This is a genomic window from Buttiauxella agrestis (assembly GCF_900446255.1).
In the GTDB taxonomy this organism is placed as follows: domain Bacteria; phylum Pseudomonadota; class Gammaproteobacteria; order Enterobacterales; family Enterobacteriaceae; genus Buttiauxella; species Buttiauxella agrestis.
Genome location: NZ_UIGI01000001.1, coordinates 4,137,400 through 4,195,070 on the forward strand (window position 1 = coordinate 4,137,400; position 57,671 = coordinate 4,195,070).

General features: G+C 51.6%; 50 protein-coding genes and 1 riboswitch (2 of these 51 only partly in view). Of the genes, 21 read left to right on the forward strand and 29 right to left on the reverse strand.

What is annotated here, in order from left to right; all coding sequences use genetic code 11:
• The 4 genes in view from fucR to fucI are tightly spaced (at most 54 nt apart) and all read right to left on the reverse strand, a layout consistent with a single transcriptional unit that may run on beyond the window.
• Positions 1-387 carry the 5' portion of an L-fucose operon activator gene (fucR, locus tag DY231_RS19510; protein ID WP_115630901.1) on the reverse strand. The gene continues 357 nt to the left of window position 1, outside the view, so the window shows 387 of its 744 coding nt (coding positions 1-387); it begins with the start codon at positions 385-387; the stop codon falls past the left edge of the window.
• A gap of 28 nt (positions 388-415) precedes the next feature.
• Positions 416-838, reverse strand: coding sequence for an L-fucose mutarotase (fucU, locus tag DY231_RS19515; protein ID WP_115630902.1), 423 nt, complete (start codon positions 836-838; stop codon positions 416-418).
• A gap of 1 nt (position 839) precedes the next feature.
• Positions 840-2,285, reverse strand: a complete 1,446-nt coding sequence (gene fucK / locus DY231_RS19520; RefSeq protein ID WP_115630903.1) for an L-fuculokinase — start codon at positions 2,283-2,285, stop codon at positions 840-842.
• A gap of 54 nt (positions 2,286-2,339) precedes the next feature.
• The gene (gene fucI / locus DY231_RS19525; protein WP_115630904.1) at positions 2,340-4,118 is read right to left on the reverse strand and encodes an L-fucose isomerase; all 1,779 of its coding nucleotides are present in this window, start codon (positions 4,116-4,118) and stop codon (positions 2,340-2,342) included.
• A gap of 498 nt (positions 4,119-4,616) precedes the next feature.
• On the opposite strand from fucI, the gene DY231_RS19530 reads away from it, so the two are divergent.
• From DY231_RS19530 to fucA, 5 genes are all read left to right on the forward strand, one after another.
• Entirely contained in the window at positions 4,617-6,116 is a 1,500-nt protein-coding gene (locus DY231_RS19530) for a sugar ABC transporter ATP-binding protein (protein WP_115630905.1), read from the forward strand.
• Between the two features lie 3 nt (positions 6,117-6,119).
• Entirely contained in the window at positions 6,120-7,103 is a 984-nt protein-coding gene (locus tag DY231_RS19535; RefSeq protein WP_115630907.1) for an ABC transporter permease, read from the forward strand.
• Positions 7,104-7,167: 64 nt separating this feature from the next.
• Positions 7,168-8,118 (forward strand): ABC transporter substrate-binding protein, encoded by a 951-nt coding sequence (locus DY231_RS19540; protein ID WP_034493302.1) that lies wholly within the window; start codon positions 7,168-7,170, stop codon positions 8,116-8,118.
• A 129-nt stretch (positions 8,119-8,247) separates the two neighbouring features.
• Positions 8,248-9,246 (forward strand): LacI family DNA-binding transcriptional regulator, encoded by a 999-nt coding sequence (locus DY231_RS19545; protein WP_115630909.1) that lies wholly within the window; start codon positions 8,248-8,250, stop codon positions 9,244-9,246.
• A 38-nt stretch (positions 9,247-9,284) separates the two neighbouring features.
• Entirely contained in the window at positions 9,285-9,932 is a 648-nt protein-coding gene (fucA, locus tag DY231_RS19550; protein ID WP_034493300.1) for an L-fuculose-phosphate aldolase, read from the forward strand.
• 37 nt (positions 9,933-9,969) lie between these two features.
• On the opposite strand, the gene DY231_RS19555 is transcribed toward fucA, so the two are convergent.
• From DY231_RS19555 to exbB, 3 genes are all read right to left on the reverse strand, one after another.
• Positions 9,970-11,421: a methyl-accepting chemotaxis protein gene (locus DY231_RS19555; protein ID WP_115630911.1), complete on the reverse strand. Its 1,452-nt coding sequence runs from the start codon at positions 11,419-11,421 to the stop codon at positions 9,970-9,972.
• Between the two features lie 224 nt (positions 11,422-11,645).
• Positions 11,646-12,071 (reverse strand): TonB system transport protein ExbD, encoded by a 426-nt coding sequence (gene exbD, locus DY231_RS19560; protein ID WP_115630913.1) that lies wholly within the window; start codon positions 12,069-12,071, stop codon positions 11,646-11,648.
• A gap of 4 nt (positions 12,072-12,075) precedes the next feature.
• On the reverse strand, positions 12,076-12,810 hold the full coding sequence (gene exbB, locus DY231_RS19565; protein ID WP_115630915.1) for a tol-pal system-associated acyl-CoA thioesterase: 735 nt from the start codon (positions 12,808-12,810) through the stop codon (positions 12,076-12,078).
• Positions 12,811-12,974: 164 nt separating this feature from the next.
• On the opposite strand from exbB, the gene metC reads away from it, so the two are divergent.
• Both metC and DY231_RS19575 read left to right on the forward strand, forming a co-directional pair.
• Positions 12,975-14,189: a cystathionine beta-lyase gene (gene metC, locus DY231_RS19570; protein WP_115630917.1), complete on the forward strand. Its 1,215-nt coding sequence runs from the start codon at positions 12,975-12,977 to the stop codon at positions 14,187-14,189.
• Between the two features lie 210 nt (positions 14,190-14,399).
• Entirely contained in the window at positions 14,400-15,059 is a 660-nt protein-coding gene (locus tag DY231_RS19575) for a DedA family protein (protein WP_115630919.1), read from the forward strand.
• Between the two features lie 44 nt (positions 15,060-15,103).
• Here DY231_RS19575 and DY231_RS19580 read toward each other — a convergent pair whose 3' ends face one another.
• Positions 15,104-15,994, reverse strand: coding sequence for an AraC family transcriptional regulator (locus tag DY231_RS19580; protein WP_147295659.1), 891 nt, complete (start codon positions 15,992-15,994; stop codon positions 15,104-15,106).
• A 192-nt stretch (positions 15,995-16,186) separates the two neighbouring features.
• On the opposite strand from DY231_RS19580, the gene yqhD reads away from it, so the two are divergent.
• Both yqhD and dkgA read left to right on the forward strand, forming a co-directional pair.
• Positions 16,187-17,350, forward strand: a complete 1,164-nt coding sequence (gene yqhD / locus DY231_RS19585; RefSeq protein ID WP_115630923.1) for an alcohol dehydrogenase — start codon at positions 16,187-16,189, stop codon at positions 17,348-17,350.
• A 106-nt stretch (positions 17,351-17,456) separates the two neighbouring features.
• A complete protein-coding gene (gene dkgA, locus DY231_RS19590; protein WP_115630925.1) occupies positions 17,457-18,284 on the forward strand; it encodes a 2,5-didehydrogluconate reductase DkgA in 828 nt (275 codons plus the stop codon).
• Positions 18,285-18,381: 97 nt separating this feature from the next.
• On the opposite strand, the gene DY231_RS19595 is transcribed toward dkgA, so the two are convergent.
• The 5 genes from DY231_RS19595 to DY231_RS19615 form a co-directional block, all read right to left on the reverse strand.
• A complete protein-coding gene (locus tag DY231_RS19595) occupies positions 18,382-20,598 on the reverse strand; it encodes a YgiQ family radical SAM protein (RefSeq protein ID WP_115630927.1) in 2,217 nt (738 codons plus the stop codon).
• Between the two features lie 141 nt (positions 20,599-20,739).
• Positions 20,740-22,152, reverse strand: a complete 1,413-nt coding sequence (gene ftsP / locus DY231_RS19600) for a cell division protein FtsP (RefSeq protein ID WP_115630929.1) — start codon at positions 22,150-22,152, stop codon at positions 20,740-20,742.
• Positions 22,153-22,216: 64 nt separating this feature from the next.
• A complete protein-coding gene (locus DY231_RS19605) occupies positions 22,217-22,972 on the reverse strand; it encodes a 1-acylglycerol-3-phosphate O-acyltransferase (RefSeq protein WP_115631903.1) in 756 nt (251 codons plus the stop codon).
• Between the two features lie 82 nt (positions 22,973-23,054).
• Positions 23,055-25,325, reverse strand: coding sequence for a DNA topoisomerase IV subunit A (parC, locus tag DY231_RS19610; protein ID WP_115630931.1), 2,271 nt, complete (start codon positions 25,323-25,325; stop codon positions 23,055-23,057).
• Between the two features lie 286 nt (positions 25,326-25,611).
• The gene (locus tag DY231_RS19615) at positions 25,612-26,016 is read right to left on the reverse strand and encodes a YgiW/YdeI family stress tolerance OB fold protein (protein ID WP_115630933.1); all 405 of its coding nucleotides are present in this window, start codon (positions 26,014-26,016) and stop codon (positions 25,612-25,614) included.
• 194 nt (positions 26,017-26,210) lie between these two features.
• Between DY231_RS19615 and qseB the strand changes: the two genes are divergently transcribed.
• The 6 genes from qseB to DY231_RS19645 all read left to right on the forward strand — a co-directional run bounded on the left by qseB (position 26,211) and on the right by DY231_RS19645 (position 34,397).
• Positions 26,211-26,870 carry a quorum sensing response regulator transcription factor QseB gene (gene qseB / locus DY231_RS19620; protein ID WP_115630935.1) on the forward strand — a complete coding sequence of 220 codons (660 nt, stop codon included), beginning with the start codon at positions 26,211-26,213 and terminating at the stop codon, positions 26,868-26,870.
• Positions 26,867-28,222: a quorum sensing histidine kinase QseC gene (gene qseC / locus DY231_RS19625; RefSeq protein WP_172588711.1), complete on the forward strand. Its 1,356-nt coding sequence runs from the start codon at positions 26,867-26,869 to the stop codon at positions 28,220-28,222. The genes qseB and qseC overlap by 4 nt, the downstream gene beginning before the upstream one ends.
• Positions 28,223-28,343: 121 nt before the next feature.
• Positions 28,344-28,925 (forward strand): NAD(P)H-dependent oxidoreductase, encoded by a 582-nt coding sequence (locus DY231_RS19630; RefSeq protein WP_115630937.1) that lies wholly within the window; start codon positions 28,344-28,346, stop codon positions 28,923-28,925.
• 30 nt (positions 28,926-28,955) lie between these two features.
• Positions 28,956-29,273, forward strand: a complete 318-nt coding sequence (locus tag DY231_RS19635) for a putative quinol monooxygenase (protein ID WP_034493265.1) — start codon at positions 28,956-28,958, stop codon at positions 29,271-29,273.
• Positions 29,274-29,397: 124 nt separating this feature from the next.
• Complete coding sequence (locus DY231_RS19640; protein WP_172588712.1) at positions 29,398-30,318, forward strand: LysR substrate-binding domain-containing protein; 921 nt, start codon at positions 29,398-29,400, stop codon at positions 30,316-30,318.
• 398 nt (positions 30,319-30,716) lie between these two features.
• Positions 30,717-34,397: an autotransporter outer membrane beta-barrel domain-containing protein gene (locus tag DY231_RS19645; protein ID WP_172588713.1), complete on the forward strand. Its 3,681-nt coding sequence runs from the start codon at positions 30,717-30,719 to the stop codon at positions 34,395-34,397.
• 40 nt (positions 34,398-34,437) lie between these two features.
• On the opposite strand, the gene DY231_RS19650 is transcribed toward DY231_RS19645, so the two are convergent.
• The 11 genes from DY231_RS19650 to nudF all read right to left on the reverse strand — a co-directional run bounded on the left by DY231_RS19650 (position 34,438) and on the right by nudF (position 44,744).
• The gene (locus DY231_RS19650) at positions 34,438-35,331 is read right to left on the reverse strand and encodes a dihydrodipicolinate synthase family protein (RefSeq protein WP_115630943.1); all 894 of its coding nucleotides are present in this window, start codon (positions 35,329-35,331) and stop codon (positions 34,438-34,440) included.
• Between the two features lie 146 nt (positions 35,332-35,477).
• Positions 35,478-36,359: a MurR/RpiR family transcriptional regulator gene (locus tag DY231_RS19655; protein WP_115630945.1), complete on the reverse strand. Its 882-nt coding sequence runs from the start codon at positions 36,357-36,359 to the stop codon at positions 35,478-35,480.
• A 158-nt stretch (positions 36,360-36,517) separates the two neighbouring features.
• Positions 36,518-37,003, reverse strand: a complete 486-nt coding sequence (gene nanQ / locus DY231_RS19660; protein ID WP_115630947.1) for an N-acetylneuraminate anomerase — start codon at positions 37,001-37,003, stop codon at positions 36,518-36,520.
• An 11-nt stretch (positions 37,004-37,014) separates the two neighbouring features.
• Positions 37,015-38,496: a sodium:solute symporter family protein gene (locus DY231_RS19665; RefSeq protein WP_115630949.1), complete on the reverse strand. Its 1,482-nt coding sequence runs from the start codon at positions 38,494-38,496 to the stop codon at positions 37,015-37,017.
• A gap of 67 nt (positions 38,497-38,563) precedes the next feature.
• On the reverse strand, positions 38,564-39,439 hold the full coding sequence (gene nanK / locus DY231_RS19670; protein WP_115630951.1) for an N-acetylmannosamine kinase: 876 nt from the start codon (positions 39,437-39,439) through the stop codon (positions 38,564-38,566).
• A 13-nt stretch (positions 39,440-39,452) separates the two neighbouring features.
• The gene (locus DY231_RS19675) at positions 39,453-40,133 is read right to left on the reverse strand and encodes an N-acetylmannosamine-6-phosphate 2-epimerase (protein WP_115630953.1); all 681 of its coding nucleotides are present in this window, start codon (positions 40,131-40,133) and stop codon (positions 39,453-39,455) included.
• A gap of 185 nt (positions 40,134-40,318) precedes the next feature.
• Positions 40,319-42,214 carry a DNA topoisomerase IV subunit B gene (parE, locus tag DY231_RS19680; protein ID WP_034493246.1) on the reverse strand — a complete coding sequence of 632 codons (1,896 nt, stop codon included), beginning with the start codon at positions 42,212-42,214 and terminating at the stop codon, positions 40,319-40,321.
• 44 nt (positions 42,215-42,258) lie between these two features.
• Positions 42,259-42,834 (reverse strand): esterase YqiA, encoded by a 576-nt coding sequence (gene yqiA, locus DY231_RS19685; RefSeq protein ID WP_115630955.1) that lies wholly within the window; start codon positions 42,832-42,834, stop codon positions 42,259-42,261.
• Positions 42,834-43,661: a 3',5'-cyclic-AMP phosphodiesterase gene (gene cpdA / locus DY231_RS19690; protein WP_115630957.1), complete on the reverse strand. Its 828-nt coding sequence runs from the start codon at positions 43,659-43,661 to the stop codon at positions 42,834-42,836. Before cpdA ends, yqiA begins: the two co-directional genes overlap by 1 nt.
• A gap of 25 nt (positions 43,662-43,686) precedes the next feature.
• A complete protein-coding gene (locus tag DY231_RS19695) occupies positions 43,687-44,109 on the reverse strand; it encodes a DUF1249 family protein (RefSeq protein ID WP_034493238.1) in 423 nt (140 codons plus the stop codon).
• A gap of 2 nt (positions 44,110-44,111) precedes the next feature.
• Complete coding sequence (gene nudF, locus DY231_RS19700; protein ID WP_115630959.1) at positions 44,112-44,744, reverse strand: ADP-ribose diphosphatase; 633 nt, start codon at positions 44,742-44,744, stop codon at positions 44,112-44,114.
• Between the two features lie 212 nt (positions 44,745-44,956).
• On the opposite strand from nudF, the gene tolC reads away from it, so the two are divergent.
• The 3 genes from tolC (at position 44,957) to DY231_RS19715 (ending at position 48,451) form a co-directional block, all read left to right on the forward strand.
• Positions 44,957-46,450: an outer membrane channel protein TolC gene (tolC, locus tag DY231_RS19705; protein WP_115630961.1), complete on the forward strand. Its 1,494-nt coding sequence runs from the start codon at positions 44,957-44,959 to the stop codon at positions 46,448-46,450.
• Between the two features lie 159 nt (positions 46,451-46,609).
• Entirely contained in the window at positions 46,610-47,284 is a 675-nt protein-coding gene (locus DY231_RS19710; RefSeq protein ID WP_115630963.1) for a DUF1190 family protein, read from the forward strand.
• Between the two features lie 6 nt (positions 47,285-47,290).
• Positions 47,291-48,451 carry a glutathionylspermidine synthase family protein gene (locus DY231_RS19715; protein ID WP_034493231.1) on the forward strand — a complete coding sequence of 387 codons (1,161 nt, stop codon included), beginning with the start codon at positions 47,291-47,293 and terminating at the stop codon, positions 48,449-48,451.
• Positions 48,452-48,482: 31 nt separating this feature from the next.
• On the opposite strand, the gene ygiD is transcribed toward DY231_RS19715, so the two are convergent.
• The gene (ygiD, locus tag DY231_RS19720) at positions 48,483-49,271 is read right to left on the reverse strand and encodes a 4,5-DOPA-extradiol-dioxygenase (RefSeq protein ID WP_034493229.1); all 789 of its coding nucleotides are present in this window, start codon (positions 49,269-49,271) and stop codon (positions 48,483-48,485) included.
• 199 nt (positions 49,272-49,470) lie between these two features.
• Here ygiD and zupT point away from each other — a divergent pair, with 199 nt between their 5' ends.
• The gene (gene zupT, locus DY231_RS19725) at positions 49,471-50,238 is read left to right on the forward strand and encodes a zinc transporter ZupT (RefSeq protein ID WP_034493227.1); all 768 of its coding nucleotides are present in this window, start codon (positions 49,471-49,473) and stop codon (positions 50,236-50,238) included.
• Positions 50,239-50,287: 49 nt separating this feature from the next.
• Here the strand turns inward: zupT and ribB are convergent, their stop codons facing one another.
• Positions 50,288-50,941 carry a 3,4-dihydroxy-2-butanone-4-phosphate synthase gene (gene ribB / locus DY231_RS19730; protein ID WP_115630965.1) on the reverse strand — a complete coding sequence of 218 codons (654 nt, stop codon included), beginning with the start codon at positions 50,939-50,941 and terminating at the stop codon, positions 50,288-50,290.
• 96 nt (positions 50,942-51,037) lie between these two features.
• Positions 51,038-51,185, reverse strand: a riboswitch (FMN riboswitch).
• 135 nt (positions 51,186-51,320) lie between these two features.
• On the opposite strand from ribB, the gene ubiK reads away from it, so the two are divergent.
• Positions 51,321-51,605, forward strand: coding sequence for a ubiquinone biosynthesis accessory factor UbiK (ubiK, locus tag DY231_RS19735; RefSeq protein WP_147295660.1), 285 nt, complete (start codon positions 51,321-51,323; stop codon positions 51,603-51,605).
• Positions 51,606-51,660: 55 nt separating this feature from the next.
• Here the strand turns inward: ubiK and hldE are convergent, their stop codons facing one another.
• The 3 genes from hldE to DY231_RS19750 are packed head-to-tail and all read right to left on the reverse strand — an operon-like array spanning position 51,661 to position 57,325.
• Positions 51,661-53,091 carry a bifunctional D-glycero-beta-D-manno-heptose-7-phosphate kinase/D-glycero-beta-D-manno-heptose 1-phosphate adenylyltransferase HldE gene (gene hldE / locus DY231_RS19740; protein WP_034493221.1) on the reverse strand — a complete coding sequence of 477 codons (1,431 nt, stop codon included), beginning with the start codon at positions 53,089-53,091 and terminating at the stop codon, positions 51,661-51,663.
• Positions 53,092-53,146: 55 nt separating this feature from the next.
• A complete protein-coding gene (gene glnE, locus DY231_RS19745) occupies positions 53,147-55,996 on the reverse strand; it encodes a bifunctional [glutamate--ammonia ligase]-adenylyl-L-tyrosine phosphorylase/[glutamate--ammonia-ligase] adenylyltransferase (protein WP_115631905.1) in 2,850 nt (949 codons plus the stop codon).
• Between the two features lie 30 nt (positions 55,997-56,026).
• The gene (locus DY231_RS19750; RefSeq protein WP_115630969.1) at positions 56,027-57,325 is read right to left on the reverse strand and encodes a CYTH domain-containing protein; all 1,299 of its coding nucleotides are present in this window, start codon (positions 57,323-57,325) and stop codon (positions 56,027-56,029) included.
• A gap of 243 nt (positions 57,326-57,568) precedes the next feature.
• Between DY231_RS19750 and DY231_RS19755 the strand changes: the two genes are divergently transcribed.
• A protein-coding gene (locus tag DY231_RS19755; RefSeq protein ID WP_115630971.1) for a TIGR04211 family SH3 domain-containing protein crosses the window boundary here: on the forward strand, positions 57,569-57,671 show its 5' end (the start). Its footprint extends 518 nt past the window's final position; 103 of the gene's 621 nt are visible here — the first part of the coding sequence; its start codon is at positions 57,569-57,571; its stop codon lies off the right edge, out of view.

A 57,671-nucleotide genomic window follows, 5' to 3' on the forward strand; every position in this document is an offset into this window, starting at 1 on the left:
CGCCTGGCAAATCCGCTCGCTGTTGGTAAAAACTGTCAGTGGAATATCAGGCAGCAAACGTGCCAGATACCAACAAGTGGAACTGGCATCCAGCGCAATCACCATTTCGGGGGCAATCCAGGCCAGCGCGCGGTGAGCAATATCGGCTTTGCTATTGAGATGGCTTTTCAGGCGCGCAGCAAAAGGATCGCCGCCTTCATCGGCCCCACGATTAATTCGTTTTGCCCGCCCGTGCTGACGAACAATTTTCCCCTGCTTTTGCAGTAAACGCAGATCGCGCCGCACGGTTTCCTGGCTCACCTCTAACAAGTGGGCCAGTTGTTGCGTGGTGAGATTGTCATAGTGTTCGACAAGCTGAACCAGTTCCTGATGGCGTACGGTTTTCATGGTGGCGTCTCCCGGCAATGCCCGGATATTAGGGGGTGACGCCCTTCTTTAACAAGATGTTGCCGTACTTCGCCCGCTCGCCTGTGATGACGATCGCAAAGGCGTGTTGGGCGCGTTCATAAAATGCATAACGATCTATGCGCTCAATCGCAGGCCCGTGATCTTCATTGAACAGAGCCTGGCGGTAACGCTGCTCAACGCGATTATCCAGTTCATCACCACTGACCGGAGCCATCATCACCAGCGGTGGCGCATAGCTATCGAGTTCAAAAAGTGGGATCACCGCCGCCAGCAAATCGCTTACCAGCACGCCATCTGCGCGTATCACCTGCGGGCCAATGCTATGAGCGGGAAAATGTGCATCGGCGAAGATAATTTCATCTCCATGCCCCATCTCAGCGAGCACTTTCAAAAGCGTTGGGGAAATTAGCGGTGAGATATTTTTCAGCATGTCACACTCCATTTTCAGCAAAATTGCGATAAACCTCGCATTGTTCGCCCGGATAAAAATAACGATATTGGTAATCAATCTGCGCTCGCGCCTGCTCAGGTGAACTAAATACGCCGCAACCAGACCAGGCAAACATCGCCGCGCCCAGTACCGTGGTTTCGGCATCGTCCAACACTTTAATCGGCAAGCCGAGAATGTCCGCTTTTATCTGGTTCCACAGCGCATTGCGACTACCACCGCCCACCAGCAACAACTCTTGCGCCTTAAAGCCGCCGATAGATTCCAGAACCTGCAAATTATTGCGTAACTGCCAGCTCAGACTTTCCAGAGCGGCGCGATAAAAATGCCCACGCGTTGTTGAAAGCGTTGCGCCCTGCCAGCCCGCATTTGACGGGCGTGCCATTAGCCTGCTATCCATCCGCAGACCTTCGCAACCCGGTTCAACCTTTTGCGCAGCCGCGATCATCTGCTGATAAACCAGCCCAGGCTCAACATCGTACCAGTGAAGATGACGTACCCATTCCAGCACGCCGGAAGCCAGCCACTGTAGGCCTGGATTATATAAACCCGGCATGCTGTCCAACTCGCAGGTTGAACCGGCATAACCCGGCAACAGCGCGGTATTTACCGTCGGGCTGCGCACCATTAAGATTTCCCAGGTCCCAGAGGAAAGCACCGGTTGAGAAAGCCCAGCCCCCGACCCAAACAGCGCAAACTGCGTGTCGTGGCCCGCAGAAATCACCGGAATGTCAGGGGATAACCCAAAGTTTGACGCGATGTGCGGGAGCAACGTGCCGATGACTTCTCCAGGAATCACCTGGCGTGGGAAGAGCCGCTCAGGTAAGCCCACCGCCTGCAAAATAGCCTCGCTGAATCGAGCGTTATGGATATCGAGCAATTGGCTGGTGCCCGCCATCGTGCGGTCAGTGGTCAGTTCACCCGTCAGACGTTGGTTAATTAAAGATGAAATAAACAGCCACGCGTCGGCGCGCTCGACAAGTTCAGCATGGTGCTGTTTTAGCCACAACAATTTGTAGAGGGTGTTAAAGCTGAATTGGCCGACACCCGACAGCGTTTGTAAATCCTGCGGCGAAATCATGCTGTTAATTGCCGCCATATGTTCCACGGTGCGCGGGCATTTCCAGCTAATAATCGGGTACAGCAATTCACCGCGTGGATCGGTTAACGCGCCATCCACACCAAAAGTGGTGACGGTTATTGCGCGAATTTCCCAGCCGCTCAGTTGCTCCATTACTTCCCGGGAACACTGCTGCAAACGCTGGAGAATGTCGTCGAGCGACCAGTCATGCCAGTGTGGGTTCTCGGCCGAAATCCGGCTTTCATTGGCAACCGCCGCTTTGGCAACGATTCGCCCCTCGCGGCCAACGGCCATAGCCCGCACATTGGTTGCCCCACAATCTAATACCAACACGGCTTCTTGCTTCATCGCGCCTCCTGCTCTTTCAATGCCGCCACTTTGAAGGCGGCGGCACTGGCGTGTTTAACGTTTATAAAGCGGGCCGTAGTTCTGGCAGGCGCGATAATCCTGACCTTCGCTGTCCATGCCGTGCGCCGCCCACACTGATGGGCGATAAATCGCCTCGTCTTCAACGTTATGCATACACACTGGAATACGCAGCATTGAAGCGAGCGTAATCAAATCCGCGCCCACATGACCGACGGTCAGAACGCCGTGATTCGCGCCCCAGTTCGACATCACAGACCAGACATCTTTGAACGGCCCAACGCCGGTTAAACGTGGCGCAAACCAGGTCGTCGGCCACGAGGAATCGGTGCGCTTATCGAGCGTGTCGTGGACATCTTTCGGCAGATCAACGCTCCAGCCTTCAGCGATTTGTAGCACCGGGCCAACGCCTTTGATCAGGTTGATGCGGCTCATAGTAAACGGCACGCCGCCACGGGTCAGGAAGCGTGATGAGAAACCGCCGCCACGGAAATACTCGTGCACCGCAGGGCACCATTCGGTTGCGGCCAGGCAAGCATCGGCTTCTTGTTGGCTGATTTGCCAGTGAGGTTTCATGGTGGGATTGCCAGCGTCATCTTGCTGGCGGCAGGTGCCATCGAGCGCCGCCGAACCTGAGTTAATCAGGTGGATAATGCCATGTTCAGCCCGCCCGGTGAGCGCTTTGCCCGTCACACGTTTGACGACTTCCGGCGACCAGAAAGTACGCACATCAGCAAACACCTGCGCGGTGCCCGTCAGCAAATGTCCGAACAACATCGAAGCCCCGTTAAGGCTGTCGTTTTCGGTCGCCACAACGTACGGCTGGCGCACCCCGTGCCAGTCAAAAGAACTATTGAGCAATGCTTCAGCGGTATCGCCATTCGGGTATTGATCCGTCCAGTGCCGCTGGCCCTGGAAACCTGCGGCAATGGCGTTGTAACCCAATGATTCTTCGACGCGCCCCTTCTCGGCAAGCCTGGTGTTGCCCTTCATCATGTCTCTGATACACATCGCCATCAGCAAACTTTCACGCAAAATTGCGTGGTTTTCCTGCTCTGTGCGGTGGTACTTCTCAGCGTTTTTATCTTCGCCGTATTTGAAGTTTTTATCCGCCCAGCTGAGTGCTAACTCAAGCTCTTGTTCATCATAGATTTTATGGTCGATGCGACGGCGCAGTTCCGTCATATCCACCGCCTGCACTTTCATGCCGAGGTACGATTCAAAGAAGTTGTGGTCCACAATCGAACCCGCGATCCCCATCGAAACGCCACCCACCGACAAATAACTTTTGCCTTTCATACTGGCTACGGCAAGGCCCGCACGTGCAAAGCGCAACAGCTTTTCCTGCACATCTGCGGGAATAGACGTGTCGTCCGCTTCCTGCACGTCATGGCCGTAGATTGAAAACGCGGGCAACCCTTTTTGATTATGCGCGGCCAGCGCTGCGGCCAGATAAACCGCGCCAGGGCGCTCGGTGCCGTTAAAACCCCAAATGGCTTTCGGGCGCATCGGGTCCATATCAATGGTTTCGCTGCCGTAGCACCAGCACGGCGTTACTGTGATGGTCAGCCCGACATTCAGGCGACTGAATTTTTCTTCGCAGGCGGCGGACTCGGCCATTCCGGCAATCGTGGTATCAGCAATCACACATTCAACGGTAGTGCCGCAGGCATGACGTAATTGCTCACTAAGCAGTTGCGCCGTGGCCTTCGCCATATTCATGGTTTGTTCTTCAAGTGATTCGCGCACGCCCATTCTCCGGCCATCAATAACCGGCCGGATGCCTATTTTGGGTAAGGAATTAATATGGTTCATAAGAAACCTCATGTTGAAAATCTGTTTTTTGTGAACGAGATAAAGGCGCTTAAACACACCGAAAAATGTGAATAGCGTAAAAAGTGAAAATTGCTAACTCGAATTAGCATAGATACCGAAGATTAAAATCGACAATATAATTATCTTTGAAGTGTGATGTTTTTCACGAGTTTTAGCGTTCAGAAGAAATGTTAAAAATATTAGCTTTTACGATAAATAAATAACTTATCTATTTTCATATAGATACGTCATTAGCACAGAGCTACGTCACAATTTGATAGCAAATAATTTGTCGGAACCGCCGAGTTTGAATAGCTTTAAAACGTAAATGCTAACTCGAGTTAGCGAATTTGAATATTCAACGGGTTTTATACACAGAGGAAACCGGCGTGTGGGTCATGCACAATAACCTAGCCCCGGAAAAATAACTCTCTCACGTATCTGTCTTTCCCGTTAATTACCGACTGCGAACACCTGATCAATTCAAGGGAAAGCGCCATGTCAGACCATTTTTTGCAAATGAATAATATAACCAAACGATTTCCCGGTGTTCTGGCGCTGAGCAATGTCAGTTTCAATTTACGCCGTGGCGAAGTCCATGCTTTGCTTGGGGAAAATGGTGCGGGAAAATCAACACTCATGAAAATTCTCTCCGGCGTATATCGTCCGGACGAGGGTGAAATCATTTTCGAGGGGAATAAGGTCAAATTCGATAGCCCTCTCGATGCGCAAAAATTAGGTATCACTATCATTCATCAGGAATTTAATTTATTCCCGGACCTGACCGTTGAAGAGAATATTTATATTGGACGTGAGTTTTGTAAAAACAATCGCTGGCGACTCGACGTCCCTGCCCAACGGGCATCCGTAAAGGAAATCCTGGCGAAACTTAATCTTAAAATTAAGCCCGAAACACGCGTTTCTGATTTAACGGTTGCACAGCAACAGATGGTCGAAATCGCCAAGGCCATTTCGGTCAATGCCAAAGTTCTGGTGATGGATGAACCGACGGCGGCACTCACTGAAAGCGAGATTGATAGCCTGTTTCGGGTCACGCGTTTACTCAAAGAACAAGGCACTGGCGTGGTTTACATCTCGCATCGCCTGGAAGAACTGGCGCTGATCGCTGACCGCGCTACCGTGATGCGTGACGGGCAATACATAGATACTGTGGATTATGAAACGGTACAAATCAGCGACCTGATTACCAAAATGGTCGGGCGTAAACTCGGCGATATTTACCCCCGTCGCCCGCCATTCACAGGAGATCGCAAGGTACTGGAAGTTAAAAACCTTCAGCGTAAAGGTGTGCTGCACGATATTAATTTCAGCCTTCATCAAGGTGAAGTATTGGGTCTTTCAGGTTTAATGGGTGCCGGGCGAACTGAGCTTGCGCGCGCATTATTTGGTGCTGACCCGATTGATAGTGGCGAAATATGGCTTAATGGTGAATTAACCAAAATAGGTGATGTACATCAGGCCATCGAGAAAGGCATTGGCTATTTAACCGAAGACCGTAAAAAAGAAGGACTGGCGTTAGGATTATCGGTCGAACTCAATATCATGCTAGGAAACTTCCCTGAGTATTCAGATAAGTTTGGCATCGTAAAAGAGAAACAGTGTGAAGAAATAAGCCAGAAATTAGTGAATGCATTACGTATTAAAACACCTCACTTACAACAAGCAGCCCTTAATCTTAGCGGTGGTAATCAACAGAAAATAATTATCGCCCGCTGGGTCTGCAAAGATACCGACATTTTAATTTTTGATGAGCCAACCCGGGGTATTGATGTAGGAGCAAAGCTGGAAATTTATGAATTGATGAATCGCCTGGTCGCGAAAGGTAAATCCATCATCATGATTTCATCTGAATTGCCCGAAATTCTTGGCATGTGCGATCGCATTTTAGTGATGCGTAGCGGCCACATAGCAGGTGAGCTGAACCAGGCCAACGCCTCTCAGGAATCCATTATGAAATATGCGACGTTAGAGGACTGAATAATGACCGACTCATTAACGCCCACCAACCAACCGGTAAAAACGCGCCGTTTGAATAAAGCACTTCTGATGCGCCTCGCGCCCTTATTCAGCCTGGTTTTGCTGGTGATATTTTTTAGCTTCAGCTCCCCCTTCTTCTTTAATACCGAAAATATCATGACGATTGCGCTGCAAACGTCGGTGATTGGCATCATGGCAATAGGCGTGACTTACGTCATTATCACCTCGGGTATCGATCTGTCGTTAGGTTCCGTGGTGGCGTTTTCCGGCGTGGTGGTCGGACTGTGCGCCTCTTACAGCATGCCGCTGATTGTTTGTGTGGTTGCCGGAATGCTCGCGGGTGGCTTATGCGGTTGTATCAATGGTTTCCTGGTCACGCGTGCCGCCATTCCACCGTTCATAGCCACCCTCGGACTGATGATGTCAGTGCGCGGTATCAACATGGTAATGACCGATGGGCGCGCGATTTATTTCTCTGATTACCCGATGTTTAAAATGCTGGCTCAGGGCCGCCTGTTCGATGTCCTGCCCTACCCGGTCTTTTACCTGCTGATCATTGCGCTGGTCGCCGCGTGGATCCTGAAAAAAACGGTGATTGGGCGCTATGTCTACGCCGTGGGCAGCAACGAAGTGGCGGCACATCTTTCCGGTATTAAGGTTCAGCGCGTCAAAATCTTTGTCTACGCCTTCTGCGGCCTGTTAACCGGCATCGCCGGGGTGATCCTCGCGTCACGTCTTAATTCCGGCCAGCCCACCGTGGGCGTGGGTTACGAACTCGAAGCCATTGCCGCAGTGGTAATTGGCGGCACCAGCCTGATGGGCGGCGTTGGCACCATCGGCGGCACCATAATTGGCGCATTCATTATGAGCGTGCTGAAAAACGGCCTCAACCTGATGGGGGTATCTCAATTCTGGCAGATGGTTGCGATGGGTATTGTGGTCATCGCTGCGGTTTATCTCGATACATTACGCAAGAAAATGCGTTAGCAGTCTGTTTATAAATAGAACGTTTTTACCCTACATAAAACCCGAACATAACGGAGCTAGTGAGATGAAAACCAAACATATTTTAGGTGCACTGTCCCTTGCTGCACTGATGGTCAGCACCGCCTACGCAAAGACATTAACGCTGCCGGTGGTGAGTAAGGGCTACCAGCATGAATTCTTCCAGACGGTAAAAATGGGTACTGTCGCGGCGGCGAAAGATTTAGGCGTCGAAACCAGTTTTGTTGGCCCGGCTGATGAAACGCAAATTGCCGAACAAATTCAGCTTATTGAAAACACCATGGCGAAAAAACCTGATGGTATTTTGCTGGCAGCGCTCGACGCTAACGCCCTGACGCCGCTGGTTGAAACCGCCAACAGCCGTGGGATTAAAATCGTTACCTTCGACTCCGGCGTAAATTCAGATATTCCTGCCAGCTTCGTTGCCACTAACAACGTCAAAGCAGGTGCTGAAGCCGCCGACGCGCTGGCAGCAGAGGTAGGCGGTAAAGGTAAAGTGGGGGTGATTGCGCACGTTGCCGGAACCAGCTCTGCCATCGAACGCTCTGAAGGTTTCACCAAACAGATGAAAGAGAAATATCCGCAGATTACCGTGCTGCCGGTGCAATACAGCGATGGCGATCCGCAAAAAGCGATGGATAAAACCACCGATATGGTTCAGGCAAATCCAGATTTAGTAGGGATCTACGCCACCAACGAAGGCTCAACGCTGGGTGTTGCCAACGCCATTGATAGCCTTGGCATTAAAGGCAAAGTGAAAGTCATTGGCTTCGACAGCACCGAAGCGATTATCGGCTTCCTGAAATCGGGCGTGCTGCAAGGCTTTGTGGTGCAGGATGCGTATCAGATTGGTTATCAGGGTATTAAAGCGCTGAATGATGCAATCAATGGTAAAGCCGTCGCCAAAGTGATTGATATCCCGGTCAAATTTGTCAGCATGAAGAACATTAACGATCCGGCAGTAGATAAGCTGCTGCATCCGTTTGGTAAGAAGTAAACCCAACGCCCGCCCCTTTGCGCCAACGCAAGGGGGCTGTCCGGTGAGAATGACAAACTGCGGTAGGTGTTTGAAGTTTTGGATTTATAATGGCAGCTATTTTTTGATAACGGACTGGGGAAAACGGACATGCCGAAGACGGTAGAACAAATCGCAACGGATCTCAGTTTGTCGGTCACGACAGTGAGACTGGTATTAAGCGGTAAAGCAGAACAATATCGCATCAGTCAGAAAACCCAGACCCGCATTAATGAGCATGTAGAACGTTACGGTTACACTATTAACCATTCAGCCCGCAGTCTGAAGTTAAATAAAACTGATACCCTGGGGCTAATTATTCCCTGCATCTCCAACGTATTTTTTGCCACACTCGCTGAAAAGTTAGAATTACGCTGCCGTAAATCTGGCTTTCAATTAATGATCAGCTGTACTTATAACGATGTTGATTATGAGAACAAACTGGTGAAAGCGCTTATTGCGCGTAATGTCGATGGTCTGTTTATTGCCCCTTCGACGCTTGAGAATCAACAGCACCATTTACGCCAGGTACAAAAGCCGCTGATTTTACTCGACCGTGATTTCAAATTTACCGATAACGCGCTGGTTGAGAGTGATAACTTTGCCGGTGGTGTAACACTCACTGAGTCCATGCTTGAAGCCGGGAAAAAGCCGCTGTGGTTTTTGGTGGGCGACACCGCGCTGCCCAGTATTCACGACCGTTTGCAAGGGTATCTGGATGCGCTCAGGCAAAACGAATTAAGTGCAGAACACTGGGTTGCAGAGGCGCAGGATAATACGCCGGAAGGCGGTGCACAGTTGATGAAAGACCTTATCGCGCGCGTCGGAGTACCGGATGCCTTTATTGCGTCGTCATTGCCAATGCTTGAAGGCGCAATAAAAACGATTCGCGAACATTGTGGTGTTATTCCGCAACATATCAATATTGGCACATTCGATGAACACCCAATGTTAGGGTTTTTATCCAATAATGTCTGGTCCATGCGCCAGGATGAAGACACCTGGGCTGAGAAAGCGTTTGAATTAATGCAGCTGGCAATTGACGGGCAACCGGCAATGCGAACAGAAAAAGTTAATATGGTGCTAATCAAGCGTGAGAGTAATCACTGAATATTATTTTCACCGTTCAAAGAATATGGAGAAAAGAAATGGAAAGAGATGTACTGGCACGTGAAATAATAGACACCTGCCTTGAAATGACACGCCTGGGTTTAAATCAGGGAACCGCAGGGAATATTAGCGTGCGCTATCAGGGCGGCATGTTAATCACCCCGACGGGCACACCTTATGAGCGTTTAACCGAGTCCAATATTGTGTTTGTCGATGCTGACGGCCAATTTGAAGAGGGCAAAATCCCTTCCAGCGAGTGGCGTTTCCATCAGGCCGTTTATCAGGCCCGTCCCGATGCCAACGCGGTCGTGCATAACCATGCCGTCCATTGCACGGCGGTGTCGATTCTCAACCGCCCAATTCCTGCTATCCATTACATGATTGCCGTCGGTGGCGGGAACACCATTCCTTGCGCCCCATACGCCACGTTTGGGACTAAAAAACTCTCAGAACATGTTTATGAGGCGATGAGAGATCGCAAAGCCACGTTGCTGCAACATCACGGCCTGATTGCCTGTGAAGAAAACCTGCAAAAAGCATTGTGGCTGGCGCACGAAGTGGAAGTGCTGGCGCGGTTATATCTCACTACGCTTGCCATCGTCGATCCGGTGCCGGTGCTGCCGGATGAAGAAATTGCCATTGTTCTTGAGAAGTTCAAAAGCTACGGCTTGCGGATTGAAGAATAACCATAATGTCCAGCGCTATAAAAACCGGCGCTGGACATTATGCTAATTTAAACACCGAAATCGCCTGCTGCAACTCATCCGCTTGCTGCTGTTGCTGACGCGCCGCCTGCACGGTTTGCGCCGTGTGTTCCACGTTTTCCTGAACACTTTCATCAATGCGGGCAATGCTTTCATTCATTTGCGTAATGCTCAAACTTTGCTGGCCACTCATATCCGAAAGTTCTTCCACCAGCCCCGCCAACGCATTGATGGCACCAATCACTTCGCGCATGGTTTGCCCGGCATTTTCTACCTGCTGTGAACCGGTGCGGGTACATTCAACCGAGACACTGATCAGCTGGCGAATATCTTTCGCCGCATTTTCACAGCGTAGCGCCAGGGTGCGAACTTCCGCAGCCACGACGGCAAATCCTCGGCCATGAGCGCCTGCGCGAGCCGCCTCAACGGACGCATTGAGCGACAAAATGTTAGTTTGGAATGCGATGCCATCAATGAGTTTGAGAATGTTGCTGATGTGGTCAGACTCTTCACGGATTTGCTCCATGGTGTGAGTCGCCGCATCAATGCTCACGCCGCCTTTGCTGGCGAGGCCACTGGCTGTTGTTGCGAGCATCCTCGCAGTTTGCGCTTTTTCGCTGGTGACGATAGCCGCCGAACTAAGCTGCTCCATCGCGCTTGCCGCAACAGCCAGCGCGGTTGCTTGTTCATCGGAACGTTTAGACAGCGCTGCGTTACGCTGGATAATACTTTCTGAGGCGGTAAGCACCGACGCTACACCCTCGCTAACCTGGCTTAGTGTGTTGCGCATGGTGGCCAGCGTGGTGTTAAAGGTTTGAGCAAAGGGCGTGCGGCTGTCTCTTTCGCTGCGCGTCAGGGTTAAATACCCCGGCTGGCGATTTATCTGCGCCGCCAGTTGAGCGACTTCACTGGCGGAACGGGCATCGTCGGCCATTCGCAACGCCATATAAATAAGGATTGCCGTTTGTGCCACCACAAAAATGGCATGGAATACCACCATGTGAATACCGGGATGCATAAAACAGGTAATCCCGAATAATTCATTAGCCTGCAACCAGGCGAATAACCCATGATGAATCGCAGCGACTGCCGCCCCCATTAATACCGGGCGATAATCCCTATAAGCTAATAATGCCGATAACAATACAAAAACCGAAAAGTGATATTCAGTTTCGCCCTCTCCTAATTGAATTAACAAAGCGGCAAAACCGATTAATGTGCATGCATAATACAAGCGTGTGAATAACTTCCCTGGAAGTAATACCTTGATAATACTGGAACTGATAGCAAGAAGACCACCAACAACTAACGCGACGGGGAGCGCATCATAAGCCCACCCCACACCAAGCGAAATAACGAACATTCCCCATACCACAGAAAACATCAATATATCAGCATGCAGATAAATACTTCGGAGTGACACCACGTCGGGCTGTTTTTTGCCTGAATGCAGAACAGTCATCGTTGCCATTTGCTTATCCACGCTTCTGTTATCAGATATTTTCAGTACGGAATAATCCCGCATAGAAATAGCATAGATAAGTATTGTTTTAGCGCGAATATATTTCTCACGGTATCAATAATACGATCGGGTGATTTTTATAATTTGAATTAAGTCAGGCAGGAATGCGTATAAAAGAAAAACGGCCCGTTAGTTATGCTAACAGGCCGCTTTGGGATGCTTTGATGGCGGGTTTACTGTGGTTTAGTGACTTCCTGCCCCACTAAGCCAATCTTCAAATAACCTGCCTGATGCAGCGTATCCATCACATTCATCATAGTTTCGTAATCAACCGATTTGTCTGCGCGGAAGAAGATTGTGGTGTCTTTCTTGCCTTCTGTCGCCGCCATCAGCGTGTTAACCATGTTCTCCTGGGTGACTTCATCGTTCCCAATAAACATAGTTTTGTCCGCTTTAACGGAGAGATAGACCGGTTTTTCAGGGCGCGGCTGCGGCTGGCTTGAGGACGCGGGAAGGTTGACCTTCACATCGACCGTGGCGAGCGGCGCTGCCACCATGAAGATAATCAGCAACACCAACATGACATCGATAAACGGCGTCACGTTGATGTCATGCATTTCGCCGTTATCGTCGTGGTTTTCGTTAAAACTCATTGCCATGGGATCAACCTACACGCAGTTTCTGAGCTGTTCGTACCGGGCGAGACTGAGAACTTGCAGCCAAATCCAGGTCACGACTTTGCAACAGCAGAACCTGAGCGGCGACATCACCCAACGAGGCTTTATAGCCGCCAATCACACGGGCAAACACGTTATAGATAACAACCGCTGGAATGGCTGCGACCAGGCCGATAGCCGTTGCCAGCAACGCTTCTGCGATACCCGGCGCGACGACCGCCAGGTTGGTGGTTTGCGACTGAGCAATACCAATGAAGCTGTTCATGATGCCCCAGACCGTACCAAACAGACCGACGAAAGGGGAAATTGCACCGATAGTCGCAAGGAAGCCGTTCCCGCGTCCCATATGACGACCGGCCGCCGCAACGCGACGCTCAAGACGGAAACCGGTACGCTCTTTAATGCCTTCGTTATCTTCACTGCCGGCGGAAAGCTCAAGCTCGTTTTGCGCTTCATTGATCAGCATGGTGCTAAGGCTTCTCGCATCAAACGCTTCAGCCATTTCACTGGCTTCATCCAGAGAGCGGGCATTAGCCAGTTGCTGCTGCTCGCGCTTAAGACGGCGCTTTTGCGATGACAGCTCAATACTTTTGCTAAAGAAGATTGCCCAGGTGACGACAGAGGCCAGAATCAGGCCGATCATCACAATTTTTACCACGATGTCGGCATGCTGATACATGCCCCAGACAGAAAGGTCTGTCTGCATCAAATTATTCGTCACTCTTACTCTCCACCACGAAACAATACAAAAACTGGTCGTAATAATATCAAAACGGCATCGAATTGATAGTAGTTCTCATTAGTATTTAAAGAGTGCCTGAAATTGTCTATGCATTCCTTGCGCTTACGCAGCAAAAAGATGATAAGTTAAGTTTAGACATCCAGATGGTTAAACAGGGTAAAGTGAACATGACTGCGAAGAAGCACATCGAAACGGCGCTGGTTAATGCCGGGCGCGATAAAAAATTCACCCAGGGTTCGGTTAACAGCGTCATTCAACGCGCTTCCTCGTTGGTTTTTGAAACTGTAGAAGCGAAAAAACAGGCGACGGCTAACCGCGCTAAAGGCGAGCTTTTTTATGGCCGCCGCGGCACCCTCACCCATTTCTCTTTACAAGAAGCGATGTGCGAACTGGAAGGCGGCGCGGGTTGCGCGCTTTACCCTTGCGGCGCGGCCGCCGTTGCCAATGCGATTCTGGCATTCGTCGAGCAAGGCGATAACGTGCTGATGACCGGTAGCGCTTACGAACCTAGCCAGGATTTTTGCACCAAAATTCTCGCCAAACTCGGCGTGACGACCACCTGGTTCGACCCGATGATTGGCGAAGGCATTGCAGAGCTGGTGCAGCCCAATACTAAAGTCGTATTTCTGGAATCGCCAGGCTCTATCACAATGGAAGTACATGACGTTCCAGCGATTGTTAAGGCGATACGTCGCGTTGCCCCTGACGCCATTATCATGATTGATAACACCTGGGCTGCGGGCATTTTGTTTAAGGCGCTGGATTTCGGCATCGATATTTCGATTCAGGCGGGCACCAAGTATCTGATTGGCCATTCCGATGCGATGGTGGGTACGGCAGTGTCGAACGCACGTTGCTGGGACCAGTTACGCGAGAATTCATATTTGATGGGGCAGATGCTGGATGCCGACACGGCGTACATGACCAGTCGTGGTCTGCGTACCCTGGCGGTGCGCCTGCGCCAACATCATGAAAGCAGCTTAAAAGTTGCCGAATGGCTGGCGCAGCATCCGCAGGTTGAACGTGTCAATCACCCTGCACTGCCCGGCAGCAAAGGGCATGAGTTCTGGAAACGAGACTTTACAGGCAGCAGCGGTTTGTTCTCATTTGTGCTTAAAAAGCGCTTGAGTAATGACCAATATCAACACTACCTGGACAATTTCCACTATTTTAGTATGGCTTATTCCTGGGGTGGATATGAATCGCTAATCCTTGCAAACCAACCGGAAGAGCTGGCGGAAATCCGCCCGGCAGGCGGAGTTGATTTCACCGGAACCTTAGTTCGCGTGCATATCGGACTTGAGAATGTTGACGATCTGATTGCCGATCTCGACGCAGGTTTCCAGCGTATTGCCTAAAATTGCCAGAAGTGGATGCCGTAAAAGACAGTTTTTGCCGTTTTGAAATGATTTGTTGAGTCTGCGATCATGAAGTCGGAGCGGTTTTAGCGTTACACTATGACCACAAGATTAAGGCCCCTTTAACTGGGGCCTCAAATACTAAGGTGCGCCTAATCTTCATACTGTAGATTCACGCGTGCTCATTAAAGCAGTTCCACAGGATTTGCCATGGCTGTTATACACAATATCGTTCAGGCGCTTTGGCAACATGACTTTGCTGCACTCGCGGACCCTCATGTTGTTGGAGTGGTTTATTGCGTCATGTTTGCGACGCTGTTTCTCGAAAATGGATTACTGCCCGCCTCGTTTTTGCCAGGCGATAGTCTGCTATTGCTCGCGGGAGCGCTGGTCGCGAAAGGGGTGATGGGGTTTATCCCGACAATCATTATTTTGACCGCGGCAGCAAGCCTCGGTTGCTGGTTGAGCTACGCGCAAGGTCGCTGGCTCGGTAATACCAAAATCGTGAAAAGCTGGCTCAAACAACTCCCGCCGCAGTATCACCAGCGGGCAACGGTGATGTTTGACCGACACGGTTTGTTCGCTCTGTTAGCCGGGCGTTTTTTGGCGTTTGTACGCACGCTTTTACCCACCATGGCGGGGATTTCCGGCCTCAGCAATCGTCGTTTCCAGGTGTTTAACTGGTTGAGCGGCTTATTATGGGTCGGCAGCGTGACCAGCCTCGGTTATGCCCTCAGCATGATTCCCTTCGTTAAACGCCATGAAGATCAGGTGATGACTTGCCTGATGATTCTCCCGATGGTGCTGCTGGTTGCAGGCCTGGTGGGGACACTGTTTGTGGTTATCAGGAAAAAATTTAATCCTGCGTAAGATAGTGTCGGATGTGGCTAACGCTAATCCGACGCTAATCCAACCTACATCACTCGCATACGCGCCGCATCTTCCCCCGGCGTCACACCAAAATAGCGCTTAAACTCGCGGCTAAACTGCGAGGCACTTTCATAGCCAACACGAATCGCCGCGGTGCTGGCTTTCATGCCGTCGTGCAAAATCAGCATCCGCGCTTTGTGCAGTCGGTAACTCTTAAGATATTGCAGCGGTGAAGTGCTGGTGACGGACTTAAAGTTATGGTGGAACGCTGACACACTCATGTTCGCTTCAGCGGCCAGTTGGTCCACAGAAAGGTTTTCGGTGTATTGCGTTTCGATACGTCTGAGCACGCGGCTAATCAGGCTGAAATGCGTTTGACGACTGACCAGCGCCAGCAGCGCCCCGCCACACGGCCCTGTAAGAATGTGGTAGAGAATTTCGCGGATTATCTGTTTCCCCAGAATACGCGCATCAAGCGGGTGTTCCAGCACATCCAGTAAACGTTCGGCGGCACAAAGTATTTCTTCTGAAAGCTCCGCAGAGTTAATCCCGGTTGAACTGGTTTGCGGATGCGATAAATCATCCTCGCCTATGTCCATCAGCAAATCCTGAAGCTGCAAAATATCAATGTTAATGCGCACGCCAGCCAGCGGTGTTTCAGGCGTGGCAAAGGTTTCACATTCAAATGGCAATGGCACCGTCAGCAGCAGATATTCGTTGGCGTCGTAGCGGAAAACGCGATCGTTCAAATAACCCGTTTTTTGGCCTGAAAAGAGAATAATGATCCCCGGCTCATACATCACCGGCGTGCGGGCATAAGGCTTAGTGCCATAGAGCAACGTGACGTTTGGCACTGAACACAAGCCACTATTTTCTTTTTTAATCAAACAATTAATTTTATCCGTTAATTGCTGGCAAATCGCTTTCCGCTTCATCTTTTTCATCTCAACAGGGCTTTTGTGACCTTGTCAGTGTGCTACTAAACTTTCTATTTCTCCAGCTACCAGTAGAAATAGGCAAGACAAAGGCAGGAATAAGCATTGAGAGATAACCGCTCGAAGCCGACAATGGCTACCATCAAATGAGTTAAGCAATGTCCCTCCTTATCCACACCACAGGAACCCATAATGAACAATTTCAACCTACATACTCCAACCCGCATCCTGTTTGGTAAAGACGCTATCTCCGAACTGCGCGCACAAATTCCCGCTGACGCCCGCGTACTGATTACTTACGGCGGTGGCAGCGTGAAGAAAAACGGCGTGCTGGACCAGGTTTACGCCGCACTTGAAGGTCTTGATGTGCTGGAGTTCAGCGGCATTGAGCCAAACCCAACTTATGAAACGCTGATGAAAGCCGTCGAGGTTGTTCGCCAGCAAAAAGTCACTTTCCTGTTAGCGGTCGGCGGCGGTTCTGTACTGGACGGCACAAAATTCATTGCTGCTGCGGCTAACTACCCGGCGGATATCGACCCGTGGAATATTTTGCTGACGCACGGTAACGACGTGAAGAGCGCCATCCCGATGGGTTCTGTTCTGACGCTGCCTGCCACCGGTTCTGAATCAAACAAAGGTGCGGTCGTTTCCCGCCGCGCAACCGGTGACAAACAGGCGTTTATGTCTGAACACGTGCAGCCTGTGTTTGCGGTGCTTGACCCGGTTTACACCTACACCCTGCCACCGCGTCAGGTTGCGAATGGTGTAGTTGATGCGTTTGTTCACACCGTTGAGCAGTACATCACCTACCCGGTGAATGCCAAAGTACAAGACCGTTTTGCCGAAGGTATTCTGCTCACGCTGGTAGAAGACGGCCCAATTGCGCTCAAAGAGCCAGAGAACTATGACGTGCGTGCCAATGTTATGTGGGCAGCGACCATGGCGCTGAACGGCTTGATTGGTGCTGGTGTACCGCAGGACTGGGCAACGCACATGCTGGGTCACGAACTGACCGCGATGCACGGTCTGGATCATGCGCAGACTCTGGCGGTCGTTCTGCCATCTTTGCTGAACGAAAAGCGTAATGAAAAACGCGGCAAACTGCTGCAATACGCTGAGCGCGTGTGGAATATCACTGAAGGTTCTGAAGAAGAACGTATTGATGCCGCAATTGCTGCAACACGTAATTTCTTCGAGCAAATGGGTGCTCCAACCCGCCTGTCTGCATATGGTCTGGACGGCAGCACCATCCCGGCATTGCTCGTAAAACTGGAAGAAAAAGGGATGACCAAATTGGGCGAACGCCAGGACATTACTCTGGATGTCAGCCGTCGCATTTACGAAGCTGCCCGCTAAGTAATTTAGCCATTTGGTTTTCGTTTTTGAGGATTTGGTCCAGACTTAAACGCAATTGTTACACTGGGAGTCCCCTCCCAGTGAATCATTCATTAAGGAGGAATGCATGGGAAATCCAACCATAATCAAGCTCCAGGACGGGAACGTAATGCCGCAACTGGGCCTCGGTGTCTGGCAAGCCAGCAACGATCAGGTTCTGATAGCAATTGAAAAAGCGCTGGAAGTCGGCTATCGCTCCATTGATACCGCAGCGGCGTACAAGAACGAAGACGGTGTGGGCAGTGCGCTAAAACATGCCGGTATCCCGCGAGAAGAATTGTTCATCACCACCAAGCTCTGGAATGACGATCAACAACGTCCCCGCCAGGCGCTGGAAGATAGCCTCGATAAACTCCAGTTAGATTACGTTGATCTGTATCTGATGCACTGGCCAGTTCCCAGCAAAGATCATTATGTCGAAGCATGGAAAGGCATGATTGAGCTGCAAAAGCAGGGACTGGTGAAAAGTATTGGCGTGTGTAATTTCCAGCTTAACCATCTCCAGCGTCTGATTGATGAAACGGGCGTTTCACCCGTGATCAACCAGATTGAGCTGCATCCGTTATTGCAACAGCGCCAGCTTCATTCCTGGAATGCGACACACAAAATTCAGACTGAATCCTGGAGCCCATTGGCTCAGGGCGGCGAAGGTGTATTTGACCAGAAAATCATCCGGGATCTTGCGGATAAATACGGCAAAACTCCCGCGCAGATTGTCATTCGCTGGCATCTGGATAGCGGCCTGGTGGTAATTCCGAAGTCTGTTACGCCAGCGCGAATCGCTGAGAACTTTGATGTGTTTGATTTCCGTCTCGATAAAGACGAACTGAGCGAGATTGCGAAGTTGGATAAAGGTAAGCGTCTGGGGCCAGACCCGGATGTGTTTGGCTCGTAAAACTGTTTCATAGTGTCGGATGGCGCTTGCGCTTTTCCGACCTACGAAAGATATTTCAGGGCGGATGTCGTTTGCGACATCCGCCTTTATTACGCCTTTATGCCTTAGCGGCTTTTTGCGCTCGTGATTTCACTGCTGGCTTCACCGCACCTTTTGCCGCAGGCTTTGCTCCTGCCGCAGGTGCCGCTTTACGCTGATGCGTCATTGGCGTGTGTTTCGTCAATGCCGGGCGAGCACCACGGTTGTAGCGACGCGCTTCACGCATCTCTTCAAGCGTTGGTGAAGGCACCAGGCACTCACGACGGCCACCAATCAGGTGTTTTTTACCCATCGCTTCCAGCGCTTCACGAATCAACGGCCAGTTGGCTGGATCGTGATAGCGCAGCAATGCTTTATGCAAGCGACGCTGGCGATCGCCTTTCGGCACCACCACATCTTCACTCTTATAGCCAATTTTACCCAGCGGGTTCTTGCCGGTGTAATACATGGTGGTCGAGTTCGCCAGCGGCGACGGATAGAAGTTCTGCACCTGATCCAAACGGAAACGGTTTTTCTTCAGCCACAGAGCAAGATTCACCATGTCTTCATCACGCGTACCCGGGTGCGCGGAGATAAAGTAAGGAATGAGGTACTGTTCTTTGCCAGCCTGTTTGGAGTAGGTATCAAACAGCTCTTTAAAGCGCTGATAGCTGCCCATTCCCGGCTTCATCATTTTAGACAGCGGCCCTTCTTCGGTGTGTTCCGGGGCAATCTTCAGATATCCACCCACGTGGTGTGTCGCCAGCTCTTTGATATAACGTGGATCTTCCACGGCGATATCGTAACGAACACCAGAGGCGATCAAGATCTTCTTAACGCCTTTAATCTCACGGGCGCGGCGATACAAGTTGATTGTCGGCTCATGGTTGGTGTCCATGTGCGGGCAAATATCCGGGTAGACGCAGGACAGACGGCGGCAGGTTTGTTCCGCACGCGGTGACTTACAGCGCAGCATATACATGTTGGCGGTTGGGCCACCAAGGTCGGAAACCACGCCGGTAAAGCCTGGAACGGTGTCACGCATCGCTTCAATTTCGCTGATGATCGAATCTTCAGAACGGCTCTGAATAATGCGGCCTTCGTGCTCGGTAATAGAACAGAACGAGCAGCCACCGAAGCAGCCACGCATGATGTTGACCGAGAAACGGATCATCTCATACGCCGGAATGCGCGCCTTGCCATAGGCAGGATGCGGAACACGTTTGTACGGCAGCGCAAAAACGCTGTCCATTTCTTCGGTAGAAAGCGGGATCGCTGGCGGGTTGATCCAGATGTAACGATCGCCGTGTTTTTGCATCAACGCACGCGCACAACCTGGGTTGGTTTCGTGGTGCAAAATACGGGAAGCATGCGCGTACAGCACTTTGTCGTTTTTAACTTTTTCAAACGACGGCAGCAGTACGTAGGTTTTTTCCCACGGTTTCATCGGCGCAGGTTTCACCACGATAGCTTTTGCTTCGTTGATGGGCTTTTCCGGTTTACCGGTTTCTGCACACGGTAAATCTTCACCGTACGGATGTGGAATCGGGTCGATACGACCAGGCATATCCAGACGCGTAGAGTCCACGCCAGACCAGCCCGGCATCGCTTCTTTACGCATCATTGCGGTGTTACGCACATCGCAGATTTGGTCGATTTTCTCACCCATCGCCAGGCGATGAGCGACTTCCACCAGCGGGCGCTCGCCGTTGCCGAAAATCAGCATGTCGGCTTTAGCATCCACCAGAATCGAACGACGAACGGTATCAGACCAGTAATCGTAGTGCGCGGTACGGCGCAGGCTCGCTTCGATGCCGCCGAGGATCACAGGCACATCACGCCAGGCTTCTTTACAGCGCTGGGTGTAGGCCAGTGATGCGCGATCCGGGCGTTTACCCGCCACGTTATCCGGCGTGTACGCATCGTCGTGACGCAATTTACGATCCGCGGTATAGCGGTTGATCATCGAGTCCATGTTGCCTGCGGTCACACCGAAGAACAGATTCGGTTTGCCAAGACGCATGAAGTCTTCTTTAGTATTCCAGTCTGGTTGGGCAATGATACCCACGCGGAAGCCCTGGGCTTCCAGCATACGGCCACAGATCGCCATGCCAAAACTCGGATGGTCGACGTAGGCATCTCCGGTAACCAGAATGATGTCACAGCTATCCCAGCCTAAATCGTCCATTTCCTTACGTGACATGGGTAAAAATGGTGCCGGGCCAAAACAGGCTGCCCAGTATTGTGGCCACGAAAAGAGTTCGCGATCGGGCTGGATCAAGCTTATAGAGCTCATAATGCTTCCGAAAAATGAATAAAAAATGATTTAAAAATAACCAAAGCCGGCGATTATACGCTGGTATGGGGTCAAAAATGAAGTGTTATTGCCATGTTAAAAATTAACGCCCTTCCGCTGATGGAAAGGGCATAAATTGAGTTACGGCGCAGGTTGTACTAACAATTGCCCAATAGAGCCACGATCTGCCATTTCCAGCGTCTGGCTGGAATAAAGGAACGGGAAATGTTCCCATGAAGGCTGGCCGAAATAGACCAGTAATTCGACCTGTCCATCCACCCAAACCGTATCTTTCCAGCCACGGTCTTCCCCAAACGGTGCTGCACCATTGACGTTTTTAATCAGGAAGCTCACGCCTTCAATATGGAAAGACTGCGGCATATCGGAACGCACCGTCCAGCGCTCCCAGGTGCCTTGCTGAGTCTGGATATCAATACGTTTCATGTCCCAGAGCTGGCCATTAATACCAGGATCATCGCCCAGGGTAATTTCACGGCTGCGTGCCGGGCTGCCATTGATAATCTCATCCGGCAGCAGGCGCATTGGTAATGTATCAGTCACTAACGGCAGTAAGCCCGTGGCACGCAACGTCAGAACCAGCGTGGAGATAAGAATACTCGATGGCTCAAAGAAGCCACGGATTCTGTCCATGATACCGGCAGCTTCGCCACAGGTTATCGACACTTCTTTGCCGTCGCTCATATCCACCAGAATCTCGCGGCGCTCGCCCGGAGCCAGTGAAAGTTGCTTCACGGAAACCGGTGCTGGCAGGAAACCCTGGTCACTGGAAATCACATGCATCGCGCGGCCATCGCTCATTTGCAGTAAATAGCGGCGCGAGTTAGAGGCGTTGAGTAAACGCAAACGCACCCAGCCACGAGAAACCTCGACATACGGTCCCTGCACGCCATTCACCAACAGCGTATCACCCACAAAACCACCGCTGCCCGGCTCTTCGTATTCCGGAGCACCAAAGTTATCAAGGCGCTTATCCTGAATGATGACCGGGAAATCATCGACGCCGTAGTGGTTCGGGATCGGCAAATTTTTGCTGACTTCATCTTCGATAAGCCACATACCAGCCAGACCCGCATAAACCTGCTTTGCCGTGCGATTCGGGGTGTTTGCGTGATACCAAAGCGTCGCCGCTTGCTGGCGAATCGGCAGTACCGGCGCCCAGTCTACGTTTGGCTGCATCATACGCGCCGCCCCGCCCATCAACGGGCCTGGAACCTGCAAACCGGCAATCGTCATCGCGATGTTTTCTTGCAGACGGTTGCTGTAAATCATTTTGACGTCATCGCCGCTCCATACGCGGATGGTCGGCCCAAGATAACGCCCGTTCAGACCCCAAACCGGAGCCTTTGGGCCGCCAGTAAACGACCAGTGCGCGCGCTGCAATGTCAGGAACAAAGGCTGCCCACGGCGGGATTCGAGTAGAGGAGGAACGGGTAAAGGTTGCTGCTGTCCGGCCGCGTTTGCCCTCAGTGGCACCGAGCCTGCACAAAGTGCGACTCCTGATGCCTGTATAAACTGACGCCGACTGAGTGACATAATTGCTCCATGTGAAACTTAACAACGTGGGGCGGTACAAAACGTACCGCCAAAATAAAAGCGATTAACTCGCCTGATTATTCTCAACTCGCCCGGAAGCTTCACGCTCCGCGACTTCTTTATCTAACTCGGCGATTTTTTCTCTCATGATATCGCGGCAATGCGTAGCGAGTTTACGCGCCTGATCTTTACCGTAATCACTGATATCAATGGGATCCAGCATTTCGACAATCACCAAACCGTTATTCCAACGGTTTAACTTAATTTTATTACTGGTATTGGAAACACACACCGGAATAATTGGGACGCCCGCAGCAATTGCAGCATGGAATGCGCCGGTTTTGAACGGCAGCAGGCCACGACCACGACTACGCGTGCCTTCCGGGAACATCCAGACCGATATTTTACGTTTCTGAATCTGCGCCACTACCTGGGAAATGGTGCTGAGGGCTTTGGCGCGATTGTCGCGGTCAATCAGCATGTTTCCGGTTAACCAATAGATTTGACCAAAAAACGGAATCCACAGCAGGCTTTTTTTACCGACGGTAACCGTTGGCGGCTGCACGATTTTTGCCGCTGTCACCATGTCGAAATTGTTCTGGTGATTACAGATATAAATCGCCGTCGGGTGGTTTTCATAACCCGCCGGTAAACGGGTTTCGACTTTTAAACCGAAGACCGGGGCCAGGCGGCCAAACAGATGGCCGAAGGTCGCAACATGGCGCGGGTTACGCGGGCTGAACAGGCAATAAATGCTGCCAAAAATGCACAGCAGGATGCAGTAAATGACCACAATAATAAAACGCAGGATGGATAGCATAACAACCTCAAAAGCCAAAACCGCTGGCAAGTATGACTTGCTTTAGCGTAATTGGGCGGCACAAGGGCCGCCTGTATTTCGATTACTCTTCGCTGTCACCGGCACTGGCGCGAAGCGGAGAATCCACCTCAACACGATCAATACGTTGCAGGCCGCGCATCAGTGTTCCGCGACGGCCACGTTCGCCGGTAATTTTCTGAAGCTCTTCCGGGCGAAGTTTAATTTTACGTTTGCCAACGTGCAAAGTGACGGTGCTTTGTGGCGGCAGAACAAACAGATGAGCCAGTTTGTCCTCGCCTTTTGCCGCTTCCGCAGACGGAATCGAAATGATTTTATTCCCTTTGCCTTTAGAAAGCTGCGGTAAATCACCCACCGGGAACATCAACATACGACCCGCGGCAGTAATCGCCAACAGCATGTCATCCACGCTGGAGATTTCCATCGGCGGCATGACTTTCGCATTTTCCGGCAAGGAAATAAGCGTTTTGCCCGCACGGTTACGCGCCACTAGATCGTTAAAGGTGCAAACGAAACCGTAGCCAGCGTCAGATGCCATCAACAGTTTCTGGTCGTCCGGCGCCATTAATACGTGCTCAACGACAGCCCCCGGCGGCGGCGTCAGTTTACCGGTCAACGGCTCGCCCTGGCCACGGGCCGAAGGCAGCGTTATCGGGTCGAGGGCGTAGCTGCGCCCGGTGGAGTCGATAAACGCCACAGGCTGATTGCTCTTACCTTTGGCGGAACCAAGGTAGCTATCGCCCGCTTTATAGTTTAACCCTTGCGCGTCAATATCGTGACCTTTGGCGCTACGCACCCAGCCCATTTGCGACAACACAATCGTGACAGGCTCAGACGGAGTCATGTCATGTTCGCTCATGGCTTTTGCCTCGCCACGTTCACGCAGTGGTGAACGGCGATCGTCGCCATAAGCGTCGGAATCAGCCTGCAACTCTTTCTTCAGCAAGGTACTCATTTTGCGTTCAGACGCCAGAATGCCCTGCAACTGGTCACGCTCTTTCTCCAGCTCGCCCTGTTCGCCGCGAATCTTCATCTCTTCGAGTTTCGCGAGGTGGCGTAATTTCAGCTCGAGGATAGATTCAGCCTGAGTTTCGCTTAACTCAAAGCGCGACATTAACACCGACTTCGGCTCATCCTCGGTACGAATGATATGAATCACTTCGTCGATATTGAGGAACGCCACCAGCAAACCTTCGAGGATATGCAGGCGTTTGAGCACTTTTTCGAGACGATAGCTAAGACGGCGGCGCACCGTTTCGCGACGGTAAACCAGCCACTCGGTCAGGATTTGCAGCAGGTTTTTCACCGACGGACGGTTATCCAGCCCAATCATATTGAGGTTAATGCGATAGCTTTTCTCAAGATCGGTGGTGGCAAACAGGTGGTTCATCACCTGCTCTACGTCGATACGGTTGGAGCGCGGAACAATCACCAGGCGCGTCGGGTTTTCGTGGTTCGACTCATCGCGCAGGTCTTCAACCATCGGCAGCTTTTTAGCGCGCATTTGGTTGGCAATTTGTTCAAGCACACGCGCACCGGAAACCTGGTGTGGCAATGCGGTGATGACCACATCGCCATCTTCTTTTTTCCACACCGCACGCATGCGCACAGAGCCACGGCCGTTCTGGTAGATTTTGCGAATCTCTTCACGCGGGGTGATGATTTCGGCTTCGGTCGGGTAATCCGGTCCCTGAACAATATCTAACAGTTCGTCGAGGGTGGTTTTTGGCTGGTCAATCAGGGTGATTGCCGCTTTCGCCACTTCACGCAGGTTGTGCGGAGGAATATCCGTAGCCATACCCACGGCGATACCGGTGGTGCCGTTGAGCAGAATATTCGGCAGGCGCGCAGGCAGCATTTTCGGCTCCTGCATGGTGCCGTCAAAGTTCGGCACGTAATCGACCGTTCCCTGCCCTAATTCACCCAGCAAGACTTCAGCATATTTCGACAGACGCGATTCGGTATAACGCATCGCGGCGAAGGATTTCGGATCATCCGGCGCACCCCAGTTACCCTGGCCATCAACCAGCGGGTAACGATAGGAGAACGGCTGCGCCATCAGCACCATCGCTTCATAGCAGGCGCTGTCGCCGTGCGGATGGTATTTACCCAGCACGTCACCGACGGTACGAGCAGATTTTTTGAATTTAGCGCTGTTGCTTAATCCCAACTCTGACATCGCATAGACGATACGACGCTGTACGGGTTTTAAACCATCACCAATGAACGGCAGGGCGCGGTCCATGATGACGTACATGGAATAGTTGAGATACGCATTTTCCGTGAATTCGTGCAGCGCAAGGCGTTCTGCACCATCATGAGTTAAATCACTCATTAATTATTCATCCTCAAACTGACGAGCCGAGTGTGGCCACATACCCTAAATAATTCGAGTTGCAGAAAGGCGGCAAACTCAGGAATCCCCAAGAGCTTACTTAAGTAAGTGACTGGGGTGACTGAGTGCAGCCAACACATCTGCAGCTTGAAGTATGACGGGTATAAACGGCGTAATTGCCGCCGATAGTACCTTATCTGGCAGTTTTAGTCACAGAGGAGTGCGTATCTTAGGTGAAGTGCCATGAGACAAAATGAGCCGCTCACAGCGGCTCATTTCGGGGAGGTTATTTAACTTTAGTAATTTGCTTCACGTCGATTTCAACCGAGTTCCAGTCTTTGTCGACTTCGCCCTGAATTTCAACGGTATCCTGCGGGGTAATGGTCTGGCCGTTCCAGCGTTTATGGTCGATATCCACATTTACCGTACCGGATGCGTCACGGAAGATGTAATGATCGCCGCCGATACGGGATTCAATCTTACCGCGCAGAGTGACCCAGGTATCGTCAGACAGTGATTTAGCCTTTTCTACCGTGGTGTTGCTGCCGCTTGGGCCAACAAAGCCACCCGCAGACTGGGTTTGCGTTTGTGCAGCGGGTGCGTTTGGATCCTGGAATCCACCTTGTTGTGCAGCGATAGCCGGTGCTGCGGTAATAGCGAGAATAGTCATAATAGCGGCTAATTTTTTCATCGTTAATGTTCCTTTTATGAATGACTTTATGGGTGCTATTTAACTCGATAGATCTTAACGCGATCTTAATTCCTCCATCAAAAATCGCTTTTTTTAATAAATTGCGCAGCGTGCCGAAGCATCGTATTTTTCCCCTGTACACTCCCGCTCAAAAGTTATTAACTTCCCGTAAATGGGCAGTAAGGGAAAACACCATGCGCATATTACTGATTGAAGATGACAAGCTCATCGGCGACGGATTAAAAGCCGGGCTAACCAAGATGGGCTTTAGCGTCGACTGGTTTACCGACGGACTGCAAGGTCAGTCTGCATTAAGCCTGGCTCCCTACGACGCAGTGATTCTGGACTTAAGCCTGCCGGGAACCGACGGGCTGGATATCTTAAAAACCTGGCGTCGTAATGGTCGCACTGAACCTGTGCTTATTCTAACCGCCCGTGAAACGCTTGAACAACGGGTTGAGGGTTTGCAGCTCGGAGCCGATGACTACTTATGTAAACCTTTTGCGTTAATAGAAGTTGCCACCCGGCTTCAGGTTTTAATTCGCCGCAATCATGGGCAAGCGCAATCCGTTTTACGTCATGCCGGAGTGGAGCTTGATCCAATTAAATTAACCGCCACCCGTGATGGCGAAACATTATTGTTAAAGCCTAAAGAGTTTGCCTTGCTGGAATTATTAATGCGCAATGCCGGGCGCGTATTACCGCGCACCATGATAGAAGAGAAACTTTATAGTTGGGATAACGAGGTTTCCAGGAACGCGCTGGAAGTGCATATCCACCATTTACGCCGCAAACTTGGCAGCGGTTTTATTCGCACAGTGCACGGCATCGGTTATACCCTGGGTGAAGAATGATAAAAGCCCTGACTCAAAGTTTACGGGCAAGATTAATTGCCGGATTTATTCTGCTAACGTTGATTGCATGGATCAGCGCGAGTATTGCTGCCTGGCAGCAAACCACTAAAAATCTCAACAAACTGTTTGATACACAGCAGGTGCTGTTTGCTAAACGTCTGAGCGTTCTGGAACTCAGCTCGGTACGGGGTGAACCACAACTCCCGCGCACCAAAAGCATGATTTCGCACCATCGTGGTAAGCAAGATGATGACACCCTGGCGTTCGCCATTTATAGCGCCGACGGAAAACTGCTGCTCAATGATGGCGATAATGGTCGTAATCTCACTTATCGCTACCAGCGTGACGGATTTACTGACGGTAAACTTGCAGGTGACGACGACATGTGGCGCATGGTCTGGGTCACGACACCCGACGGCAAATACCGCATCGTGGTCGGCCAGGAGTGGGAATACCGCGAAGACCTGGCGCGAGATATCGTTTTGTCCCAGCTCACGCCGTGGCTTATCGCCTCACCGATAATTCTGCTGTTGTTGGTCTGGCTGGTGAGCCGCGCCCTTTCCCCTCTGCACAAGCTGGCGCGCCAGTTACGCAGCCGTAAACCCGACGACGCAAGCGAACTGCCCACCGCAACGCTGCCACAAGAAGTCCGTCCGATGGTGGTTGCCCTTAACCAGCTATTTACCCGTACCGGCGAGTTTATGCAGCGCGAGCGGCGTTTTACCTCGGATGCCGCCCATGAACTGCGCAGTCCGCTGGCAGCGCTGAAAGTGCAGGCCGAAGTCGCCCAGCTTGCGCAAGATGACGCACCGATACGCGACCACGCATTGAATAACCTGAGTGATGGAATTGATCGCGCCACACGCCTTGTCGATCAATTGCTAACACTATCGCGCCTGGATTCGTTAGCCGGGCTGGATGACATCCAGGAAGTGGCGTTTCAGCCATTACTGCAAAATGCGGTGATGGATGCGTATCACGAGGCATCACGCGAGGGCGTTGATATTCGTCTTGATATCAAAGACGCCAGCGTGAAACGCCAGGGGCAACCGCTGCTACTCAGTTTGATGGTCAGAAATGTGCTGGATAACGCCGTGCGTTACAGCCCGCGTGGCAGCGTGGTCAAGGTCGTTTTGCAAAGCCGCGAGATAATCATCACTGACAACGGTCCCGGCGTCAGCCCGGAGTTTTTAAACTCACTTGGGGAGCGCTTCTTCCGCCCGCCAGGGCAGGAGAAAACCGGCAGCGGCCTGGGTTTATCCATCGTCCGCCGTATAGCGGCTTTACACGGTATGCAGGCGCTGTTTATGAATGCCCCCCATGGTGGATTCGAAGTTCGGATTCACTGGTAAAAATGCCTGAGAGACTCGGATTATTGCGTTTTAAGCAAAAGTCTTTGCCCGTTTTTAGCATTTAATCGTGATAGCGATCACGGTAGACTTCGCGCCAGACGCAATTATTCGAGGACTAACTATGAGCAACATTCTGATTATCAACGGCGCGAAAAAATTCGCCCACTCTAACGGCCAACTTAACGACACCCTGACCGACGTCGCGGAAAGCTTTTTGCGCGACCTCGGGCATGATGTTCAGGTCACTCGTACCGACAGCGAGTACGACGTAAAAGAAGAAGTGGCAAAATACCTATGGGCAGACACTGTGATTTACCAGATGCCGGGTTGGTGGATGGGTGCGCCGTGGACCATGAAAAAATACATTGATGATGTGTTCACCGAAGGCCACGGTTCACTGTATGCCAGCGATGGCCGTACCCGTTCCGACGCTGAGAAAAAATACGGTTCTGGCGGTCTGATTCAGGGCAAAACTTACATGCTGTCTCTGACCTGGAATGCGCCGCTGCAAGCCTTTGAAGACAAAGAGCAGTTTTTCCATGGCGTCGGCGTTGATGGCGTTTATCTGCCATTCCACAAAGCTAACCAATTCCTGGGTATGGAGGGTTTGCCGACCTTTATCGCCAACGACGTAATGAAAGTACCTGATGTTCCGCGTTTTATCGCAGAATACCGCGAGCATCTGGGCCGAGTTTTTGCTTAACTGTCTTATGTCGACAACAAGGAGTTGAACATGATTACTGTTATAGCTGAAATTCGTACTCGCCCGGGCGTTCACCATCGTCAGGCGGTTTTGGATGCATTCGCAAAAATTATTCCGACCGTGCTCGAAGAGGAAGGCTGCTTCGGTTATGCGCCTCTCATCGACCATAACGCACAGGTCGCATTCCAGACTACCGCTCCCGATTCCGTGTTTATGCTGGAAAAATGGGAAACCGTTGCTCACCTGGAAGCGCACCTGCAAACCAGTCATATGAAGAATCACAGCGTAGCTGTAAAAGACGATGTGCTGGATGTTCATATCCACATCCTGGAAGACGCCATTAAGTAATTCAGAATCATGATCCGGCGGGTGAGCGATGCTTACCCGCCCGGCTCTTCTGATTCCTGGCTTCCTCCCTATTTCACAAACGCTGCTAAGCTACTCTTTATTCAGTGCACGCGGTGTGAAGGGTATGAAAACAACCACGGTTTCCGATAAAGTGCTTAAACTTTCCAGTTTTAATCTCAATTTACTGACTACCTTCTGTTTAATCTATTCCACACGCAGTATTACGGAAGTCTCGGAGATTCTGGATGTTACCCCGCCATCTATAAGTCATTCACTACGCAAACTTCGCCTGCATTTTGAGGATCCTTTATTTATTCGCCACGGCAATACTATTTCCCCGACGGTATTTGCTGACGACCTATACATACAACTTAAACACACCCTTGAAATAATGAGTGATTCGGTGGACCGAAGTAAACAGACGAATAATCGGGAAACGCTCGTTATCTATTCCCCATTCTCTGTTGCAGTACATAATTTATCTTCCGCAACATTAAAAATAAAATCTGCGAATCTGAATTATAAAATCAAATATATAGAAACGAACCTCGGCATTCCTGATGCGGTTGAACTATTGAATTTACGCAAAGCCGATATTGTTTTCTCCGCAGCTCCAGTCACCAGTGCCACATTAAAATGCGTATTGGTTCGTGAATTACGCCCAATACTGGTATGCCGTAAAGATAATCCCTTCCAGAAAACTTCAGTCAGTATCGAAGAGCTACAATCGCTCGATTTAGTCAGCCATTTAACCGCCGACCAGGTGATTTATCAGAAAAAACAATCCCTGATGGCAATGCTAAACAAAACTCATGTCTCATTTGAAACGAATTCATTAATGATGCTGATGACGCTGCTATCAGAAACAGACTGCGTGGGTTTTATCACTGAGGAAGGGTTTGAGCGCTTCCAGCAAGTTTTCGGGTTACGGAAACTGGACCTGCAATTTCCTGTACAGCAGGTGAACGTGTATCTGACCTATCGAAAAGAGATGGAGCAAAAATCCAGTTTCATGTTATTTCTCAACAGCATTCTCGGTAATTAAATTCACGTATAATAAAACTAAATCCGCATTTAACGTTGAGTAATAGGCTGCTCAAGTTTCGTCTGTATGATTATCTAACGCACAAGGCAGTTAAATAATATCACACTGTATTTATATTCCTGCTCCGTCACTCAGTTATTTATTTTCCCACCACTTTCTGACGAATTAACTGCCTCTGCGATAATATTCACAATCTGAGGCAAGTTATGAAAATCATTAAAATACCCCATCCCCATATTCATTATAACCATCATAAAATAATACTGAAAACATCCGCTGGAATAGTGGCAGGCGTTCTGAGTTTTGGTTGTGCCGATGCGAGTGCGGAAAGACTGGTAACGAGCATAGGTTCCGTAGGGATTTCTGTTCGCGGTTCGTACTTTGATGAAACAATAAAAATGAGTGCCGCAAATACGTCGGGAATAAAAATCGAAGATAGTGGAACCGTTACCCTAACGCGTGGGGTGATAAAAAATAATGCGACGGCTGCCGCAGGGGCAAAAGGCCAGACCGGGGTATTTATTTTAGGCGATAGCAGAGTGGATCTTGTTGATTCCATTATCACTCTCGAACCGCTGACGGCGGCGAGCGCCATTGTCACTGCCAGTGATATGACCGGCGTGCTCGTTGAGAACGGAAAGCTGAGTCTCGAAAACAGTAGCGTCACGATGGGCGGCGGTACAAAGGGAATCAACAACCGTGGGATTGTTGCAACGGGCAACAGTTCCCTGGCAGCGCTTAATCGTTCAAGCGTAAAGACATACTCTTCCAGCAGTGTAGGTATCACCGCGAAACAGGGCGGCAGTGTCGATTTGAAAGAGACGTCTGTTGAAACCTCGGGTAACTACAGCCATGTGCTGCTGGCAAGCGACGACAACTCTTCTATTCACGGCGAGGGCTTGCAACTTACCACTTCAGCCGTTAGCGCCAGTGCTGCCAGAGCAGAAAATAAAGGTGAGATCTCCCTTAAAAACAGCCAGATAACAAGCTCTGGCGCAGCCACCAGCAGCACCACAACCGCCGCACTTCATGCCTTGTCTGGGGCGAGCATAACCGGAACGGGACTGACGATGTCCGTGACCGGTACGAATCAGGGAGGAAGCCGCGCCGAAGGCAATAACAGCGCAATTTCCCTCGCTAACAGCACGGTCTTCGTCAGCGGCGCGGGGAATGCCGTACACTCAAGCTCTGCTGCCCGGGCAATTTCAGGTGCGTCTGTTTCCGTGACAAATTCCAGCATGACCACCACCGGGAGCCAAAGCCACGGCGTTTCCGTGGAAGGCGCGGGATCTCACGCGCAGATCGGCAATACAACGATTGAAACGCGTGGCGCACGCAGCTCAAGTGTGAATATCAATGACGGTGCCAGCGCTGAGATTATCAGCAGCAAAATGACCACTACCGCAGCCCCCGGTATAAGCGGGCCATGGTCGCCGGGGATCCTGCTTCAGGGTGCCGGTTCTGCGCTAATTCTGAAAGACAGCGAAATTATCACTACGGAAAACCCTGCCAGCGGTATCAGTGCCATCAACAACAGCCAGCTTGAAGTGAACACCTCCAGAATTACCACTTCCGGCAATTACGGCACCGGGATTGGTGTTGCTAACAGCACGGCGGTCATTACCAACAGCCATATCAATACTTCCGGCAACGATAATGCGATGGGGATTGTAGCGAACATCGGCGCCACCGTGAGCGTAACGGGAGGAAGTGTCACCACCACCGGGAATGGCTCGCCAGTAGCGTCCAATCTCACCTTTCCACACGCAGTCGCCTCTCGCAGCGCAGGCGCGATGCTGACAGTGGATGGAACCACACTGGTGACGAAAGGTTCTCAGGCCTACGGCGCTACCGCCGATGACGGCGGTAGTCTCATCCTGAAGAATTTGTCGGTGAAAACGTTGGGTGAAAACTCTGTAGGCTTATATGCCGGCATTGGCGCGGCAAAACCGGGCGATGTGAATCTTTCAGCGACGAACGTTTCGGTTGAGACACTGGGAGATAATGCGACTGGTGCGTTTGTTGGCCGAAAATATAAATCTGAAACCGCGCAGATGGCGCTTAATAACGTGGCGCTGGCAACTCACGGCGATAACTCACGCGGCCTGTGGGCTGAAGCCGGAGCCGGGCTGACGGCTAAAAACACCGTTGTTTCCACCGACGGTGAGTTGTCACACGGTATTCTGGCGAGCAATGGCGGGCAGGTTCTGGCGGATAATGTAGTGGCTACAACCCGCGGCGACAGTGCGGCGGCGCTGGCGGTTCAGGGTTCTCAGGCCTGGACCGGGCAGGCAAATTTAACCAACGCGACGCTGACAAGCGAGCACGGCCACGGTATCCAAACCACGGGTTATGCCGGTATCAAGATGCAAAACAGCCGGGTGACGGGCGAAAGCCAGTGGTTGCAGGCAAATAACGGCGTCGGTAATTTGCCAGGCAACGCCCACATCAACCTGTCCGGGAGCATTGCAACCGGGGCGGCGTTAACAGCGTCCAATGCATATTCAGAAGTGGCGTTAAACAACACCAGTTTGTGGTTTTTAACCGGCAATTCGGTGCTCAGTACGCTCAACAATAATCAAAGCCTGATCAATTTCAGTTCCCCCGAAAACCACCAGTACAAAACGCTGACGGTGAATAACTATCACGGCGATAACGGGACGATTGCATTAAATACCCATCTGCATGATGACAATTCCCCCTCCGACCAACTGGTGATTAATGGCGGTCATGCCGATGGCGCAACCAATCTTAAAATCACCAACACCGATGGCAGCGGCGCGCTGACGCGCGGCAACGGCATTAAAGTGGTCGATGCCATTAGCGGGGCGACCACCGACCCGCAAGCATTCAGCCTGCTCAACAAAGTGAAAGCCGGACCGTATGAATATTCGTTGTACCGTTCCAGCGTCGATGACAGCAATGAAGAAGCCTGGTATTTGCGCTCGAACAAAGAGCCGCAAAGAGTCGTTGAAGAGGTTGATCCCCCTGCACCACCACCCGCTGATCCCGATCCCGATCTGACGCCAGACGAAAAGCCTGCGGTGGATGATGTAAAACCATCCGCACCTGCCGAACCACCGGCTGCTATACCGAATTACCGGGCGGAAACCTCGCTGTATCAGGATATTCCTCAACTCGCGCTGCTCTATAGCCGGATGCTGGTTGATAGCCTGCATGAACGCACCGGGGAGCAGTTCGCCAGCCCGCAAAAAATCACTCAGGCCACTGAATCGCCGCATATGAGCTGGGGACGGTTTATCTACAAACAGGGCAAGTCTGATTTTGACGGGCCACAGTCACGCTTTTCGCTCAATGCCATTCAGCTTGGCATTGATTTGTATCGCGAAAGTAAAGATGACAGCAGTTCAAATTTTGCCGGGGTGCTGGGGAACATCGGCAAAATAAACAGTAAGGTCACGCATACCGACGGTGGGAATGCCGGGCGCAATACCCTGAAATCATGGGGCGTTGGCGGCTACTGGACACACTTTACACCTGCGGGAAGTTATCTCGATGTGGTCGCTCAGTACAACCGCTTGTATATGGAGTCCAGCCCGACCGATCTTAGCCCGATGAAAACCAAAGGTTACGGGTTAAGCGCCTCTGCTGAGACGGGTTATCCGTGGCAGCCTGACGAAGACGTTCAGCGTTTTATTGAGCCGCAGGCGCAGCTGATTTACTCGACGGTGAAACTGGATAACACCCGCGACCGGGCGTCGGGAGTGAAGTTTGACCGGGCCGACTCACTCACCGGACGGGTCAGCGTGCGCGTTCATCAAACCTGGAATCACGAGGATTCGCAAGACAACAAGGCGGATAAAACCCGCACCACCGCCTGGATTCGCCCCGGCATTTTGCATGAATTTAAAGGCGAGTCTAAAACCGAGTTTTCTTCGCAGGACGGTTACATTCCCTTCACTACCAATAGCGGCGGTACCTGGGGGCAGTTGAATGCAGGCGTGGACCATCAACTAAATCAGTCGGTGTCACTTACCGGATCGTTGAGCGTTGAGAAGTCGTTTGAAGGTAGTAGCGTGAATTACGGCGGGATTGCGGGGATAAAAATTAAGTTCTGACCAAAACGGAAGGCTCTATGGATATAGAGCCTTCCATCCATTACATCAGGAAGTCAGCTTTACGTAATGCCTGCAATGCATCTTGTTTTTGCTGCTCAGTCATCGGGCGAAGCGGACGACGCGGATCGCCAACATCAATACCATGAAGTTTCATCGCCACTTTACCAGCAGCCACACCACCGTACTGAACCAGCACACGGATGATGGCGATGACTTTATCCATGCACGCCGCCACGTCTTGTTGATCGCCGCGATTAAAGCTATCGATCAGGCGGTGATATAACGGCGCCGCGTAGTTGTAGGTGCTGCCAACCGCGCCCACGGCTCCGCATGCCAGGCCCGCGGGTAAAAACTCATCGACACCAAATGGGATATCAAACTGACCGTTATTCACCCGCACGCAGCGCTGATATTCGTACATGTCGCTGGAGTTGAATTTCATTCCGGTCAGGTTCGGAATGCGGTCTGCGGCCACGAGTAAGAATTGCTCCATATCGAGATTCACACCCGACATACCGGAATGGTAATAGTAAAAGCCTTTAGACGGTGCGGCAGCGGCGTTGATGCGACAGTATTCCACCAGGTCGTCAATGTTGCCGGGTTTGAAGAAGCACGGGCCAATCACCGAAGTGGCAAAGATATCCAGAGTTTCAGCGTGGCGGCTCAGTTCGAGGGAATCGGCAATGCTCAGTGCACCGGTGTGCAGGGTGATACTCAGTTTGCCGTCGCTGGCACTTACCCAACGTTCGGCAATTTTTTTACGTTCCTCAACCGAGCAATGAATGCCTTCGCCGGTGGTCCCGCAGACATAAGCCCCTTTCACCCCCTGCTGAATCAGATGTGCGGCAATCTGGTCAATAACCGGATAATTGACACTTCCATCAGCGGTAAATGGGGTATGTGGCGCGGCGATTAAGCCCGTTAACTTTTCCATGCAAGCCTCTCTGGAGTTTTACTTCTAATGATTTTTGATAATGAAGTTTAACTCTATATTAAGGCGACAAATGGAGTGATGCAACCATCACCACGGACGGAAAAGGCTAAATACGTTGAACTGTGATCAATGCCGCTAATGCGACATTATTTTGCGATATTCAGTGCGTCCATCGTGCGCAATTTGCTTTCGCGAGCCTGCTCCGGGGCGGCCTGAACCAACAAGGTATAGAGTAAATCGAGCACAAAGAGCTGCGCCGTTTTGGTGCCAATCGAGTCACCTTGCAGCATGCCCTGGCGGTTGCCGTTAATCAGACTAAAGTCTGCAACATCGATTAATGGAGAGCCAAGATTATGGGTCAGCGCGACTGTGGTGGCTCCCGCCTCTCTGGCGAGTTTGAGCGCGTGGACAGTTTCTGGAGAAGTCCCGGTGTGGCTTATCGCAATCGCGACATCACCGGCTTTTAATAACGTGGCCTGCATATACATGAAGTGGTTATTGGTGACGGCATCGACCCGTAATCCAATGCGCATCAGCTTATGTTTCATGTCTTCTGCGGTGATCCCCGAAGAACCGACACCGAAGATATATACCGAGTTGCTGGTACGCAGCGCGTTAACGACCTGAATAACCTGGTTCATATCCAGCAGATTAAGGGTTTCAGATAACACATTGTTTATCGTGCTTTGCAGTTTTAAACCGATGGTGTGCGCATCGTCAGACTCACTGATTTCGCCATCCAGCAACGGGCTGTTGTTGTACGGTTCCGTCGTGGCAAGTTCAATGGCCAGGTCCATTTTAAAGTCCTGGAACCCCTTATAACCCAGGGTGCGGCAAAAGCGGATAACGGTGGCCTCGCCCGCCTGCGTTTCACGCGAAAGCTCGGCGATGGAAAGCTGAGTGACCTGCTGCGGAGAAGTCAGAATGAACTGCGCGATACGCTGGGAAACGCGCGTCAGGCTATTTTGCATCGCCCCTAATGTGTCGAGGATTTTTCCAGGTTTAAGGCGTAGCGCTTGAGGCTCCATAAATTTCCTGCTCTGTAGGGCGAAAGGTGGCAAAAAGCCTGCAATATCGAATGGGTCAAAGCGTAGCAAGTCTGTGGCGGTAAAAAAAGCGCGATGTCAGCATAGGGGGTATGCCGCATCGCGCCGTCAAAGAAAAACAGGTTTGTTAACTCATTTTATTATGACGTAAAACTTTCGCTCCCTAAGCAACGGTAGCTCACCTTAATCACGACTTTGCTGATCGCTTGTGTCGTTTCGCTGATACAACCCGGCTTGTGTGGCTCGCCCGGCAGAAATATGGCGAACATTCCCGGCTGCAAGTGCAATGTCTGACGCGGCGAAACCGCATCACACAGCAGGTAATCGTCGTCTTCATGATAAATATCGGGCGCGATTGCTGCCCCGAGCGGGCCAAAATCAATCCGTTCCTGGCCGCTGAGTAACACCTGAATATCAAAATACTCACGATGCTGCTCGTACCGCTTACTCTCCGGCTCGGCTGTCTCAAATGTCATGACATTCATAAAGATATCGTCACCGTCTATCTCATGACGCCCGGCACTGAGCGTTTCCGGACGCAGTGCCAGCGCCTGTTTAATGATGGCCAGCAGTTGGGGGGCAATCCCGCTCTGCGCTCTGAGTTCTGTCACTTTCCCTAAAATCATGGTTTCACCTTTTACTCACGTGATTCATCAAGCGTCAGTGGCGGCGCTGAAGCAAATAATGGCGCGAAAATAACGCCGCTGATCACCACACTCAGCGAGCCAATCACACCGTAGAAGAAGAAGTTAAGGTCGGTGGCATAGCGCGCGACTAACACCGCCACAATACTTACCACGATACCGAGTGCCGCACTGCCGGCATTGGCACGTTTGCAGAAAATACCCAGCATAAACAGGCCTGTCATTGGGCCGCCCATCAGGCCAATCAGGCTGTTAAACGCATCCCAGATTTCTGATTCATCCGCCATCACCAGCCAGACAGTCGCAGCGCTGCTGAGTATTCCCGCAATCAGGATAACCAGCTTGGCCATGCGCATGCTGTTTTCCGGCGTTCTTTTCTGACGGCTCAGTCGCTGGTAAATATCAGAGTTAAAGCAACTGGAGATACTGTTCAGGCTGCTCGAAATGCTGGACTGCGCGGCGGCAAAAATCGCAGCGATAATCAGACCCGCAATACCCGGTGGCATTTCTGTCACGACGAATAGCGGTAAGATGCCGCCAATGTTAAAGCCCGCCGGTAACAACGTTGGGTTTTGCTGGTAGTAAACAAACAGTGCCGAACCAATCGCGAAGAAGAAGATAGGAACAACAGCGACCAGTTTGGCGTTGGTGAGCAGCGTCTTTTTGGTTTCTTCAATGGAGTCGGTGACGATATAACGCTGAACCACATCCTGACTGGCGGTAAATTGCTGAATATTGGCAAACAGGAAACCAATCATCAGCACAGGCACTGTGCTTTCAGTCCAGCTCCAGCGGAACTGTGAGGCCGGGAAGAATTTATCGGCATGCTGAGTGACCGTAAAGATTTCACCGACGCCGCCCTGCACTTTGAAGCAAATCACCACGAAAATGAGAACGGCACTGCCTGAGAGCAATAGCCCCTGAATCACATCCGTCCAGATAACGCCTTCGATACCGCCCATCCAGGTATAAATAATGCACATCACGCTAATCAACAGCACCAGAACGACCGGATCAATGCCGATAAACGGGCGCAGGGCCAGCACGGTTAAGAAGGTAATAATGGCGATGCGGCCAATGTGAAACAGCATAAATGAGACGCTGGCAAACAAGCGGCTGCGCACATCAAAGCGGGCTTCCAGATATTCGTAAGCAGAAGTGACTTTTAACTTACGGAAGAAGGGAATGTAGAAGTAAAACACCAGAGGCAAAATCGCTATCGCCAGATATTGGCCGAGGATAAACGTCCAGTCCGACGTAAAGGCTTTGGCTGGGATCGACATAAACGTAATCGAACTTAGTGTAGTGGCAAACACGCTGACACCCGCAGCCCAGCCGGGGATGCGGCCACCGCCACGGAAATAATCATCTGCCGTTTTCTGGCGCTTTGAGAAGTAAACACCGACTAGCATCATAGCCAGTAAATAGCCGAAAAGAACAAGGTAGTTAAAGATGCCGAAAGAGTGAGTCATGATGACACTTTCCTGCTTATGTTTATTGTAGGGATGAGGGTGCTTTCTGAATTTGATGTTTTATAAATGTTCAGACAGCGAGATGTTCAGACCAGAGGGCGGCACCCATTAACCCTGCATCGTGTTGATAATGCGCGGAGTAAACGGGAACCCGGAATGCCTGCGGAAGCTGTGCGAGCTGATGTTCAACCTGCTGGCGATAACCCTCCGCCAGACCCACACTTCCGCCGAGCACGATACATTCGGTGTCGAGTAGCGCTTTAAGATTGGCGATTAACTGGCAGATGGCCTGCGCCGAGCGCGCGACTCGCTGTTGTGCCTGTAAGTTGCCCGAATGAGCCTGAGCAAAAATTTCACGGGCATTTCTACCCTCGAGTTCTTGAGTGGCTCCCGCCGCGATGGCACGCCCGGAAGCAATAGCTTCAACACAACCCACGCGCCCGCATCCACAACGTGGGCCATTCGGATCGGCCTGAATGTGGCCGATATGACCTGCAAAGGCATGTGGACCGATTAATAACTCGCCATTGATAACGATGCCGCCACCGACGCCGGTAGAAACGGTGATAAACGTGACGTGCTTGAATTGTGCCGACAAATGACAATATTCAGCCCACGCGGCGGCTTGGGCATCGTTGAGCACAACGCACGGCAGGCCGGTATATTTTTCTACAATGGCCTGCAATGGGAAATGGTTCAGCCCGCCAAGGTTATCTGGGTTCAGCGCAGTGAGAATGCCCTTATCAATGATGCCGGTAGACGCCACAGCCACACGCTGCGCTTTCCCTTGATAAGCCTCAACTAATTGCGCTAATGCCTGCTCCAGCGCTTGTGGTTCCGCGTTCGCAGGCGTTGGGATTTCCATGCGCTGCGAGATTTCCAGGGCTGAGTTAATGAGTGCCGCAGCCAGTTTGGTGCCGCCGATATCAATGGCAAGTGTGTTCATTGTTTTCTCCGGTTTAGCGCTTAACGGCATCACTGAACCACTGGCAAATATGTTCAATACGCGTGATGGCAGAACCGACGGTCACAGCCCATGCACCGTGGTCGATAGCCTGGGCGGCCAGTTCAGGGGAGTTGTAGCGACCTTCTGCAATCACGCGGCAGCCTGCATTGCTCAGTTCAGACACCATCACCAGATCGGGTTCGTGTGGCGTCACCGCGCTAGTGTAGCCAGACATGGTAGTACCAATGATTTCAACACCTTGTTGCTGGCAATTCAGCCCCTCTTCAACTGTTGAGCTATCTGCCATCGCGAGTAAACCGTGGTGGTGAATACGCGCAATGAGTTCGTCGATAGCCACCGGGCGCGGGCGGAAAGTGGCATCAAACGCGATAATATCCGCCCCCGCTTTCGCGAGCGCATCCACATCCTGCAAGAAAGGCGTAATACGCACCGCCGAGTCTTCCAGGTCGCGTTTGATAATGCCGATGATGGGAACAGAAATCAGCGGGCGCACCGCATTAAGATTTTCGATACCTTCAATGCGAACGGCGACCGCACCTGCATTCACCGCAGCCTGCGCCATCGCCGCCACAATTTCAGGGCGGTCCATCGGACTGCCTGGAACTGGCTGGCAAGAGACAATAAGTCCGCCACATTCACGCACGCTGTTATCTAATTTTGCTAGTAGTGACATTCTGCTCCGCCTTTCACATCAAAATGAAGTTTAACTCCAAAAAAGAATAGCGGATGGAGTATTACTATTTCAAGCGACAATCAGGAAAAATGTGAAGGGAGTCATAACGCGGGGGAGAAAGAACTGAAGGCAAAAAAAAGGATCAACGCTTTGCAGCCGTTGATCCTGATTTATGAGAGCGACGATTAAACTTCGATATCCGCCATATCGCCTTTATCTTGCAGCCAATTGCGACGATCTTCGGAACGCTTTTTCGCCAACAGCATATCCATGATGGCCATGGTTTTGTCGTTATCTTCATCATCAATGGTGAGCTGCACCAGACGACGAGTGTTTGGATCGAGCGTGGTTTCACGTAATTGCAGCGGGTTCATTTCGCCCAGCCCTTTAAAGCGCTGCACGTTTGGCTTGCCTTTTTTACGTTTAAGTTGCTCGAGCACGCCCGCTTTTTCTTCTTCGTCCAGAGCGTAATAAACTTCTTTGCCCAGATCGATACGGTACAACGGCGGCATCGCAACATAAACGTGTCCACCGCGAACCAGCGATCGGAAGTGGCGCACGAACAGGGCGCACAAAAGAGTGGCGATGTGCAAACCATCGGAGTCCGCATCCGCAAGGATACAGACTTTGCCGTAGCGCAATTGGCTCAGATCTTCGCTGTCAGGATCGATACCGATCGCCACAGAAATATCGTGCACTTCTTGCGAGGCCAGAACTTCGTCGGAAGAAACTTCCCACGTATTCAGAATCTTACCTTTGAGCGGCATGATCGCCTGATATTCGCGGTCGCGAGCCTGTTTCGCCGAACCGCCTGCGGAATCCCCTTCCACGAGGAACAGTTCAGTACGGCTCAAATCTTGCGCCGAGCAGTCGGCCAGTTTGCCAGGCAGTGCCGGGCCGCTGGTCAGTTTTTTACGCACCACTTTTTTGGCAGCACGCATGCGGCGCTGGGCGCTGGAAATCGCCAGTTCTGCGAGTTGTTCCGCAATCTGGATATTCTGGTTCAGCCACAGGCTGAAGGCATCTTTGACAACGCCAGAAACGAACGCAGCGCACTGGCGTGATGACAGGCGCTCTTTGGTTTGCCCGGCAAACTGCGGATCCTGCATCTTCACGGAGAGCACGTAGGCACAGCGTTCCCAGATATCTTCCGCTGAGAGTTTGACGCCACGTGGCAAAATATTGCGGTATTCGCAAAACTCGCGCATCGCATCCAGCAGACCCTGGCGCAAACCGTTGACGTGTGTGCCGCCCTGCATGGTTGGGATCAGGTTGACGTAGCTTTCCGTCAACAGCTCGCCACCTTCTGGCAGCCATAACAGCGCCCAGTCTACTTGCTCAACGTCACCAGCAAAGTTGCCGACAAAGGGCTTTTCCGGAAGCGTCGGCAGGCCGTTTACCGCTTCGCACAGATAGTCTTGCAGACCATCCTGATAACACCAGCGTTGCTCGGTGTTGTTCACTTTGTCGGTAAAGGTGATTTCCACACCCGGGCAAAGCACCGCTTTGGCTTTGAGCAGATGGCTTAAACGGGAAACTGAGAAACGTGGGCTGTCGAAGAATGAGGCGTCTGGCCAAAAGTGGACGCTGGTGCCGGTGTTGCGTTTACCACAGGTGCCGATGACCGCCAGTTCCTGGACTTTGTCGCCGTTTTCAAACGCGATGCTGTAAACCTGCGCGTCGCGGCGCACGGTGACTTCAACACGTTTGGACAAGGCGTTAACCACAGAGATGCCGACACCGTGCAAGCCGCCAGAGAACTGATAGTTTTTGTTGGAGAATTTACCGCCCGCATGCAGGCGACAAAGAATAAGCTCGACCGCCGGAACGCCCTCTTCCGGGTGGATATCAACCGGCATACCGCGCCCGTCATCAATGACTTCTAATGACTGATCGGCATGGAGAATAACATCAACACGCTTCGCATGGCCTGCCAGCGCTTCATCCACGCTGTTATCAATGACTTCCTGGCCCAAATGGTTTGGACGGGTGGTGTCGGTGTACATCCCGGGACGGCGGCGAACAGGCTCAAGCCCGGTGAGTACCTCAATGGCATCGGCGTTATAACTGGATTGCGTCATGGTTTATTCGTTCAGATTGCGAAACAAGAATCCGACATCAGGCCTCAGTGCAGGCCAAGGAAGTCGACTATCTGTGTGAAATAATCTTCGAAGCCTACAAAGGCGTGATTGCCACCGGATTCTACCGTCTGGCGACAGGGGGTGTAGTATGCCACCGCCTGGCGATAATCAAGCACTTCGTCACCCGTTTGTTGCAATAACCAGATGAGATCTGGCGCTTCTAACGGGTCCACTTGCATGACTTTAAGATCGTAAATATGGCGTGACTCTAGCACATATTGCTGCCCGGTGTAGGGGTTCTCGTTGGCGCCGAGATAATCGACCAGCAATTCAAAAGGACGTACCGCCGGGTTGACCACAACCGCTGGCAGCATGAAACATTGCGACAGCCAGGTGGCGTAATAGCCGCCCAAAGAGGAGCCGACAACGCCCAGCGGCTCACCGCCGTGTTCCAGTACCAGCGACTCCAGCAGTTCTGCTGCTTCAGCAGGATACGGAGGCAATTCCGGTATCACCATGTTGATATGCGGGTGATGGTGCGCAAGCCACGCTTTAAAGCGGGTGGCTTTGGCTGAACGCGGCGAGCTGTTGAAGCCGTGGAGATAAAGTAGCGTAGACATCAATACCCTTCTGAAGCGGTATCTGGGTTAAACACCGCTCCTTTCAGGCGGCAAACCTCAGTCGTCACCTCACCGTTTGGATGAAGTTCCAGCCAGCGCCAGCCAGGCTCAATGGTGTCGAGGGTGAAGTTCGCGCAATGCGGCTTAAACTGGACGCATGTAGACGGCGTTGCCAACATCCGGCGGCCATTCCAGTCGAGATCTAACTCCTGGTGAATGTGGCCACACACCAACGTTTTTACTTTCGGGAATTTTTGCAGCACGTTATCCAACTCTGCGGCGTTACGCAGGCTGTGTTGATCCAGCCAGCTACAGCCTGCCGGAACCGGGTGGTGATGCAAAAGTAAGAGGGTATGGCGCTCAGGCGCTCCGGCGAGCTTCCGCTCCAGCCAGTCGAGCTGATAATCACTCAGTTCACCATGCGGAACCCCAAAGACCTGGCTGTCGAGCATCAGAATTTGCCAGCTATCCCCAAGGAAAACCTGTTTCGCAGGTGAAATTCCCGCTTCCAGCAACGAGCTGAACATCGCGGGTTGGAAATCGTGATTGCCCGGCAACCAAACACAGGGCGCAAGAATCTCCGCAATGCCTTCAACAAAATGTTGGTAGGCTTCCGCGCTGTGATCCTGGGCTAAATCCCCAGTGGCAACAATAAGATCATAATGACGCTGCTCGGCGAGGATGGCGTCAATTACCGCCTGATAGCTCATCCAGGTATTGATACCAAGCAGCGTTTCGTCCTTTCCAGAGAACAGGTGGGTATCTGTAATTTGTAAGATCCTGATCTGGCCCCCACCGGCCACAGGAAGATTTAACAGGCTTTCCAAATGGTGTCCTTAGGTTTCACCCTCACTAACAAACCGGAACCGCCATCGCTCCATGCGCTAAACAATACCGCAGCCAATCGGCCAGAAACTGGTTAATTTGATGCTTTTCGTCGCGTTGATGCAACTTTTTATTAGGATAATCATAACGTGCTTTGAAACGAAAGATCTGCTGACTTGAACACACTTCCGCGACCATAGCGTCATGATAGAGCCTGACGGACATTGACGGCAGGCTCCAGTAGCTTATCGCCGGGACGGTTTGTTCAATTTGCACAAGCGTTGTGTAACGAGTCGACTCAAGAATGGTGAGCCGATACTGGGCGCTACTGACCTGATATGTGACCTTTTCTCCCACCTCGTCAAGACGAGGAAGCAGGCGTCGAAGTTGCGCAAAATTGGTTTCGCACAGGCGCATCATTTCAGGGAAGTCAGGTGTGTAGCGCTTCATGTTTATTTCTTCCACTCTTCTCTTAATTTCTTATGATGCAATTGCAGCCAAAGCAGTGCGATGACTGAAGCTGCGTTGTCGATTTTCCCTTCTTCTACTAACTGATAAGCCTGTTCCCGGCTCACGACATGAACCCGAATATCTTCGTTTTCATCTGCCAGACCATGTATGCCCGTAGCGGTTGTCGAATCGACTTCCCCAACGAGAATAGATAAACGTTCGCTGGTGCCGCCCGGGCTTGCCAGGTAGTTGATCACCGGTTTTGTACGACCGACAAGCAGCCCGGCTTCTTCCACGGCCTCACGGCGCGCAACGTCTTCGACGCTTTCACCTTCTTCAATCATTCCGGCCACCAGCTCCAGTAACCATGGGCTTTCGCTGGTGTCATACGCTGCAATCCGAATCTGTTCTATCAATACAACTTCGTCTCGCACAGGGTCATAGGGTAGCAGCACTGCGGCATGCCCGCGTTCTAAAATTTCGCGTCGGACTTCACCACTCATTTCGCCATTAAACAAGCGATGGCGGAATCGATAAAGATCCAACGAAAAAAAACCGCTATAAAGCGTTTCCCGTGCAATAATTTCAACATCGTTTTTCCCTAACGTGACAAGTTGAGGGTTTTGCTCAGTCATAGTAATTTCCTGATTTTTTATGGTCACGAGTGCGTAATTTCAAGCCAGTTTGACTGCCGTTTCATTTGCTATGTGGTAGATTGATGAAAATTAAGGGCAGATGGCACATTACGCCAAGCAGCCCAGCTGGCAGACTCTGCTAGAATCGGCGATCATTTTCGGCTCTTGTCAGCGCTAACAAACAATATTCTGCTTCACAACAAGGAATGCAAATGAAGAAACTGCTCCCAATTCTTATCGGTCTGAGCCTAACGGGTTTCAGTGCCATGAGCCAGGCAGAAAACCTGATGCAGGTTTATCAGCAGGCACGTGTAAGCAACCCGGACCTACGTAAATCCGCTGCTGACCGTGATGCCGCATTCGAAAAAATTAACGAAGCACGCAGCCCATTACTGCCGCAGCTCGGCCTTGGTGCCGATTATGAATACACTAATGGTTTCAATGATGCGAACGGCGTCGACTCCAATGTAACCAGCGCTTCTTTGCAATTAACGCAAACCATTTTTGATATGTCGAAATGGCGTCAGCTGACCCTGCAAGAAAAATCTGCGGGTATTCAGGACGTGACGTATCAGACCGATCAGCAAACGCTGATTCTGAACACCGCAACAGCCTATTTTAACGTGCTGAGCGCGATTGACGCCCTCTCCTACACCGAAGCCCAGAAACAGGCAATTTATCGCCAGTTGGATCAAACCACTCAGCGCTTCAACGTAGGCCTGGTTGCTATTACCGACGTGCAAAACGCCCGCGCGCAATACGACAACGTATTGGCCAACGAAGTGACGGCACGAAACAACCTGGATAACGCGGTAGAATCGCTGCGCCAGGTTACCGGTAATTACTACCCTTCTCTGGCCTCGCTGAATGTTGATGGTTTCAAAACAGACAAACCTGATGCCGTTAATAATCTGCTGAAAGAAGCGGAAAAACGTAACCTGGCATTGCTGCAAGCGCGTCTGTCTCAGGATTTAGCTCGTGAACAAATTCGCTATGCTGAAACCGGGCATATGCCAACCATTGGTTTAACTGCTTCCACTGGTGTCTCTAACACCACATACAGCGGTTCTAAGACCACCAGCAGCAGCCAGGCATTTAATGACAGTGACAATGGCCAGAATAAAATCGGCCTGAATTTCTCGCTGCCATTGTATAGCGGCGGTTCTGTGACTTCCCAGGTGAAACAAGCGCAATACAACTTTGTTGGCGCGAGCGAGCAACTGGAAAGCGCACACCGCAGTGTTGTGCAAACCGTTCGTTCTTCGTTTAACAACGTTAACGCGTCTATCAGTACCATCAACGCTTACAAACAAGCGGTTGTGTCTGCGCAAAGCTCTTTAGATGCGATGGAAGCAGGCTATTCCGTGGGTACTCGTACCATCGTTGATGTGTTGGATGCGACCACTACGCTGTATAACGCAAAACAACAGCTCTCCAGCGCTCGTTATAACTACCTGATCAACCAGCTGAATATCAAATCTGCACTGGGTACACTTAACGAACAGGACCTTGTTGCGTTGAACAGTACATTGGGTAAACCAGTGCCAACGACCGCAGAAAGTGTTGCGCCTGAAACGCCAGACCAGAACGCACGTGCTGATGGTTATTCAGACGACACAGCCGCAACCACTGCGCCGGCATCACCTGCAAAAGCGACCCCAGCTTCAGCAACAAGCAAAAAATCAGCTAACCCATTCGCTAACTGATCATAGTTCTCGGGGGCATGACAACATGCCCCCGTCACAACTTACGCACTCGAACGTAAGGCAAAGTAAAGATCTCCCTCCAAACGGCCGTCATCGCTTTAATTTCAACCATTCATCCCCTATTCTAAGCACCATAACCACTGGGCTCAGGACAGAATAATGAAACGGACAAAAATCATAAATCACGCATCGTTCCGCAAAAGCTGGAACGCACGCCATTTGACGCCGGTCGCACTGGCAGTTACCGCTGTGTTTATGCTTGCCGGTTGCGAACAAAATGACGAAACAGTCTCCATGTATCAAAACGCGGATGACTGCTCACAAGCCAATCCAGGCAAAAGTGCCGAATGTACAACCGCTTTTAATAGCGCGCTGAAAGAAGCAGAACGTACTGCTCCTAAATATGCATCACGCGAAGAATGTATCGCTGAGTTTGGCGAAGGCCAATGTCAGCAGGCTCCTGCTCAAGCGAGCATGGCGGGTGAGCAAGCTCAGGCACAGCCACAGCAAAGCGGCAGTTTCTGGATGCCGTTGATGGCAGGTTACATGATGGGTCGCCTTATGGGCGGCGGTGCGGGCTTTGCGCAGCAACCTCTTTTCACCTCCAAAAACCCGGCAAGCCCGGCTTACGGCAAATATGCTGATGCCAGCGGCAAGAGCTATGGCGCAGCAACGCCAGGCCGCACCGCGACCGTCCCTAAAACAGCGATGGCACCAAAACCTGCGACCACCAGCACGGTGACTCGTGGCGGTTTCGGTGACTCCGTAGCGAAACAATCGACGATGCAGCGCAGCAGCAGCGCAACAGGTTCTTCTCGCTCCATGGGTGGCTAAGAAATTATGGAAAGAATTGCGATTACTGAGCGCCCGGACTGGCGCGAGAAAGCCACAGAATACGGTTTCAACTTCCACACCATGTATGGCGAGCCGTACTGGTGTGAAGACGCTTATTACCAGTTGACGCTTCCACAGGTTGAACGCCTGGAAGAAGTGACTGCTGAACTGCATCAAATGTGCCTGAAGGTTGTCGAAAAAGTCGTGAGTAGTGATGAGCTGCTGGCTAAATTCCGCATCCCTAAACACACCTGGGAGTTTGTGCGCCAGTCGTGGCGTACCCAGCAACCATCACTCTACTCGCGTCTTGATATCGCGTGGGATGGCGTGGGTGAGCCTAAACTTCTGGAAAATAACGCCGATACGCCAACCTCTTTGTATGAAGCGGCATTCTTCCAGTGGATCTGGCTTGAAGATCAGGTTCAGGCTGGGAATCTCCCCGCGGGAAGCGATCAATTCAACAGCCTGCAAGAAAAGCTGATCGAGCGTTTTGCTGAATTAAAACAGCAGCACGGCTTTAATCTGGTGCATTTTGCCTGCTGCCAGGACACCGTAGAAGATCGCGGTACCGTCCAGTATTTGCAGGATTGTGCAGCCGAAGCAGAAGTGGCAAGCGAATTTGTCTACATGGAAGACATCGGTTTAGGCGAGAAAGGCCAGTTCACCGATTTGCAGGACCAGGTCATCAGCAACCTGTTCAAGCTCTATCCATGGGAATTTATGCTGCGTGAGATGTTCTCCACCAAGCTTGAAGATGCTGGCGTGCGCTGGCTGGAACCTGCCTGGAAGAGCATTATCTCCAACAAAGCATTGCTGCCGATGCTGTGGGAAATGTTCCCGGATCATCCCAACTTGCTGCCTGCTTATTTCGCCGAAGATAACTATCCGCAGATGGATAAGTATGTCGTGAAGCCTATCTTCTCTCGCGAAGGGGCAAACGTGAAGATCATCGAAAATGGCGAAGAAATTGCCCGTGTCGATGGACCCTACGGCGAAGAAGGCATGATCGTCCAGCAGTTCTATCAGTTGCCTAAATTTGGCGATAGTTATGTGCTGATCGGAAGCTGGCTCATCAACGATCAACCGGCGGGGATCGGCATTCGTGAAGATCGCGAATTAATCACTCAGGATCTTTCGCGTTTCTATCCGCATGTGTTTGTAGAGTAATAAATTAAAGGCGCGAGATTCGCGCCTTTAGCTAACCGATCTGAACTGAAAGCATACTTAACGATCCCATCTCAATACCGTCTGTCGGCAGCGTAATCGGCTCTTTGCCATCCCACGCCCCCAGGACATACAACAACGGCAAGTAGTGATCGGCTGTTGGGTTTGATAACGAACCACCTTCATGCTGGAGATAGTTCACCAACGGGTGTTCAGCGACTGGCCCAAGCCATGTGAGATTATCTTTCACGTACTGGTTAAACGACTCAGCCCATGGGTACGGCGTGTTTTCACCGTGCCAGCGTGCAGTGCGCAGGTTATGAACCACGTTGCCACTGGCAATCAGCATGATGCCCTGATCGCGCAGCGTCGCCAGCTTGCGGCCTATTTCGAAATGCCATGCTGCCGGTTTCGTGCTGTCGATACTGAGCTGCACCATGGGAATATCAGCATTCGGGTACATCTTAATAAGCACGCCCCAGGAGCCATGGTCAAAACCCCAGGCTTCTTTATCCTGCATGACCGGAACAGGGGCCAGTAAGTCGACTAACTGCTGGGCAAGCTCAGGCGAACCCGGTGCTGGATAATGAGTATCGTAGAGCGCCTGTGGGAAACCCCCAAAATCATGGATGGTTTTTGGCGTTTCCATTGCCGTCACACCCGTGCCTTTAGTGAACCAGTGCGCAGATACCACCACAATTGCTTTCGGGCGCGGTAAGGTCTCTCCCAAATGGCGCCATGCCTGGGTATATTGGTTATCTTCCAGCACGTTCATTGGGCTACCGTGTCCGAGGAACAGCGCAGGCATTCGTTGAGTTGTCATGGTGGTGTCCTTTAATCAGGTCATTCAGTTTATGAAAACTACAGTACGCGTTTTTGCGGTATGAAGAACTCAGATAAGCATGATGAAGATCTTCAGGAAATTTGAATGTAAGCGATGTGTAAAGCTTCTCAACTGGCTCTCGATTTTTATCACATCGCCCATTAATATGAATGAGAATCATTATCAAAAGGAGTGATAAATGTCAGTACCCTTGATCCTGACCCTATTAGCCGGGGGAGCCACTTTCATTGGCGCTTTTCTTGGCGTGCTTGGCCAGAAGCCATCAAACCGTGTGCTGGCATTTTCCCTCGGTTTTGCAGCAGGCATTATGCTGCTTATCTCGTTGATGGAAATGCTGCCTGCCGCGCTGCATACCGAAGGAATGTCACCCGTGTTGGGCTACGGTATGTTTATGGTGGGTCTGTTGGGCTATTTCGCCCTTGACCGCGCCCTGCCCCATGCGCATCCGCAAGATTTAATGGACAGCAAACCGCAGCCTCGCAATTTGCGTCGCACGGCGCTGTTGCTGACACTCGGCATTAGTTTGCATAACTTCCCGGAAGGTGTTGCGACCTTTGTGACGGCCAGCAGCAATCTGGAATTAGGAATGGGGATAGCACTTGCGGTAGCGTTGCATAACATTCCTGAAGGTTTAGCCGTTGCAGGCCCGGTTTACGCGGCTACCGGCTCGAAGCGTAAAGCCATTTTCTGGGCGGGGATTTCAGGACTTGCCGAAATCCTGGGTGGTGTGCTGGCCTGGTTGATTTTAGGCCCGATGGTTTCGCCGGTTCTTATGGCTGCCATTATGGCCGCCGTGGCAGGGATTATGGTTGCGCTATCGGTGGATGAACTGATGCCGCTTGCCAAAGAAATAGACCCGCACAACAACCCGAGTTATGGCGTGCTTTGCGGTATGGCAGTGATGGGGTTTAGCCTGACGTTATTGCAAACCAATGGGATTGGTTGAAAAAAATCCCGGTGTAAAAACCGGGATTTTTGCTTTTTAGCTTAGATAGTTAGCTGGCTTTGCGTTCATGAGCCTGACGGTATTCCACCAGGTCTTCAATCGTCACCACAGCCATGTTGTGCTCGCGGGCAAAGGTGATGCACTCAGGTGCACGCGCCATAGTACCGTCGTCATTGGTCAGTTCACACAGCACACCGGCAGGTTTGAAGCCAGCAAGCGTCACTAAATCGATAGTCGCTTCAGTGTGGCCACCGCGAGTTAACACGCCACCAGGCTGAGCACGCAGCGGGAATACGTGTCCCGGGCGGTTCAGGTCGCTTGGTTTTGCGCCATCAGCAATGGCGGCACGAACAGTGGTAATACGGTCTGCGGCAGAAACACCGGTAGTCACGCCGGTTGCAGCTTCGATAGTCACAGTAAACCCGGTGCCATAGGCACTGGTGTTGTTCTCAACCATCATTGGCAATTCGAGTTGTTTACGGCGTTCTTCAGTCAGGCACAGGCAAACAATACCGCTACCGTGGCGAATGGTCAGAGCCATTTGCTCAACGGTCATGGTTTCCGCTGGGAAAATCATGTCGCCTTCGTTCTCGCGATCTTCATCGTCAAGAACCATTACCCCACGACCTTCACGCAGTGCTTCAAGAGCAAGTTCTACGCGCTGTGCAGGAGTGCCAAATGCAGAAAGGAGCGTCTGATTCATGGTAAAAAAACCTCATTAAAATTATGGTTACCAGAATCAGGGCAGTCTTAGGAGCTATAAAAATAACGTGAGCAGGCTTAAAAGCTTGAGCTTAGTCGTTACTCTCTCCCATCCGGACTATAACCGTCGGCTCCGGAATTACACCGGATCTGCTGACCTCCAGATTGCTCTGGAGCGCTCGCGGGCTTTCAGCGTTCGCTGATTTACCGCCGGTGGGGAGTTGCACCCCGCCCTGAGAATAAGCAGACTTACTATAACGCCGATGATTTTCTCTGGCAACGCCAAACCTTAGAACATTTTCGGGTTTCTAAGGAGGCTCGCAGGCATTACAATTAATGCTAATACCGTAAGACAATCCCGTAAGATTATGGAAGCCGCTATGATTGACCCGAAAAAAATTGAACAGATAGCTCGCCAGGTCCACGAGTCAATGCCGAAAGGGATTCGTGAATTCGGGGATGATGTCGAGAAGAAAGTTCGCCAGGTTTTACAGTCACAGTTAACACGTCTGGATCTGGTTAGCCGTGAAGAATTTGATGTGCAGACGCAAGTGCTGCTGCGCACTCGCGAAAAACTGGCATTACTGGAACAGCGTTTGAGCGAGCTGGAAAGCCGTAGCGTTCAGACTCCGGATGTCACATCGCCAACAGAACCGCAGATGTAAAAAACGCCCCGGCTGGGGCGTTTTACTTTGTTTTGCAGAGACTCAATTTCGTGGCTTACGCTTCGTGGCTCTGGATCTTTTTAATGATGTTGGTGGTTGAACAACCATCTTCAAAGTTAAGCACCATCACCTCACCACCGTTAGCCCAGACTTCTTTACTCCCGGCGATATCATCCGGTTTGTAATCACCACCTTTGACCAACAAATCAGGCAATACTTCGCCGATTAAACGCTGTGGCGTGTCTTCTTCAAACAATACCACCCAATCCACGGCTTCCAGCGCACCTAACACGATCATACGTTGATCCTGCGGGTTCACCGGGCGGGTTTCGCCTTTCAGGCGTCGGGTAGAAGCATCGCTGTTGACCGCAACAATCAGGCGGTCACCAAGCTTGCGAGCATTTGCCAGATAAGAAACGTGACCCGCGTGAAGAATGTCAAACACGCCGTTGGTCATTACGACTTTCTCACCGCGTTTACGTGCATTCGCCACAGCGACTTTCAGCTCGGCTTCAGTCATCACACCAAAACCTGAATCGGCACGCCCGCGCACTGCGTTTTCCAGCTCAATCGGGGAAACCGTAGAAGTCCCCAGTTTGCCAACGACTACGCCCGCGGCCGCATTTGCAAAGAAACACGCTTCTTCTAGCGAATTACCTGCGGCAAGCGTTGCCGCCAACACGCCAATCACGGTATCACCCGCACCGGTCACATCGTAAACTTCTTGTGCCTGAGTCGGCAGATGGAACGGCTTGATACCCGGCTGCAATAACGTCATACCGTGTTCAGAACGCGTGATCAGCAGAGCAGAAAGATCGTACTCAGCAATCAGCTTCATACCCCGTTCCACCAGCTCTTCGTCGCTCTTACACTTACCGACGACCGCTTCAAATTCAGAGAGGTTTGGCGTCAGCAGCGTTGCGCCGCGATAACGATTGAAATCAGTCCCTTTCGGGTCAATCAGCACAGGAACGTTTGCCGCACGCGCAAGGCAAATCATCTGCTGCACGCTGGCTAAAGCGCCTTTAGCGTAGTCAGAAAGCACCAGCGCGCCAATGTGCGGCAACGCCTGGCTGATACGTTCGTGCAGTGGCTCCGGGTCAACGCCCTCAAAGCCTTCTTCGAAGTCGAGGCGAATCAGCTGCTGGTTGCGGGAAAGTACACGCAGTTTGGTGATTGTCGGATGAGTCGGCACAGAGACGAAATCGCACTTAACGTTGACACCCGCCAGCGTTTGGCTGAGCGCACGTGCTGCATCGTCGATGCCCGTCAGACCCACCAGGCGCGAATTCGCCCCCAATGAAGCAATGTTCATTGCCACGTTGGCTGCACCACCAGGACGTTCTTCAATGGTATCGACTTTCACGACCGGTACCGGCGCTTCCGGGGAAATGCGGCTTGTAGGGCCATACCAGTAGCGATCCAGCATCACATCACCAACTACCATGACGCCTGCACGGCTGTATTCGGGCAGCGTTACTTTCATTCCTGACTCTCCAGAGAGGGATAAAATTTTGTCGCGGATAATATCACAATTAATCTTATGCGCGTGTTTGCGGCTCACTGAGCCACGTGTGCCAGCTTCTCAGAACCTGTTCGCGTTCCTGAGTGAAAGTCTCCATGGCCACGTTTCCTGGTAGCTCCTGCAACGCAAGGTGGTGAAGCTCATCGCGTAGCGTGACATAAGCATGCGTCAGCGCTTTCGCTTCGTCATCACTCATGATGTCGTTTTGCGCCATTAATTCCAGAATGCGCACATTATCAGACCAGCGTGTCAGTTTTGGGGCCTGCGCCGCATAACGTAACACCAGATACTGGGTGATAAATTCGATATCAGTAATTCCGCCTTCATCGGCTTTAATATCAAAGCGTTCACGGGTTTTCCCGCCCAGATGCGCACGCATTTTTTCGCGCATTTCCCGCACTTCGGTCTGGAGTTTTTCACCTTCGCGTGGAACACATAAAATCTTGCGACGAATGGCATCAAATTCCTGTTTCAGTTGCGGATCGCCATACACGATACGCGCCCGCACCAGAGCCTGATGCTCCCAGGTCCAGGCTTCATTTTGTTGGTAATCAGCGAACGCTTCAGCGGTAGTCACCAGCATGCCCGCCGCTCCGGACGGGCGTAAACGTGCATCCACTTCATACAAAATCCCTGATGATGTACGGGTGCTGAACAGATGCATCACGCGTTGCGCAAGACGCAAATAGAACTGACGGCCGTCAATTTCGCGTTCGCCATCCGTCATCACATCTGACGGGCAATCATGCAGGAATACTAAATCCAGATCGGAGCTGTAACCCAGCTCCCAGCCGCCAAGTTTACCGTAACCGACGACAGCAAAACCGCGCCCTTCACGGTTCTGTAGATGTTTTGGCTGGCCGTAACGCCCAACCATCTGCACCCACGCTTGTTGCACAACGGCATCAATCATGGCTTCAGCAAGCCAGGTCAAATGATCGCTGACTTTCATCACTGGCAAGGTGCCGGTGATATCGGCGGCAGCGACGCGCAGCAACTGCGCCTGCTTGAACTGGCGCAAGGCTTCGAGCTGCTGTTCTTCGTCGTCATCAGGCACGCGCAGCAAATACTGGCGCAGCTCGTCGCGATAGGCATCGGTGGCAGTAGGTTGGTACAGCGTGTTCGGGTCGAGCAGTTCGTCGAGCAGCAACGGGTAACGCGCGAGTTGACTGGCAATCATCGGTGAGGCTGCACACAGCGTAATCAGGTGTTTCAGCGCCCCAGGGTATTCCGTCAGCAGTTCAAGATAAGTGGTTCGCGTCACAATGCCGAGCAGCAGCGGCGTTAGGCGTGATAACGGCAATGGAGCATCGCTGCGCGAACAGGCTTCGCAGAGCAGACGCGGCATCAGTTGATCCAGAACCTGGCGGCCACGCGGGCCAATGGTGCGCTTATCGGTATCCTGGCGGAAATCACTCACCAGGCGTAACACTTCGGCACGCGCATCTGGCGTTAAATGCTCAAGCACGGGCGTACTGGCATCTGCATCCAGCGCGTCCTGCCACAGTTCGCGCCACGCTTCGGCGAGTTTATCCTCGCCCGGTTCCGGCTCATCGTCGCCAATCAAGTCGTTAAATACCTGACGCACCGCACTCATGTGGCGTTGCAGTGTTTCTTGCAATTCATCCCAGGTCTGCGCGTTCATGCCCCACGCCAGTCGTGCACGGTTCAGCTCATCGCCCGGCAATGTTTGAGTCTGTTCGTCATTGATGCTTTGCAGTAAGTTCTCGAGGCGACGCAGATACAAATACGCCTCTTTCATTTTGGCCGCATCGCCTTCCGGCAACAGGTGCAAGTGTTGGATCGCTTCAAGCGTGGGTAGCAAAGAGCGAGACTGTAACGACGGTTCTCGCCCACCGCGAATCAACTGGAATACCTGGACAATAAACTCGGTTTCGCGAATGCCGCCCGCGCCGAGTTTGATGTTGTCGGTCAGCCCTCTGCGACGGACTTCGCGGGCAATCATCCCTTTCATATTTCGCAGCGACTGAATGACGCTGAAATCAATGTAGCGACGGAAAACAAAAGGCCGCAGCATGTTGCGCAGCTCCTGACTCCAGACATCGTCGTTATCGCCCATAATCCGGGCTTTAACCATCGCGTAGCGTTCCCAGTCGCGGCCTTGCTCCTGATAATAATCTTCCAGTGCGGCATAGCTCACCACCAACGGGCCACTGTCACCGAACGGACGCAGGCGCATGTCAACGCGATAGACGAAGCCGTCTTGCGTGGGTTGGTCGAGAACTTTAATCAGCCGTTGGCCGAGGCGGGTAAAGAACTGCGCGTTATCGAGTTCACGCCGCCCGCCTTGTGTGGAGCCGTTTTCAGGCCAGGAAAAAATCAGGTCAATATCAGAGGAGAAGTTCAGCTCGCCGCCGCCCAGCTTGCCCATCCCGAGGATCATGAGTGGTTGCGCCACCCCAGCCTGGTTACAAGGCGTGCCAAACTCGCGGCAGCATGCGGCATACAGCCAGTCACGAGCAGCAATAATCAGCGTTTCCGCTAACACACTCAGTTGCTTCAGCGAGCTTTCTGTCGGGAGTTGTTGCAGAGCCTGCGCCCAGGCAATTCTCACCATCATGCGGCGACGGAACAGGCGCAGTGCAGCCATTAACGCGGGTTCGCTATCGACGCCCTGTAACTCTTGTTGCAACCAGGCCGCATAGTTCTGCCATTCGTCGGCCAGCGGAGGTGATTGCTCAAGCTCCGCTATCCATGCGGGGTGAGCCGCCATGCTGTCACAAACAAAATCACTAAACGCCAGCACAGCCTGAGCTTCCGGGCTGAGTGTCTGGCGGTCAATCTCGTGTGGCAGACGCGCCAGCGCCGCCTGCAAATGCTGCTGTAATAGTGGCGCTTGCGACATCATGGTCGTATCCCTAAGAAACGATGGTGACTATTTACCGCTGTGCAGCCAGAACGGAGCCTGCGAAATAGCTTCATTGCGGTAGTGTTCGATTTCAACTTGTTGGCGAGTGGCAATGGCGTGACGCAGCCCTTGCCAGTTATCCAGCCACGGTTGAGTTTTCGCGTCGTCATAGACGCCCGCCAGCAAGCGGATAGAGCCGGTTTCACGCGCCAGGCGTGGTAACTGATCGGCGTAGCTATCGCCCAATGGACGCTGGAAAGTTTCTTTCAGTTCTGCGGCGTGGCGCGAAAGGTGAGTATCCGCAAAACGCTTAAACGAACCCGCCAGTTTAACGTTGGCTTTTTCGTCAGTAAATTTCTGCCATTGGCGTCCAATCAGCCACTCAGTCAGAGCCTGTTTGGCCTGGCTACTTTCGGCGCTGAATGCCAGTTCAGGCGCTTTGAGATCGGTCGCCAGCATCGTTTCGTAAGTGGCCGCCAGCTCACGCAATTGTGTGCTTGCCTTGCGCGGGATAACGCCGCCAAACAATGCCAGGGCATGGCGCACAAGGCCAACCGCTTCCAGAACCTGAGCTTTCGCTTTACCGTTGCCGCGCAACCACAACTCTTCGTGATATTGCCAGTGAGAAAGAACCAGTTCGAGCGAGCCTTCCAGCCCTTGTTCTACCGTCGCTTTTGGTGCAACGCGCAGGACGGTTAACGGTTTGATTTCACGCTCCGCATTACCGTGTACCAGGTGATAACCACGAGCAGCTTTGCTCAGGCTACCCTGGCGCAGGCCCGGCTGTGCAACCAGTTGTTTAGCAAAATCCAGAACATCCGCGGTTTCACCTTCCAGCAGCTCAAGCTCCAGTTCACATAAAGGCTCAACCTGTTCGCCCGCTTTCACTTCACCTAAATCCAGTGCCAGTTCGATACGGCTTTTACCGTGCCTAACGACCCATTTTTCACGGGCAAAATCTGTGCTGAATAAAGGATTAAGCTGCGACTGTATTTCGTCCGGGGAAATACCTTCCGGCCAGACTTCTCCCGGGAACTGCGCGAGTGCCAGTTCCGGTGAGGTCAGCTCAACATTGTATTCCGGGCGTTGATGCAGCCCGCCAATGACACGGCCTGCGATTTTCATCGTCATTTCATAGCGGCCATTATCACCACGAATGCGCAGCCCCATATCATGACGACGCAGCAGATTGTCCGCCGTTTCATAATAGATGTTGAGCAACTGGCGGGGTTCGCTGTGCTGGCTTTCGAGTGCGTTTAAGGTGTTACGAAGAGAATCCAGGGCAACGGGATTCACAATAAATTTGAGTTCGATTTCTTGGGTCATCGTCTTTTTACTTTTAGTTGGGTCACATCGGGCGAAAGCCCGGAGAACTTAATCGTATGATGGTTGTCAGTAGATAATATTTTTCGCCAAATTACCATGAGTGGCGCGTATTTTGACGGGCCATTTGCCGCGAGTAGTTGGTCAAATTCACACCAGGATGATTCCCATTCAGGTTTACGGATTGCACCGTCAGACTGATGCCACTACTATCGTTCCACTATTTATGACAATAACGACGAAATCATGCACAAATTCCGCCTAATTTGCCTTACTTTGCTCTCTCTTAGCGTTTCTGTTGTGGCTCATGCCGATGAAAAACGTTACGTATCTGATGAATTGAATACCT

What these genes read in the sequence shown, in the direction of transcription:
- DY231_RS19655 (WP_115630945.1), bottom strand. Translation starts at nt 36,359, where the DNA reads ATGGAGCCTCAAGCGCTACGCCTTAAACCTGGAAAAATCCTCGACACA.
- DY231_RS19710 (WP_115630963.1), top strand. Translation starts at nt 46,610, where the DNA reads ATGAAACGGACAAAAATCATAAATCACGCATCGTTCCGCAAAAGCTGG.
- ubiK (WP_147295660.1), top strand. Translation starts at nt 51,321, where the DNA reads ATGATTGACCCGAAAAAAATTGAACAGATAGCTCGCCAGGTCCACGAG.
- DY231_RS19630 (WP_115630937.1), top strand. Translation starts at nt 28,344, where the DNA reads ATGAGCAACATTCTGATTATCAACGGCGCGAAAAAATTCGCCCACTCT.
- ribB (WP_115630965.1), bottom strand. Translation starts at nt 50,941, where the DNA reads ATGAATCAGACGCTCCTTTCTGCATTTGGCACTCCTGCACAGCGCGTA.
- DY231_RS19695 (WP_034493238.1), bottom strand. Translation starts at nt 44,109, where the DNA reads ATGAAGCGCTACACACCTGACTTCCCTGAAATGATGCGCCTGTGCGAA.
- zupT (WP_034493227.1), top strand. Translation starts at nt 49,471, where the DNA reads ATGTCAGTACCCTTGATCCTGACCCTATTAGCCGGGGGAGCCACTTTC.
- fucA (WP_034493300.1), top strand. Translation starts at nt 9,285, where the DNA reads ATGGAAAGAGATGTACTGGCACGTGAAATAATAGACACCTGCCTTGAA.
- DY231_RS19645 (WP_172588713.1), top strand. Translation starts at nt 30,717, where the DNA reads ATGAGTGCCGCAAATACGTCGGGAATAAAAATCGAAGATAGTGGAACC.
- fucU (WP_115630902.1), bottom strand. Translation starts at nt 838, where the DNA reads ATGCTGAAAAATATCTCACCGCTAATTTCCCCAACGCTTTTGAAAGTG.
- DY231_RS19650 (WP_115630943.1), bottom strand. Translation starts at nt 35,331, where the DNA reads ATGGAAAAGTTAACGGGCTTAATCGCCGCGCCACATACCCCATTTACC.
- qseC (WP_172588711.1), top strand. Translation starts at nt 26,867, where the DNA reads ATGATAAAAGCCCTGACTCAAAGTTTACGGGCAAGATTAATTGCCGGA.
- DY231_RS19580 (WP_147295659.1), bottom strand. Translation starts at nt 15,994, where the DNA reads ATGAAGCGGAAAGCGATTTGCCAGCAATTAACGGATAAAATTAATTGT.
- DY231_RS19595 (WP_115630927.1), bottom strand. Translation starts at nt 20,598, where the DNA reads ATGAGCTCTATAAGCTTGATCCAGCCCGATCGCGAACTCTTTTCGTGG.
- DY231_RS19530 (WP_115630905.1), top strand. Translation starts at nt 4,617, where the DNA reads ATGTCAGACCATTTTTTGCAAATGAATAATATAACCAAACGATTTCCC.
- exbD (WP_115630913.1), bottom strand. Translation starts at nt 12,071, where the DNA reads ATGGCAATGAGTTTTAACGAAAACCACGACGATAACGGCGAAATGCAT.
- DY231_RS19615 (WP_115630933.1), bottom strand. Translation starts at nt 26,016, where the DNA reads ATGAAAAAATTAGCCGCTATTATGACTATTCTCGCTATTACCGCAGCA.
- DY231_RS19640 (WP_172588712.1), top strand. Translation starts at nt 29,398, where the DNA reads ATGAAAACAACCACGGTTTCCGATAAAGTGCTTAAACTTTCCAGTTTT.
- parE (WP_034493246.1), bottom strand. Translation starts at nt 42,214, where the DNA reads ATGACGCAATCCAGTTATAACGCCGATGCCATTGAGGTACTCACCGGG.
- fucI (WP_115630904.1), bottom strand. Translation starts at nt 4,118, where the DNA reads ATGAACCATATTAATTCCTTACCCAAAATAGGCATCCGGCCGGTTATT.
- DY231_RS19540 (WP_034493302.1), top strand. Translation starts at nt 7,168, where the DNA reads ATGAAAACCAAACATATTTTAGGTGCACTGTCCCTTGCTGCACTGATG.
- DY231_RS19675 (WP_115630953.1), bottom strand. Translation starts at nt 40,133, where the DNA reads ATGTCACTACTAGCAAAATTAGATAACAGCGTGCGTGAATGTGGCGGA.
- yqhD (WP_115630923.1), top strand. Translation starts at nt 16,187, where the DNA reads ATGAACAATTTCAACCTACATACTCCAACCCGCATCCTGTTTGGTAAA.
- glnE (WP_115631905.1), bottom strand. Translation starts at nt 55,996, where the DNA reads ATGTCGCAAGCGCCACTATTACAGCAGCATTTGCAGGCGGCGCTGGCG.
- tolC (WP_115630961.1), top strand. Translation starts at nt 44,957, where the DNA reads ATGAAGAAACTGCTCCCAATTCTTATCGGTCTGAGCCTAACGGGTTTC.
- hldE (WP_034493221.1), bottom strand. Translation starts at nt 53,091, where the DNA reads ATGAAAGTAACGCTGCCCGAATACAGCCGTGCAGGCGTCATGGTAGTT.
- DY231_RS19555 (WP_115630911.1), bottom strand. Translation starts at nt 11,421, where the DNA reads ATGGCAACGATGACTGTTCTGCATTCAGGCAAAAAACAGCCCGACGTG.
- ygiD (WP_034493229.1), bottom strand. Translation starts at nt 49,271, where the DNA reads ATGACAACTCAACGAATGCCTGCGCTGTTCCTCGGACACGGTAGCCCA.
- nanQ (WP_115630947.1), bottom strand. Translation starts at nt 37,003, where the DNA reads ATGATTTTAGGGAAAGTGACAGAACTCAGAGCGCAGAGCGGGATTGCC.
- DY231_RS19545 (WP_115630909.1), top strand. Translation starts at nt 8,248, where the DNA reads ATGCCGAAGACGGTAGAACAAATCGCAACGGATCTCAGTTTGTCGGTC.
- DY231_RS19575 (WP_115630919.1), top strand. Translation starts at nt 14,400, where the DNA reads ATGGCTGTTATACACAATATCGTTCAGGCGCTTTGGCAACATGACTTT.
- ftsP (WP_115630929.1), bottom strand. Translation starts at nt 22,152, where the DNA reads ATGTCACTCAGTCGGCGTCAGTTTATACAGGCATCAGGAGTCGCACTT.
- qseB (WP_115630935.1), top strand. Translation starts at nt 26,211, where the DNA reads ATGCGCATATTACTGATTGAAGATGACAAGCTCATCGGCGACGGATTA.
- parC (WP_115630931.1), bottom strand. Translation starts at nt 25,325, where the DNA reads ATGAGTGATTTAACTCATGATGGTGCAGAACGCCTTGCGCTGCACGAA.
- DY231_RS19535 (WP_115630907.1), top strand. Translation starts at nt 6,120, where the DNA reads ATGACCGACTCATTAACGCCCACCAACCAACCGGTAAAAACGCGCCGT.
- nudF (WP_115630959.1), bottom strand. Translation starts at nt 44,744, where the DNA reads ATGACTGAGCAAAACCCTCAACTTGTCACGTTAGGGAAAAACGATGTT.
- DY231_RS19750 (WP_115630969.1), bottom strand. Translation starts at nt 57,325, where the DNA reads ATGACCCAAGAAATCGAACTCAAATTTATTGTGAATCCCGTTGCCCTG.
- yqiA (WP_115630955.1), bottom strand. Translation starts at nt 42,834, where the DNA reads ATGTCTACGCTACTTTATCTCCACGGCTTCAACAGCTCGCCGCGTTCA.
- DY231_RS19605 (WP_115631903.1), bottom strand. Translation starts at nt 22,972, where the DNA reads ATGCTATCCATCCTGCGTTTTATTATTGTGGTCATTTACTGCATCCTG.
- DY231_RS19715 (WP_034493231.1), top strand. Translation starts at nt 47,291, where the DNA reads ATGGAAAGAATTGCGATTACTGAGCGCCCGGACTGGCGCGAGAAAGCC.
- nanK (WP_115630951.1), bottom strand. Translation starts at nt 39,439, where the DNA reads ATGAACACACTTGCCATTGATATCGGCGGCACCAAACTGGCTGCGGCA.
- metC (WP_115630917.1), top strand. Translation starts at nt 12,975, where the DNA reads ATGGTTAAACAGGGTAAAGTGAACATGACTGCGAAGAAGCACATCGAA.
- fucK (WP_115630903.1), bottom strand. Translation starts at nt 2,285, where the DNA reads ATGAAGCAAGAAGCCGTGTTGGTATTAGATTGTGGGGCAACCAATGTG.
- dkgA (WP_115630925.1), top strand. Translation starts at nt 17,457, where the DNA reads ATGGGAAATCCAACCATAATCAAGCTCCAGGACGGGAACGTAATGCCG.
- DY231_RS19635 (WP_034493265.1), top strand. Translation starts at nt 28,956, where the DNA reads ATGATTACTGTTATAGCTGAAATTCGTACTCGCCCGGGCGTTCACCAT.